This window comes from Propionivibrio pelophilus DSM 12018 (genome assembly GCF_059569095.1).
The window spans coordinates 90,964-148,634 of sequence record NZ_JCANUT010000004.1 but is presented as its reverse complement, the minus strand read 5'-3'; the positions used below and the strand labels follow the sequence as shown (position 1 = coordinate 148,634).

Here is a 57,671-nt window from a genome sequence, read left to right as displayed (position 1 = left end):
CCGGAACGCGGCCTCGATCGTCTGCTTGGTGATGCCGCGGCGTTCGCCACACGGCGTCAGGTTGATCGTCAAGGTGCCCTTGCGCACCTCGGCTGCGCCCTGCGGAGCGAACGGATCGCTGCCCGACGCGCCGCCGCCGATCGTCGTGTAGATCGTCTTCACATGCGGATTCTTGCCGACCAGCGCCTCGGCCTGCTTGACGAGGGCCAGCGTCTGATCGAAGGTGCTGCCCGGCGGCAGGGTCAGCGCCACCTGCGTCTGCGGCAGGTCGTCCGGCGGGATGAAGCCGGTCGGCAGCAACGGCGTCAAGCCGATCAGCGTGCCGACGAAGAACACGACGGTGATGATCGTGGTGCGCACGCGGTGCTTCAGGCACCACTGCGCCAGGCGCATGTACATGCGCTCCCAGCGCGCCTCGGCGTGTCCGCGCGTGTTGGGCTTGAGCGTGTAGGCCGCCATCATCGGCGTCAGCATGCGGGCAACGACCAGCGAGAAGAACACCGCGATCGCCGCCGTCCAGCCGAACTGCACGAAGAACTTGCCGACGATGCCGGTCATGAAGGCGGTCGGCAGGAACACGGCGATCAGCGTGAAGGTGGTGGCGATCACCGCCAGGCCTATCTCGTCGGCCGCTTCCATCGCCGCCTGGTACGGCGTCTTGCCCATGCGCAGGTGACGGATGATGTTCTCGATCTCGACGATTGCATCATCGACGAGAATCCCGACAACCAGTGATAGCGACAGGAGCGTCACCCCATTGATGGTGAAGCCGAACAAAGTCATCGCGCCGAAGGTGGGAATGATCGACAGCGGCAAGGCGGTTGCCGAAACCAGCGTCGAGCGCCAGTCGCGCAGGAACAGCCAGACCACCAGAACCGCCAGCGCCGCGCCCTCGTACATCAGCGACATCGAGCCCTCGTAGTTGTCGACGACCGGATTGACGAAGTTGAAAGCCTCGTCGACCTTGATGTCAGGGTGCTTCGTCTGGAGTCGGGCGAGTTCGGCGCGCACGCCCTCCATCACGTCGACTTCGCCGGCGCCCTTGCTGCGCACGATCTCGAAGCCGACCACAGGCTGGCCGTTGAGGAACGCGGCCGAGCGCCGCTCGGCGATGGAATCCTCTACCGTCGCCACCTGGTCGAGGCGGATGCGCCGCCCGTCGGAGAGCGGAATCTCCATGCGCGCGAGTTCGGCCGCGGTCTGCACCGTGGCGATCAGGCGTACCGACTGTTCCGCGGTACCGACATCGGTACGCCCTCCGGAGGCTTCCTGCTGAATCTGGCGCAACTGGCGGGAGATGTCCGACGCCGTCGCGCCCAGCCCGAGCAACCGATCGGGATCGATGTCGACGCGCACCTGCCGCGTCACCCCGCCCACGCGCGATACCGCACCGACCCCGCGCACGCTGAGCATCGCCTTGGCCACGTCGTGGTCAACAAACCACGACAACGCCTCCTCGTCCATACGCGCCGACGCCACCGTATAGGTCAGCACCGGCGTCCCGGCGATGTTCGACTTGGTGATCACCGGGTCTTTTAGGTCGCCGGGCAGGTCCGAGCGGATGCGCTGCACCGCGTCGCGCACGTCGTCGAGCCCTTCCTGCGTCGGCTTCTCCAGCCGGAACTCGACGGTGATGTTCACCACGCCGTCCTGGATCATCGTGTAGATGTGCTTGACGCCCTGCAGCGCGGCGACCGAGTTCTCGATCTTGCGCGCGACTTCGGTTTCGAGTTGCGCCGGCGCTGCGCCGGGCAGCGAGGCGGTGACGATGACCATCGGCAGGTCGATGTCCGGCATGTTCTGGATCTTCATGGCGCGGAAGCCCATGAGCCCGGACAGCGTCAGCAGCAGGAAGAGCAGGATCGCCGGAATCGGATTGCGGATCGACCAGGAGGAGACGTTAATCATCGCGGCGTCACTTTCCTTGCGCGGTCACCACGCGCACCAGATCGCCATCCGAGAGGAAGCCGACGCCGGAGGCCACGACGGCAGTGCCGGGCTCCACACCGCGGATGATCGCCACGCGGTCGCCGGAACGCTGGCCGACGTCCACCTTGATCTGGGTGACCCGGTTGTCGCTGCCGAGTCGGAACACGTAGCTGAAGCCATCGCGCAGCAGCACCGCGCTCTGCGGCAGCGTCAGCACCCGGCTCTTGCCGAGCTCGATCTCGCCGCTGGCGAACATGCCGGCCGACGCCGCCCCTCCGGCATTGTCCAAGTCGACATAAACGATACCGTTGCGGGTCTGCGGATCGAGCGTCGGTGCGACGATGCGCACCCGCCCGGAAACCGTGCGCCTGCTCGCGGTCGTCAGTCTGACCGACTGGCCGGGCTTGATCCGGTCGAGGTCGGCCGCCGGCAGTTCGGCCCGCCATTCAAGCCGGTCGCGGCGGATCAGGCGGAACAGTTCCTGCCCTTGCTGCACCACCGCGCCGAGCGTCGCCAAACGCGCGGTGATGGTGCCGTCGTCGGGGGCGAGGATGCGCGTCTGCGCCAGGCGCAGATCATCGGACTTTAGCCGCGCCTTGAGGACGTCGACGCGCGCCCGGGCCGTCAGTTCGGCGGTCAGGTACTGCGCGATCTGCTGCGCCGAGAGCGCCCCGCTCGCCTCGATCTGCCGCGCGCGGTCGGCGTTGGCCCGGGCTTCGGCGGCGGCCGCTTCCGCCTCGACCAGGCTGGCGCGCGTCTGCTCGCGCTCGGCGCTGACGGTGTCGCTCTGCAGGCGGGCGAGTTCCTGCCCCTTGCGCACCCGGTCGCCGACGTTCACCGCCACGTCGATCAGCCGCAGGCCACCGATCTCGCTGCCGACGATCGCCTCCTGCCAAGCCGCAATGCTGCCGCTGGCGGAGAGGTGCTGCGTCCACTCGGTTTGTTCCGGCAGAACGGTCGTGACGGTCAGCGCGGCCTTGGCACTGCTGACCGCCGAGCTTTCCTTCTCCTGCGCCGACGAGCGCGCAACGAGGCCGATCAGCGCTGTGCACAACAACACAAATACCGATACACCAACGATGCGACGTGAAGACAGAGGGAATCGCTGATTTATTGCAGATTCGTCATTCCGGCGAAGGCCAGTATCCAGAAAGTTCAACGAACGGGGCCCCGGCCTTCGCCGGGGTGACAAATTCTTCAGCATTTCCAAAGTGAATTTCATGGCCGTTGTCAGTCGTTATTCATTGAAAAAAGCCTCGGGCGACCAGTCGCCACCGATGGCCCGATAGAGGCTGATCCACGCGGCCACGCCGTCGTACTGCACCGCGACATGCTGGCTGCGCGCAGCGACGGCCAGCCGGCGGATCTCTTCCAGCTCCAGCTGCGAGCCGATGCCTGCCCGCCAGCGAGTTTCCGCTGCGGTGAAGGTTTCGTCGTAACGGCGCGCCGCCTCGCGCGCCTCCGCCTCGCGTTCCGCCGCTGAACCGAGACGCACCAGCGACTGCTCGACCTCGCGCACGGCCCGGCGCACGGCGCCCTTGTACACGGCCAGCGCCTCGTCGTAGGCGGCACGCGCCGCGTCAACATTGGCGGCCCGGCGGCCGGCATCGAAAAGCGGCAGATCCAGGGCGGGACCGAACGACCAGACACGACCACTGGCCTGCACCCCGTCGACGGTCTGGCTCTGGCGCCCGATGAATCCGCTCAGGCTCAGACGCGGCCAGCGCGCCGCTTCGGCTACGCCGATCCCGGCGCTGGCTGCGGCCAGGTTGCGCTCGGCCACCGCGATGTCGGGCCGGGCACTCAACACGCGTACCGGCAAGGCCTCGACAGCCAGTTCGGCGGGGCGGGGCAAACGTCCGCGCCGGGGTTCGAGCCGTTCGCGCAACTCGGTTTCCGCCTGCCCGGTCAGCGCCACCAGCGATTTGACCGCGATGTCGCATTCCACACGCTGCGCTAGCACCCGTGCTGCCGCGTCGGCTACGCTCGCCCGCGCCAAGGAGGCATCGGCGGGCGCGGCGAACCCGGCACGCGCCTTTTCTCCCGTCAGACGAGCCGTGGCGCGCCGCGACGCCAGATCGGCCTCGCTGTCCGCCAGCCTCGCTTCGCAGGCGCGCAGCCCAACATAGTCGAGCGCCACCTCCGCGGCCAGCGACACGCGCGCGTCGTGCCATGCGGCACCGGCGCCTTCCAGCCGCGCCTGCGCAGCCTCGGCACCGCGCCGGTTGCCGCCGAACAGGTCGATCTCCCAGGCCGCGTCGAAGGCGCCGCGCGTCACCGTCTGTTCGTAGGCGACCGGATGATCGCCGCTACGCGTGCGGCTGACGCCGAGGCCGACGTCCGGGAACAGCGCGCTGCGCGCCGAAGTGACCGCTGCACGACTCTGGCGGATGCGTGCCAGCGCCTGGTCGAGCGTCGGACTGTCCTGCCCGGCGCGGTCGATCAGTTCGGCAACCAGCGGATCGTCGAACTGTTTCCACCAATCGACCAGTGCGGAGGCCTTTCCGCCATGCGGCAGCGGCGCGACCCAGGCGGCCGGCTCACCCGCCACGGGGCGGACATAGTCGGGACCGAGCGTGCAAGCGCCGAGCAAGAGGCTCGCACCAACCGCGGCACCAACGCCCATCACACGGTGGGTGATGCCACGCTCGGAGAAATTACGACGGGATGTCTGTTTCACGGTTGTCTGCATGGGTTTTCACGCCGGGAATTCGCAATCATGGCCGGCACGCGTTACCCGACCGATCGCGCAGTGTACCGCGAATGACTTCGCTTCCATTGGCACCCCCGGATGAAAGCAGCATTTTCCACCCGGCGCTTGTCGCAAACACGACAAAACCGCCGCAAAACCGGACTTTCCGGCCACGGAGCGTTTCTTGCATGAATGAATCGCCCACAACACGAGGAACCCGCATGGATGCCCAGCTTCGCCCCCCCCTTCTCGCCGGTCTGCGTGACGGCAGCATTGTTCCCTGCCTCGGCCCTGGCGTCCTGTCGGACGTAGTCAATGTCGCCACCGGCGCGCCGATGCCGGCCACCAGCGAACAACTGATCCTGGCACTGAACGGCGGCCGGCCGATGGCGCCCAAGCTGATGTACGAATTCTCGCGCGCGGCGATGAATATCGAGCTGAAGCGCGGCCGTCAGGCTGTGACGCGCTTTCTGAACACGACCTACGGCGAAACGAACTGGACACGCTCAGCGGTGCATGACTGGCTCAAGGAAATTCGTCCGCCGTACGTGATCGACATCAACCGCGACACCCAACTGCTCGACAGCTACACCGGCCTGCCGCACACGCTGATCCTCGGTTGCGCGCGCATCGGCGGCGCCGACTACCGCTTCAAGCTCTATTCCAGCGACGGCGCCACCTACGCGCCGATCGAACCTGAAAACGTCGATACTGACCAACCGATCCTCTTCAAGCCGATGGGCTGTCCCCGGCCGAAACCGAGCTACATCGCGTCCGACGCCGACTACGTCGACTATCTCACCGAACTGATGGGCGGCTTCGGCGTCCCCTCGTTCGTCAAGACGCTGCGCCAGAACAAGCGCTACCTGTTCCTCGGCCTGCGCCTGAACCGCGATACCGAGCGGATGCTGCTCTCCGACCTGATCTATGGCGCCGCCGAACCGGCGGGTTGGGCGTTGATCGAAGATCCTTCGGAAAATGAAATGCGCTTTCTGGAACGCCACGGCATCACGCCGATCGCCACCAGTCCGGCGGCACTGTTCGACTGACAAGACGAAAATGAAAACCGGAAGAGGAAACCGATTGACCGTTCGCGCCTGCCTCGCAGATACTCTCAAGCCTGCGCCAAACGCACCACTGCTCGGCGCCCGACCGATCCCGAACAGCAGGTTTCCCGATGACCCACCGCCGCGCCGTCGCGCTGATGATCCTTGCCACCCTGCTGTGGAGCATCGCTGGCGTCGTCACCCGGCATCTCGACGCCACGCGCAGTTTCGAAGTCACGTTCTGGCGCAGCCTTTTCGTCGCGCTGACCCTCGGCACCACGCTGAGCATCATGCGTGGAGTGGCCTTCTGGCGCAGTCTCGCTACCGCGCGCTGGCCGATGTGGGCCTCTGGCTGCTGCTGGGGAACGATGTATACCGCCTTCATGATCGGCCTGACGCTCACCAGCGTCGCCAACGTCCTCGTCACACTGGCCGTCGGGCCATTGGTCACCGCCCTGTTCACCCGTCTCTTTCTTGGCCACAGCCTGCCGCGGCGCACTTGGGTGGCCATCGCCCTCGGTGGCGCCGGAATAGCCTGGATGTTCGGCCAGGACGCACTGACCGGCGCTTCGCTGACCGGAACGCTGGTGGCTTTTGCAGCACCGCTCGCTGCGTCGGTCAACTGGACGCTGCTGCAGGCGACGGCGACCAGCCCGCTCGACGCCGACACGACGCCTGACATGCTGCCTGCGGTGCTGATCGGCGCCCTGCTCTCGGCCGGTATCACGCTGCCGCTGGCTTGGCCACTCACGGCCTCCGCGCACGACATCAGCCTCCTGGCACTCCTCGGCGTCGTTCAATTGACCTTGCCCTGCTTCCTGGTCATCCGCCTGGCGAAAGCTCTGCCGGCACCCGAGATCGCCCTGCTCGGCCTCCTCGAAGTGGTGTTCGGCGTCGCCTGGGCCTGGCTCGGCGCCGGCGAGCAGCCAGCTGCCGCCACGCTGACCGGCGGCCTGCTGGTCATCGGCGCCCTGGTTCTCAACGAGGCACTGGGATTGCGGCAACGGCGGCAGCTTCTGGCCTTGCGCCAGGCGGTGCGTGGCTAAGGGCCGAATCGCGCCCCGTCAAATTTGCAGGCCCAAACAGCGAAAATCCTAAAGCGCGCACTTGATCCGGTCCCACGAGCTTGCCACGTGTTCGACCATGGTTTGTGCAAGATCCGCGCCGTCGCGGGACTTCAGCGCCTTGATTATCTGCTCGTGGTCCTCGACGGCGGCGCGCCAGGAATCGTCTTTCCGGTCGCCGATGAAGCGAATCCGTTTCATTCGGGTCTGGAGAATTTCGTAGACAAGTGAAAGCGATTCATTCCCCGCCAGGGAAATAAGCCGCGAGTGGATCTGCTGATTCAGCTTGAAGTACTCGAGACGTGACCGAGTTTCATAAAAGGCCAGCATTTCTTCGTGCAGACGACAGATCTCTTCAATCTCCTCGTCAGAAGCATGCTCGCAGATCAGCGGAGCGGCCAACCCCTCCAACTCCTTGAGCACGTCGAGCATGTCCTGCGCCGCTTTGGGGGTCAAGGTGGTAACCACCGCCCCGCGACTTGGGATCAACTCGACCAACCCCTCCGAAGCCAACACCTTCAATGCCTCGCGCAGCGGCGTCCGGGAAACCCCCAGTTGCTCGCCGAGTTGCCCCTCGTGAATCCGCGCCCCAGCCGGCAACGCTCCCTCGATGACCATATCCCGTATCCGGGAGACAACGATGGCGTGCAGCGTCGGGCGTGCGATGGGAATGACTTCGGAGTGTAAAGAAGGTGAGGAGATCGATGACATTGAGGACATGTCGTTTTGTGCTTTCACATATTCATTCATGACAAGAACGCCCCCCTGAAGGCGGCTTGCCCCACGGAGACGATCTCCGGAGCGAACTGAAGACGGCCGAATTACCGGCAATCTGGGGTGGCAAACACTGTCGTTCAGTTTGCGGAGTATAGGCGCTCGGCGAGCTTTTTAAAAGCACTACATTCTGAATTCAGGATTTTGTGTGTTGCATTTGTAACTTGACATGCTTGATTTCTCTGTTGCATCATCCCCGAAAATTTTTCAAGGGGAAAAACGTGACAGACAAAATTTCAACTCAGGCGGAAATTCGTCCCACCATCGCTTTGGCCATGGGCGACCCGGCCGGGATCAGCCCGGAGCTGACCGCCATCCTGCTCAACGACGAAGAAATCCGTGCCGCGGCTAACTTCGTGGTCTTTGGCGACCGGCGCGTCCTGGAAGAAGGCGCCCGAATCGCCGGACTCATGCCCGATGTCGATTTCGTTTCGGCTGATTCAGCCTACGAATTCGGCGAGCGGCCGGTTTTCGTCGATCTTGCCCACCTTGATCCGCGTGACGTCAAGCGCGCTGAAGCCACTCCGGAAGGCGGCGCCTTCGCACTGGAAAATTTCCGTCGCGCCCTGGTGATGGCTCACCAAGGCCGTGCCGATGCGGTTTGTTTCACGCCGTTCAACAAGAAGGCCATGCGCTACGTCTACCCGAACTACGATGACGAAATCCGCTACGCTGCAGACATCACCGACTTCAAGGACGCCGCGCGCGAATTCAACGTTCTGGACAATCTCTGGAACTGCCGTGTCACGTCACACATTCCGCTTTCGGCTGTTGCTGGTTCGCTGTCCATCGAGGGCATCGTCGCCGAGTTGGAACTAGCCGACCACTGCATGCGCGAGGCAGGATTCGCTTCGCCGCGCATCGCTGTGGCAGGCCTCAATCCGCACGCCGGCGATGGCGGAAACTTTGGCAGCGAGGAAATCGAGATCATCGAACCCGCCGTCCGCCTGGCGGTGCAACGGGGAATCAATGCCGAGGGACCGTACCCGGCCGATACCGTTTACCTGCGCGCACGCAACGGGCAGTTCGATGGCGTGCTGAGCATGTATCACGACCAGGGCCAGGTCGCCATGAAGCTGATGGGATTCGACCGCGGCGTGACCATGATGGGCGGCTTCCCCTTCCCTATCTGCACGCCGGCGCACGGCACCGCCTACGACATCGCGGGCAAGGGCATCGCCAACCCGGGTGCCAGCAAAGCGGCGATTCTGCTCGCTGCCCGCATGGCCGCAAGGAATCTGAGCAAAAAACAGAGCGCGTAATACTCTTATTGCATAGACAGGAATTCAAAATGGATTCCCTCGTCTGCCGATATGCTGAAACTGGAGGGTAAGCATGGCACATGAAGCAACAACAAAACATTTCGGTCTGAATCAGATGATTCCGCTGGCCACGGCCGTGATGGCCGGCGTCTTTCTCTGGCTCGGACTGTCGCACTACGGGTTTTGGCACGACGCCAAGGGGCCGATGTCCGGCTTCTTTCCGGTCGTTATCGCGGCAGCGCTGCTGCTCGTGAGCGTCGCCACCTTCTTTCAGTCCTTTTCCGAAAAACGGCCCGCATTGCCTCCCATCAACTGGCTTCCCGCCTTCGGTGTCGTCCTGATCCTCGGATCGACCCTCCTGCTGGGCATGGTGCCGAGCCTCGCGCTCTACGTCGTGCTGTGGCTGCGCCTCTTCGAGAAATACGACTGGAAGACAACCCTGATCACGACGACGGTCATCATGGCCATCGTGATCGGCTGTTTCGTCATCTGGCTCGGCGTCCCGTTCCCGCAAGGGCTCATCTACGAAGCCATCACCGAATAACGAGGGTCGAATGGAAAACATCAACATGCTTCTGCAGGGCTTTTCGGTCCTGCTGACCTGGCAAAACGTCTTTGTCACCTTTCTCGGCGCCATTCTGGGGCTGATCGTCGGCGCCATGCCGGGCATCGGCTCGCTGGCCGGCGTCGCCCTGCTGCTACCACTGACCTACAGCTTCAACCCGACCACAGCCGTCATCATGCTCGGCTCGCTGTACTACGCCAACATGTTCGGCGGCGCCTTCAGCGCGATCCTGCTCAACATCCCCGGCGACAGCCCGGCGGTGATGACCGCGCTGGACGGCTACCCGATGGCCACTGTCCGCAAGCGTCCCGGCCAAGCCCTGCTGGTCTCCAATTTTTCGTCGTTCGTCGGCGGCTTCATCGGCATGATCATTCTCACCTTCACCGGTCCAGCGCTCGCGAATATCGGCCTCAAGTTCGGCCCCTCGGAAATGACCGCCCTGCTTCTGGTAGCGATGACCTCGATCGGCTGGCTGGTCGGCGAGAACCCGAGCAAGGGGCTGTTGCTGACACTGTTCGGCATCCTCCTCGCCTGCATGGGCATGGATACGCTGACGGGCAGCCCGCGCTACGATTTCGGCAACGAGTATCTGCTCGGCGGCATTCCCTTCACACCCTTCGTGATCGGCATGGTCGGCTTCTCCCAGGTCATGATCCTGATGGACGAGCGCCTCATCAAAGCGAAAGAGGTTACCGAGAAACTCACCATCCGCGGTTCGCTGCTGACCAGGCATGAGCTGAAGCGGCTGCTTCCCCCCGCCTTGCGTTCCGGCGTTCTCGGCACCTTCATGGGGGTTTTGCCAGGCGCTGGTGCCACAGCCGCTTCGTTCATGGGGTACGCGGTGCAGAAGTCCTTCAAGAGTGAAGAGCCGTTGGGCAGCGGTGCCGTCGAGGGTATCGCCTCGTGCGAAGCCGCAAACAACGGCGCCGCAGCGGGTTCCTTCGCCCCGTTGCTGGCTCTGGGCATTCCGGGCTCCGGCACCGGCGCCGTTCTCCTTGGCGGTCTGATGCTCTGGGGTTTGAACCCCGGACCACTGCTGTTCACCAACGAGCCGGACTTTGCCTGGGGCCTGATCGCTTCGCTGTTCCTCGCCAATCTTGTGGCACTGATGTGTGCCTGGGGCGTCATTCCGCTGCTGATCAAGATTTTGTCCGTTCCGACGCGGCTTATCATCCCCTGCATCACGGTCATCTGTGTCGTGGGGTCGTACAGCACGAGCAACTCGATGTACGGCGTGCTGGTCATGCTCATCTCCGGCGTTCTGGGCTACGTGATGCACAAGTTCCGCTACCCCGCCGCGCCCGTCCTGCTGGCCTTCGTTCTGGCACCGATGCTCGAATCGAACATGCGCAAGAGTTTCATCATTTCGCGCGGCAGTCTGGACATCTTTTTCGACAGCCCCATTTCCCTCGGCTTCATGACCATATTCATCGTCATTCTGCTTTTCCCGGCGGGCCGCGCGGTTCTCAGCCGCTTCACCCGCTCGGAAATGGAAACAGGCAAATGAAGCGGGATTTATCCAGACAAGTCATTGATGTCGTTTTGTTCGTTGTTTTCTTGAGTTTTTTACCCACGGGAGGTTGAGATGAAGAAGATCCTGGCAATTGCAGCAATAGCATCCCTGATTGGCGCACCGTTGTCGGCAAGCGCTGCAGAATTCACGCCCAAGAAAGATATCGAATGGGTGGTCACTTCCAGCCCCGGCGGCGGCAGCGACATCTACACCCGGTTCATTTCCGACGCCATGACCAAGGCGAACCTGGCCAACGGCAAGACCTTCCTTGTGACCAACAAGACGGACGGCGGCGGCGAAGTCGGGCGGCTGAACGTGAGCCGGACGACTGCCGGAACCCGGGCAGACCATACCCTGCTGACTTTCAACAGCGGCGACCTCATGCCGATGGTCAAGAACACGTCGAACCGTCTGGCCAACTTCACGCCCCTCGCCATCATGGCCGAGGACAAGCAGTTGCTGTTCATCGGCGAATCCGCAAAATACAAAACGTTTGACGAGGTCATCAAGGCGGTGAAGGGCGGCGCCAAGGTGGTTGTCGCCGGATCCAAGGGTGACGACGTCGCGACCTACGAGAAGCTGATCAAGGAACTCAAGTTCACGGAAGACCAACTGGCCTTCATCGTCAACGACTCGACCTCTGCCGCCATCACCTCCATCCTTGGTGGCCACGTTGACCTCGTGATGTCGAAGCCGGCCGCCGCGGATCAGTATGTCGTCGCCGGAAAACTCACCCCCGTCCTCGCCCTGTCGTCGACGCGCTTCACCGGGAACCTGAGAGACGCACCGCGTCTTTCCGAAGTCGGCAGCTACAAGGACGTCGAATTCCCTGTCTGGCGCGGCGTTGTCGGTCCGAAGACCATGAGCCCGGAAGCAGCTGCTTTCTGGAGCAAGACCCTCAAGGCAGTTGCCGAATCCGAGGCATGGCAGAAGGACTACATCGGCAAGTTCAAGCTGATTCCTTCGTTCCTGGATCAGCAAGCGGCGAAAGCCTTCATGACGAAGTTCGAGCAGGACTACCTGAAGAGCATCGGCAAGTAACGCAACCGCTCTGGGCTACATAGCCCTTCCTGGTTGCATGGGAATGGCCCGGTTTTGACCCGCTCGGCGGGAACAAGCCGGGCCATTTTTCTTCAGGTACTGAAGAACCACGCCCCCACTCCTCATCGCCCCCGACTGTCTTGCGGATACAACACCGCAAGCACCGGCGACCAACCTAACGGCTGCTGAAGTTTCGTCATATCGATCCAATGGCCGTACAATCCGTCGGTTTTCGGCGACGCCATGCCGACCGGCCAACGAACAAGCCAAATCAACTACGACCATGAATCAGGATCTCTCGGAAAAAAACCTGCTCCCGGAGGATTGCCCGCCGGAAGGCACCCGGCGCGTCCTGGACGGTCGTGAGCGCGTGTTTTACGACGGCTACTGGATCCGCACCTACCCGACCCCGGCCAATTCGCTGGAAGCCAAGCGACGCCTGATCGACGCGCTGACCCGGCGCCTCTTCAACCATACCGAACACGGTCTGAACATTCCCGGCACCCGGCTGGCGGAAGCGCGCAAGACCTACGAGGAAGAGGCCGATCCGGCGATCAAGCGAGTCAAGGCCGGCATGCTCGCCGGTGCGCTATTCAACCGGGCCGCTGACATCTTCAGAAACCTCGTCGATCTGCAGGAATGCGGTGTCGAGATAAAGAGCAGCGACGCGCTGATGCGCGAGTGCGGCCGCTGCCTGCTGGAGGCCATGGAACTCGGACGCTATGTCCTGCACCGCAGCGGCGAGGAAGGCATCGATGAGTTGTGGGGGGAACCGTTCCGTGCTTTCACCACGCCAATCGAGGAATTCTACGAAAGCCGCTACATCAAGATCGGTCAGACCAAGCGCGACATCGACCGGATTGCCGAAGGCATGGTGGACGTTTTCACCCGCATTCCGGCCTTTGCCGGGATGGGGCCGCTAATCCGCGACTTCGCCCGCGCAGCGCGCATCAAGACGGAGACGCTGCGTACCGACCCGGACATTTTCGACGTCTGGCCGCAACTCGTCACCGCCGGCGAACGTCTCGCCAATTTCGCACCCGATGACGGTGCCGAGGTAATCTACGACATTTCCGACGGACACAGTATCTCGGATGGACTGAAGCTGATTCGCGCCGGGCGCGACCTGATCTTCTTCATCACCCGCGCCCGTACGCCGATGCCCAAGAGCACGAGCGAATACCTCGATCGTTGCCGCGTCTATCTCGAAACCGGCAGCGCCCCAACAACGCCGGTACCGCTGCCAGCGTAATCGGCACGACGGCGCGTCCGGCGCTGAGTCTCCACTCGCGCCCCCGATCGGGCTGACCTCACGCCCGTCGCTTATAATTCACGTACCCTTGTCGCCCGACGCGCGCAAACCGTCGAGCGCACCGCGGACCCGAGCTCTGGCAGACAGCGTCCGGCCCCCCGCATCGCAAAACAATCTGAACTATCCCACCTCTGAACCGCACGTAACTCGCGGCAGGGGCTTCTTTTTTTCGGAACTGAACACCGCATGAAACCCAAGCTCAATTCGCAGCACTCGATTTCCACGAAGCTGCTGACCTGGTCGTGTCTCGCCGCGATCGTCGTAATCACCGCCATCGTTGCCTTCATCAAGGGCTACATGATTCCGCAAATGGCCGACAAGGCCCTGCAGGCCGAAACGAAGTCGCTGGCATCGATGCTCAAGGGCAACTTCGGCGATGTCGACCGTTGGAGCGACGAGAATCTCGCCAGACCCGACCTGCTCGACCCCCTGACCAGCGGGGGCAAGATCGTCGCCACGCTGTTCGTCTATCGCAACGGCGAATTCGTCCGCGCCACCACCACGCTGAAAAAGGAAGACGGCAGCCGGGCGATCGGCACCACCCTGGCGCCGGATTCGGCCGCGGCCAAGGCACTCAAGGCCGGCAAGGACTACTCCGGCCCGATCGACCTGTTCAACCGGCCGCACATGGCGACCTACCTGCCCGTCGTCTTCGACGGCGGACGCGGCGGCGCGATCTTCGTCGGGATCGATTACACCTCGGCGGATGAAATGCTGTCCCTCGCCAACTCCATGGTGCTGGTGGTGATTGCCGCGGGTGTCGTTGGTGTCGTCCTGCTGGCAGCGGCATTAACGCTGGCCATCCGCAAGGTAGTTTCCAGCCGGCTCGACACCTTTGCCGGAATGGCCGAAGGGCTGGCCGCGGGGAAAGGCGATCTCACGGTTCGCCTCGATGCCTCCAGCGGCGACGAACTGGCCCGTGTCGCGCGGGCATTCAATACCTTCTTGGGAATGCTGCACAACATGTTCGTCGACTTCAAGAAGGAGGCTGACCAGATGAGCGCGTCGGCCCACGAACTCGGCTCGGTCGTCCTCAAGACCAACGGCCAGATCCAGACCCAGCAGGACGTCACCGGGAAGGTCGCCGCCGCCGTCGAGGAAATCTCGGTCTCGATCAACGAAGTCGCCAGCCACGCCGCTCGCTCGAAAACCTCCGCGCACGACGTTCAGCAACGCACCGCCGACGGCGCGGCCGACTTGCAAGGTCTCACCGAATCGCTGCAGCGGACGACCGACTCGATCGAAACCGTCAGTAGCACAACGAAATCGTTCATTGCCGACGTCAGCCAGATCGATCAACTCGTCAACATGGTCTCGGAGATCGCCGAGCAGACCAACCTGCTGGCCCTCAATGCCGCCATCGAAGCCGCTCGCGCCGGCGAACAGGGACGCGGTTTCGCTGTCGTCGCCGACGAGGTGCGCAAGCTGGCGACGCGTTCGAGCAAAACCGCCAACTCCATCCGCGAAACGACGGTACGCCTCGGCCAGCAGTCGGACCGTGTTTCGGAAGCGATGACCGGAAGCGAAACGTCGCTGAACGAATGCGTTGTGCGCATGAACAAGGTCCAGGACGGACTGGGTGAGATCGAGGCGCTGGCCGCCAACGTCACCCGCGAAGCCGACGACGTGTCCACGATGGTGAGCGAACAGTCGGCGGCCTCGCACGACATCGCGCAGAGCATGGAGTCGCTGGCCACGACGGCGGAAGCCACCGCCAGCCAGATGGAAATTGCGGCGACGATCGCTTCTCAGCTGGAAGCGGTATCACACCTTCTCTCCGACGCGCTCGCCGGCTTCAAGACGCAGGACGAAAACGCGACCTGAGTCCGGCCCCGACTTCACGCAACGCCGGACGTAATAAAGCCCCGCCGGTCATCGAACCGGCGGGGCTTTGTTTTATCGCCTGAGATCAGGCCATAAGGCTATAGCATGCTCAATTCGCGTTGGTGATCGCCGCCTGGGCAGCCGCCAGACGGGCGATCGGCACGCGGAACGGCGAGCAGCTGACGTAGTCGAGGCCGGCGCGGTGGAAGAACTCGACCGAAGCCGGATCGCCACCGTGTTCGCCGCAAACGCCGAGCTTGATGTTCGGACGCACCGAACGGCCCTTGTCGACGCCCATCTGGACCAGCTGGCCGACACCCTTCTGGTCGATCGACTGGAACGGGTCGGTTTCGTACATGCCGGCCTTCAGGTAGTGCGGCAGGAATTTGCCCACGTCGTCACGCGAGAAACCAAGCGTCATCTGCGTCAGGTCGTTGGTACCGAACGAGAAGAACTCGGCCTGCTTGCCGATGCTGTCGGCGACCAGCGCGCCGCGCGGCGTCTCGATCATGGTGCCGACCATGAACTCGACGGTCGCGTTACGCTCGGCGAACACGGCTTCGGCCGTATCGCGGATCACCTTGGCCTGCGAGTTGAACTCGCGCACGGTGCCGACCAGCGGAATCATGATCTCGACCTTCGGATTGATGCCCTGGGCCTTGACGTTGAGCGCCGCTTCGAGAATCGCACGGGCCTGCATCTCGGTGATTTCCGGATAGGTGATGCCGAGGCGGCAGCCACGGTGGCCCATCATCGGGTTAGCTTCGTGCAGGTCATCGACGCGGTGCTTGATGCCTTCGTAGGTCAGGCCCATTTCGATGGCCATCTCGCGCTGATTGACGTCGTCGTGCGGGAGGAACTCGTGCAGCGGCGGGTCGAGCAGACGGATGGTGACGGGCAGGCCGTCCATCGCCTTGAAGATGCCCTCGAAGTCGCTGCGCTGCATCGGCAGCAGCTTGAACAGCGCGCGACGACGGCCCTCTTCGTCCCGGGCCAGGATCATTTCGCGCACGGCCTTGATGCGATCGCCTTCGAAGAACATGTGCTCGGTACGGCACAGGCCGATGCCGACGGCGCCGAAGTTGCGGGCAACCAGCGCGTCTTCCGGCGTATCGGCGTTGGCGCGAACGGCCAGGCTCTTGTAACGCTCGGAAATATCCATCAGCTTGCCGAAATCGCCGGAGAGGTCGGCTTCCATGGTCGGAACCTTGCCTTCGTAAACCTGGCCGGTCGATCCATCGAGCGAAATCCAGTCGCCTTCCTTGTAAACGTTGCCGTCGACGGTCATCGTACGGGCCTTCGGATCGACGCGGATGGCGCCGGCGCCGGAGACGCAGCACTTGCCCATGCCGCGGGCAACGACGGCCGCGTGCGAGGTCATGCCACCACGCGCGGTCAGGATACCCTTGGCGGCAGCCATGCCGCGCAGGTCTTCCGGCGAGGTTTCCTGGCGGACCAGGATGACGTCGAGGCCGTTCTGCACCCACTGCTCCGCTTCGTCGGCGAAGAACACGATCTGGCCGGTCGAAGCGCCAGGCGAGGCCGGCAGGCCGTTGGCGATCGACTTTGCGCTCTTGATCGCGGCGCGGTCGAACACCGGGTGCAGCAGTTCATTGAGACGATCCGGGGAAACACGCATCACCGCGGTCTTCTCGTCGATCATCCCCTGGTCGAGCATGTCCATCGCCACGCGCACCATCGCCGCGCCGGTCCGCTTGGCGGAACGGGTCTGCAGCATCCAGAGCTTGCCTTCCTGGATGGTGAACTCGATGTCCTGCATGTCCTTGTAGTGGTTTTCCAGCGCCGTTTCGGTCTTGAGCAGCTGCTGGTAGATCTCCGGCATCAGCTCTTCCATCGACGGGAACTTGGTGCGGCGGTCCTCCTCGCTGACCTGGGCCAGCACGGCCCAGCGGCGGGAGCCTTCCAGCGTGATCTGTTGCGGCGTGCGGATGCCGGCCACGACGTCCTCGCCCTGCGCGTTGACCAGGAATTCGCCGTTGAAGACATCCTCGCCCGAGGCGGCGTCACGCGTGAAAGCCACGCCGGTGCCGCTCTTGTCGCCGAGGTTGCCGAACACCATCGACTGGACGTTCACGGCGGTACCCCAGGAGTCCGGGATGTCGTTCATCTTGCGGTAGAGCTTGGCGCGGTCGTTGTTCCAGCTTTCGAACACGGCCATGATGGCGCCCCACAACTGCTCCCACGGATCGTTCGGGAACTCGCGACCGAGGCGGGTGCGGATCAGCGCCTTGAATTCAGCGACCATCTGCTGGAGTTCTTCAACGCCGAGTTGCGTGTCGAGTTCGACGCCCTTCTTTTCCTTGATCTCGTCGATGATTTCTTCGAACGGATCGTGATCTTCCTTCGATTCAGGCTTGAGGCCCATGACCACGTCGCCGTACATCTGGATGAAGCGGCGATACGAGTCCCAAGCGAAACGCTCGTTGCCCGACTTGTTGGCCAGGCCCTTGACGGCTTCGTCGTTGAGGCCGAGGTTGAGGATGGTATCCATCATGCCCGGCATCGAGGCGCGCGAACCGGAACGCACCGAGACCAGCAGCGGATCGGCGGCGTCGCCGAATTTCTTGCCCATTTCCTTCTCGATGAAGGCAACGCCCTCCAGTACTTCCGCCTCGATCTGCTTGCGCACGACGTCGCGGCCCTGCTCGGAGTACACCGTGCATGTTTCGGCGCTGATCGTCAGGCCCGGCGGTACGGAAATCCCCAGGCGGCACATCTCGGCGAGGTTGGCCCCCTTGCCGCCCAAGGTGTTCTTCATATCGGCGGCGCCATCGGTCCGGGACGGACCGAATACGTATACGGACTTATTCGACATTTCTACCCCAATCAACGGACAAACAAACAAAAAACGGCTCGTACGGGCGATTTGTTTTATGCTGCTGCCTCGCCCGCCTTCGCCAACAATTGTTATTTCTTCTGAGCGCGCGATTGTAGCAGAACTCCGTGTCGCACCGCGGCAGCTTTGCGCGCTATCTAACTGATTTTACGCACAATTGGATAAATGGCCTGACCAATTTATCCAGCAGGATCGTTACTCGCTTCGTTCGATCAGCGCGACGGCATCGGCCGAAATTCCTTCTTCCCGCCCGACGAACCCGAGACGCTCGGCGGTCTTCGCCTTGATATTGACGCAGTCCGGCGCGATGCCCAGATCCTCGGCGATCCGCGTCACCATCAGCGGGATGTGCGGCGCCATCTTCGGCCGTTGCGCATTGATTATCGTATCGACGTTGACGACCCGCCAGCCGGCCGCTGACAACCGGTCGCGCACCTCGCGCAGCAGCGCACGGCTGTCGACATCGCGGAAACGCTCGTCGGTATCCGGAAACAGGCGGCCGATGTCACCCATTGCCGCCGCACCGAGCAGAGCATCGACCAGCGCGTGCAGCAGCACGTCGGCGTCGGAATGCCCGAGCAGGCCGCGTTCGTGCGGAATCTCCACCCCGCCGATGATCAGTTTGCGCCCGGGAACCAGCGCGTGGATGTCGTTTCCCAGTCCGATTCGAATCATGCGTCCCTCGTCGACAACACCAGTTCGGCCAGGCGCAGATCGGCCGGATAGGTCACCTTGAAATTTGTCGCGTCGGCCTTGACCAGCCGCGGTTTGTAGCCCGCCGCTTCCAGCGCGCTCGCCTCGTCGGTCACGCCGTGCATTCCGTCCAGCGCCCGGCAAAGCAGCCTATAGCGAAACATTTGCGGCGTCTGCGCCTGCCACAAGCCATCGCGCGATTCGGTAGCCGCGACGCGTTGTTCCGCATCGGCGCGCTTCAGCGTATCGGCCACCGGCACCGCCAGCAGGCCGCCGACCGGATCATCGCGCAGTTCGTCGCACAGCGCCGCGAGCATCGCCCGGGAAACGCAGGGACGCGCCGCGTCGTGCACCAGCATCCAGTCATCGTCGGCGACGACGCCGGCAACGGCATGCAGTCCGTTGGCCACGCTTTCCGCACGCGTCGCACCGCCGCAGTAGAGTACTTCCAGCTTCGGACCGAGCGTCGACCAGTCGTACGTCCCCCACCACTCATCCCCCGGCGAGAGCACGACCCAGACCCGTTCGATGCTTTCGAACCGGCACAGCGCGGCAAGCGCGTGATGAATCATCGGCCGACCGGCGAGCTCGAGGTATTGCTTGGGAATTTCGGCACCGAAGCGGGCACCGCTGCCAGCCGCGGGAACAAGGGCGAAATGACGTGACATCGCGCAATTCTAGCCGAAAGTAACGATCGCGCCCGTGCCACGCTCCGCCTTGCGACTCCCCTCCCCCTTTCATATAGTGAAGCGAAAGGAGTCTCGTCATGAGCACATACCTCCGTCCTGCCGCCGTCGCCGGCATGTTCTACCCGGACACGCCCGCCACCCTGAGTCGTGAAGTCACGGCACTGCTCGCCGACGTCCCGTTGCACGGCGAACCGGCGCCGAAAGCGGTCATCGTTCCGCACGCCGGTTACATCTATTCGGGACCGATCGCCGCCAGCGCCTTCGCCACGCTGCTCAGCATGCGCAACACGGTGCATCGTGTCGTTCTGCTCGGCCCCACGCACCGCGTCGCCGTGCGCGGGCTGGCCTTGCCGCGGAGCGATACTTTTGCCACGCCGCTCGGCACCGTTCCGATCGACAAACCCGCCGTGGATGCCATCAGCGACCTGCCTCAAGTCTTGTTCAGCGACGCGGCACATGCGCAGGAGCACTCGCTCGAAGTCGAAATTCCGTTCCTCCAGACCGTGCTTGATGATTTCTCGCTGCTGCCGCTGGCGGTCGGCGACGCCTCGCCCGGCGAGGTGGCTGAAGTGCTGGAACGCGTGTGGGGCGGCCGGGAAACGCTGATCGTCATCAGTTCGGACCTGTCGCACTACCTGCCCTACCAAGACGCCCAGCACATCGACACGCGGACGGCGCACCAGATTCTCGGCCTCGACCCGATGATCAACCACTACCAGGCCTGCGGCGCCACACCGATCAACGGCCTGTTGCTGGCTGCACGCAAACGTGGCTTGCAGGTGAAGCAGCTGGACCTGCGCAATTCGGGCGACACCGCCGGCGACCGCTCGCGTGTGGTCGGTTACGGCGCTTTCGGGTTCTTTGCCCCGGAGACCGGAAGACAACGCGGAGAACAACACCATGTCCATTGAGCCGCTCGGACACGCCCTGCTGACGATCGCGCGCAACGCCATCGAGGAGGAATTCGGCATGAAGCCGCGCACGGTCACGTCGCACCCCGATCTCGCCAAGGCCGCCGCGACCTTCGTCACGCTCACGCAGAACGGGCAGTTGCGCGGTTGCATCGGCAGCCTGGAGGCGTGCCGCCCGCTGGCCACGGATGTCGCCGAGAACGCCGTCGCCGCGGCCTTCAGCGATCCGCGCTTCCCGCCGCTGCGCCGGGGAGAACTCGAACAGACGCGCGTCGAAGTGTCGTTGCTCGACAAGCCCCTGCCCATGAAATTCACCGACGAGGACGATGCGCTCAGGCAACTCTGCCCCGGTGTCGACGGGCTGATCCTGACCTGCGGACACCATCGGGCGACCTTCCTGCCGCAGGTGTGGGAATCGTTGCAGACGCCGCGCCTGTTTCTCCAACACCTCAAGCTCAAGGCCGGCTTGCCGGCTGATTTCTGGGGCCCGAACCTCACCCTGAGCCGCTATGGCGTCCGGAAATGGAAAGAGCCATGAAAACCCCGGAATCCGATTTTCCCGCCCGCTGGTGGCACTCGCTGCCGGTCGAAACCGGCAAGCCGGCACGCATCCAGTGCGACCTGTGCCCGCGCGACTGCAAGCTGCACGACGGTCAGCGCGGCGCCTGTTTCGTCCGCCAGAACATCGGCGACCGGATGGTATTGACCACCTACGGCCGCTCGTCGGGATTCTGCATCGACCCGATCGAGAAAAAGCCGCTCAACCACTTTTACCCGGGCTCATCGATCCTCTCGTTCGGCACCGCCGGCTGCAATCTCGCCTGCAAGTTCTGCCAGAACTGGGACATCTCCAAGTCGCGGGACATGGACCGCCTGATGGATTCGGCCAGTCCCGAAGGCATCGCCGCCGCGGCTCAGGCCTACGGTGCCCAGTCGGTGGCGTTCACCTACAACGACCCGGTCATCTTCGCCGAATACGCCATCGACACCGCCGAGGCTTGCCACCAGAAAGGCGTCAAGACAGTGGCCGTCACGGCCGGCTACATCCATCCGGAACCGGCGAAGGAATTTTTCGCGGTGATGGACGCGGCCAACGTCGACCTCAAAGCGTTCACCGACAACTTCTACGTCACACTTTGCGGCGGGCACCTGCAACCCGTGCTCGACACCCTCGCCTACATCCATCACGAAACGGACTGCTGGCTGGAAATAACGACGCTGCTGATCCCCGGCCAGAACGATTCCGCCACCGAGATCAAGGCGCTGTCCGAATGGGTCGCGCGCGAACTGGGACCCGACGTGCCGCTGCACTTCTCGGCCTTCCACCCGGACTGGAAGATGGACGACCTGCCGCCGACACCGCCGTCGACGCTGACCCGTGCCCGGAACATCGCCATGGACGCCGGACTGCACTTTGTGTACACCGGCAACGTCCACGACACCGAGGGCGACACGACCTTCTGCCCTGCCTGCCACGCCGCACTGATCGTCCGCGACTGGTACGTCATCCGCCATTACGACCTGCCCGACAACGGCTGCTGCCCGCACTGCCACACCCGCATTCCAGGTCATTTCGGGCGTTTCGGCAAACCCTTCGGCTCGCAGCGCATCCCGGTCCACCTGGCGCGGAGGTAAGCAGAACCATGCTCGACTTCACCCCCGACGGCCTCGGCGTTCCAGTCTCCATTCCCTCCGAACACGGCCTGCTGTACGGGGAACTCGGCGTCCTGCCCGAATCGCCGGGCATCGTCGTCCTCGCTCACGCAACGCTGGCGCTCGACGCAAAGGACAAGCTGCTGGCCGGGCAATTCCGTCGCGCGGGCCTCTCAACGCTGAGTGTCGATCTTCTTTCCCGGCAGGAAGAGCATTTCCCCGACGTCCACAACAACGTGCCGCTGCTTGCCCATCGACTGACCGACTTTCTCGGACTGCTCCGCAACCGCATCGCCATGGGGGAATTACGCGATCAGCCCGTCGGACTCTTCGCCGCGAACGCCACCTCCCCGGTCGTCATCCGCGTCGCCGCGCTGCGCGACCACGACATCGCAGCGATCGTCTGCCGCGGCGGTCTGATCGACCTGGCCGGGGTGCTGTATCTGCGGGCACTGGAAGCTCCACTGCTGGTATTGACCGAAGAAACGGACGAAACGCACATCGACAGTAACCGGCGTGCGCTGCGAGAAATCACCTGCCACAAGGAATTCCGCTTCATTCCGGAAATCGGTCCGGACTATGCCGCATCGAACGGCGTCGCGGCCTGCATCAGCGCGGCAACGACCTGGTTCATCCACTTTTTCTCCAACCGTCCGCCGGAATGAGCACACGGCCTCCACGCGGAAGAAAGGAAGCTGAAAACCATCTGAGCTCACGCGTCAGCGCATCAAACACCGCTCGGTTTTCCTCTTGCCCTCTGCATCGTCGAGCAGCGCAGGGCGCAACGGGAAAAAGGGCGAGGACTGTCTGAGGGCCAAAGGCCCGAGTTCCGCAGCCCCCCGTTGCGAACGAGCAGCGCAGAGTACCCGGCAACGCCGGGCGACGCAGCGGGCGCGCCTTCTTCTTGGAAAGACAATAAGAAGTACCTCGCCTGCAGGCGAAACACGGCACTTCAGTCCGCTACCACGCTATCCCGTGCTGCTTTGGAGACGGATGCGTTGATCTTCGCCAGAACCGCTTGGTTCCGCGCCTGACGCGCGGGCATCCTTTCTTTTGCTTCGCCAAAAGAAAGGAGCCAAAGAAAAGGCGACCCCGGGTTACGCGGTCGGCTTCGCCGACTTCCCTGCGCTACTCGGCAAGCCGGGCGGCTGCGCAACTCGGGGCTACGCCCCTCAAACAGTGCTCGCCGACTTCCCCCGGCTCGCCTCCGTTGCTCGGCGCTGCACAAGGGGAAGCTGAAAACCATCTGAGTTAACGCGCCAGCGTATCAAACACCGCTCGGTTTTCCTCTTGCCCTCTGCGTCGTCGAGCAGCGCAGGGCGCAACGGGAAAAAGGGCGAGGACTGTTTGAGGGGCGAAGCCCCGAGTTCCGCAGCCCCCCGTTGCACCCGAGCAGCGCAGAGCACCCGGCTACGCCGGGCGACGCAGCGGGCACGCCTTCTTCTTGGGTACTTCTTCTTGGCAAGACAAGAAGAAGTACCTCTCCTGCAGGCGAAACACGGCGCGTCAGCGACCACCCACGCTGGGGGGGGAAAAACAGCCGCAGCAATGCAATCAGCGTCAGAGGTCGTGCGCGAGGAGACGCAGCGCGTCGGTCAGTTCCACGCTCAGGTCGTGCAGCGTGTTGAGTCCCAGCTCAACTTCGGCGCTCTCACCGCGCGCGTGGAGCGAGAGCAGTTCTTCGGCCAGAACGTGCGCCCGATCGTGTCGTGCCATGATGCTCTGCAGCGACGGCTCGACGGCATACCAGACGAGTCCTTCTTTCCTGATCCACGTACAGAACCGGCAGGAATGGCGATCGAGCAGCGGCGGCTCGCGGCGTTCGCCGCGCAGGAAGCGCTGCAGCGCGGACAGCCAGTGGCGATGTTCGACGATGGCGAACAGCAGCGGAATCGTACCGGGGCCGGGGATTCGCTCTTGCCACTGCGCCCATTCAGGGTCCGGGCACCAGGATCGCACCCAGCCCGGCAACTCGTCGGCCGGCATCGGCCGGGCGACCCCGAACCCCTGCGCCTGTTCGCAACCCATCAGGATCAGCAGTTCGCCGTGCTCCACGGTTTCCACCCCCTCAGCGACGACCCCGCGCCGGAAGGCCTTGGCCAGGCTGAGCACGCCCTGGACGATGGCCAGATCTTCCGGATCGTCGAGCATGTCGCGCACGAAGCTCTGGTCGATCTTCAGGATGTCGGCCGGCAAGCGGCGCAGGTAGGTCAGCGAGGAATAGCCGGTGCCGAAATCGTCGAGCGCGAAACGTACGCCGAGTTCGCGGCAGGCGTTCATGATCTCGCGGGCGTGCATCAGGTCGTCGAGCAGGCTGGTCTCCAGCACTTCCAGTTCCAGGCGCGACGGCGGCACCTCGGGATGCACGGCCAGCGATTCGCGCAAGCCGGAAACGAAATCGGCGTGCTGCATCTGGCGCGAAGCGATATTCACGCTGACCGGGATATCCAGCCCAAGGTGCCGCCAGGCCTCCATTTGCCGCAAGGCGGTATTGATCACCCAACCGCCGATCGCCACCCCGAGCGGGCGATTTTCAACCACCGGCAGGAATTCGCCGGGCAGCAGCAGGCCGCGCTGCGGATGTTGCCAGCGGATCAACGCTTCGGCACCGACGACGCGCCCGGTCTTCATGTTCACCCGCGGCTGGTAGTAGAGAACGAACTCGTTGCGGTCGAAGGCGCGGCGGATATGCTCTATCGTCTCGCGCTGACTCTGTATCGCAGCATCCTGATCCACGTCGAACAGGCAGGTGCAGTTCTTGCCGAGTTGCTTGGCCGAGTACATGGCCTGATCGGCGTGGCGCAGAAGCTGATCGGCATCGGCCCGGTCATGGGGATACAGCGTGTAGCCGATGCTCGCCGACACCCGCAGCACGACGTCGTCGATTTCCACCGGATCGCCTGCGGCACGCAACAGGCGACCCAGGACCGGCTGACACTCGACCGCCGACTTCAGGTCGACGAGCACGGCGGCGAATTCATCACCGCCCAGCCGCGCCAGAATGTCGCCCTCGCGCAGCACGGCGCGCATGCGGTGCGCCAGCGCGACGAGCAGGCTGTCGCCGACGTTGTGGCCGTGCTGGTCATTGATCGCCTTGAAGCCGTCGAGGTCGAGATAGATCACCGCCAGCTGGTTGTCGCGCCGTACCGCCTGCGCCATGGCCTGATGCAGGTGCTCGCCGAACAGCAAGCGGTTCGGCAGATTTGTCAGCACGTCGTAATGCGCGATGTGCTCGAGCTGCTGCTGATGGCTCTTGATTTCAGTGATATCGGAAAACAGCCCGACGTAGTTCCGAACCTTGCCGCCCGCGTCGCGCACGGCGCTGATTTTCAGCATTTCCGGGAAAATCTCGCCGCTCTTGCGCCGGTTCCAGACCTCGCCGTACCAGTGGCCATTTTCCAGCAGTGTTCGCCACATCTCCGCATAGTAATCCGCTGTCTGCCAGCCGGAATTGAGCAGGCGGGGGTTGCGGCCGATGACCTCCTCGCGGGTGTAGCCGGTGATTTCGGCAAACGCCTGGTTGACGTCGAGGATATCGGCGTCCGCGTCGGTGATCACAATCCCCTCGCGGGCATGGGAAAACACGCTGGCGGCCAGTTGCAGCCGGGCTTCGGCCAGGCGTGCCTGAGTGATGTCCACGTAGGCCATCACCATGCCGTAGCGCGGGTGATCGATCGGCGTGGCGCTGACACTCAGCCAGCGGTTCGCGGTCGGCGAGCGCACTTCGAAGGTGACATCCTGAACCGGACGCCCCTCGGCAAACGCACGGACACTGGCATAGGCCTCCTGCGGCATCGGCGTGCCGTCCGGCAGGAACAGCTCCACCTCCCCGCCTTCCAGCTTGTGCACCAGGAACTCGGCGCGCCCCAGTCCGAGCATCTGCTCCGACGCCGCGTTGCATTCGATGATCCGCCCTTCGCGGTCGAGCAGCGCCACACCGATGGGCAGGATGCCGAAGATGGTGCGCAGACGTGCCTCGCTGCCGGCGATCACCGCCTCGTTTTCCTTGCGTGCGGTAATGTCCAGATGCGTCCCCGACATGCGCAACGGCTTGCCGTCCGCCGTCCATTGCACCACGCGTCCGCGGTCCTGCACCCAGACCCAGTGTCCGTCGCGGTGACGCATGCGCACCTCGCAGTCGTACGTCTCCGCTTCCCGCCTGAAGCAACGGCGCAGCAGCTCGTTCGAGCGATCCTGATCGTCCGGGTGCGCCAGCCGGTTCCAGGTATCGATGCTCAACGGCGCCAGTTCGTCGAGACGAAAACCGACAATCTCCGCCCAACGCTCGTTGAAGACCACCTCGCCGGTCTGCACGTTCCACTCCCACGTCCCGATGTCGGTACCCCAGATCACGTCGGCAAGGTGCTGCTTTTCCTGCCGCAGTTGCTGCTCAGCGAGGCGAAGCTTCCGGCGCTGCCAGCCGAGGCGTACCAGCGCGGCGGTCAACAGCGACAGGAGAATCGACAACGCGATGATCCAGTCGCGATGTTGTCCCCACACGTCGATCAGAGTGATATCGGGCGGTGTATCAGCGAAGGCGGGAAACGCAGCCAGAACGAACAGCAACAACGCGGGAAGGCGCTTCATTCAATCGACCCTACGGGCGGTGCAGTCGACGACTGCACACCAGAGCGGCACGGAGGCGGTTCTCCGCCTTCTTGACGTGCCTGGAAAAAACGAAAGGGCGGATTGTCCCACTGCGCTGGCTGGAAAGAAAGCCCGGCAGGGCTTACCGCAACGCCTTGTCTACCACCTCGAACACGTCGCGCGACAATCCGTCCTGCCGATGCAGGCTTTCCAGCGCCCCCTGCGCCTGCGCCTGCCGGCCGGCGTCGAACTTCTTCCAGCGATCGAAACAGCGGGCAAGGCGCGCCGCGACCTGCGGATTGACCGGATCGAGTTCGGCGATGCGACCGGCGAGGAAGCGGTAGCCGCTGCCGTCAGCGGCGTGGAAATGCCGGTGATTGGCGCCAAACGTGCGCAGCAGCGAATACACCTTGTTCGGGTTCTTCAGATCGAAGGCCGGGTGCCGCGTGAGCTCTTCCACACGCTGCGGCGTATCCGGCAGACAGCTCGCGGCCTGCACCGCCAGCCACTTGTCGACCACCAGCGCCTCGTGCTGCCAGCGCCGGTAGAAATCGGCCAGGGCCTGCCCGCCCTCGTCGCCCGGATTGTTCGCCAGTACGGCGAGCGCGGCGAACTGGTCGGTCATGTTGTCGGCGGTGAGGAACTGGCCGAAGGCCAGCGCGCGATTGCCGGAGGACTCGGTGCGATTCAGGTAATCGAGACAGAGGTTGCGCAGGCGCCGCCGCCCGGCGTCGGCCGTTTCCGGCCGATAGTCACCGACCGGCGCCAGACGCGTGTACAGCGTCCGGAAATCGGCTTCCAGCGCCACCACCAGTGTTCTCGCCAACCCGCTGCGTGACTGGAACAGCGCCTCGGGATCGACCACCTCCAGCTGCTCGGCCAATGTCGCTTCGCCGGGCAGGGTCAATGCCTCGGCGATGAACGCCGGATCGCTGTCGCCAAGCAGCACCTTGCGCGCCGCGTCGATCACGCTGGCGGGCCAGTCGGCGGTCGCGCCCTCGCTGATTCGTTGCGCATTGGCCAGGATCAATCGCCCGAACAGGCGTTGCCCGGCCTCCCAGCGGTTGAACGGGTCGCTGTCGTGCGCCAGCAGGTGCGCGAGGTCGGCGTCGCTGTACGGGTAGTCGAGGACGACCGGCGCCGAGAAGTTGCGCAGCAGCGAGGGCACCGGCGCGGCGGGAACGTTTTCGAAGACGAAGGTCTGCTCGGGTTCGGTGAGTTGCAACACGACGGTTTGCCTTGATTCTCCGTCATCCCGGCGAAGGCCGGGATCCAGTTCGTTCTCCGCAATCCTGGATTCCGGCTTTCGCCGGAATGACGGCGCTTGAACCGTCAGATCGAAATTTTCACCGCCCGGCCCGACCAGGCCGACCGCGACGGGGATCAGGTACGGCATCTTTTCGGGCTGCCCCGGTGTCGGCGCGCAGGATTGAGCCAGCGTCAGCGTGTAACAACGACTCGCCGCATCGTACGTGCCGCGTGCCGTGACGCGCGGCGTTCCAGCCTGGCGGTACCAGGCCATGAATGGGGTGAAGTCGAATCCCGACGCCGCTGCCATCGCCGCGACGAAGTCATCGCAGGTCACCGCCTGCCCGTCGTGCCGCTCGAAGTAGATGTCCATGCCCTTGCGGAAGGCCTCGCGGCCGATCAGCGTCTGGATCATGCGCACGACCTCGGCGCCCTTTTCATACACCGTCGCCGTGTAGAAGTTGTTGATCTCGACGTAGGTCGACGGGCGCACCGGATGCGCCATCGGGCCGGCATCCTCGGGGAACTGCATGGCGCGCAGGCCGCGCACCTCGCGGATGCGGGCAACCTGCCGGCTGTGCGTGTCGGCGCCGAATTCCTGGTCGCGGAACACCGTCAGTCCTTCCTTCAGCGAGAGCTGGAACCAGTCGCGGCAGGTGACGCGGTTGCCGGTCCAGTTGTGGAAATACTCGTGCGCGACGACGCGGTCGATGTTCTCGAAATCAGTGTCGGTCGCCAGATCGGCGCGCGCCAGCACGTACTTGGTGTTGAAAATGTTGAGGCCCTTGTTCTCCATCGCCCCCATGTTGAAGTCGCCGACGGCGACGATCATGTAGTGGTCGAGATCGCATTCGAGGCCGAAGCGCTGCTCATCCCAGTGCATCGATTTCTTCAGTGCCTCCATCGCGTGCGGGCACTGGTCGAGCTTGCCGGGTTCGACGTAGATCGCCAGCTGCACCTCGCGGCCCGACGCTGTGCGGTAGGTATCGCGCAACACGTCGAGCTTGCCGGCGACCATGGCGAACAGGTAACTCGGCTTGCGGAACGGGTCTTCCCAGGTAGCGAAATGGCGGCCGTCCGCATCGTCGCCGGCCGCGACCGGGTTGCCGTTGGCCAGCAGCACCGGGAACGTCGCCTTGTCGGCATGCAGCGTCACCGTGTAGCGCGCCATTACGTCGGGGCGATCGATGAACCAGGTGATGCGCCGGAAGCCTTGCGGCTCGCACTGCGTGAAGTAACCGTCGCGCGAGCGGTAAAAGCCGGAGAGTTGCGTGTTCTTGTCGGGCTGGATGCGCACCGTCGTCGTCAGGGTGAAGCGATCGGGCACCTCGGCAATCGTCAGCCGGTTGCCGTCAACGCTGAACTCACTCGCCGCAAGGGCACGCCCATCGACGCCGACCGACAGCGTTTCCAGATCCTCGCCATCTAGCGCCAGAGGGATCTGCGCAGCACCGGCCTGATTCCGCCGGATATCGAGCGTGGCCGCGACGATCGTGCCATCCTCCCGGACATCCACGTCGAGTTTGACGGTATCGATCAGAAATGGTGGCGGCGTGTAGTCTTCAAGACGGACGGGGACAGGCGTATCGTTGGACATGTCGGCAAGATCGGGGAAACAAGAGAAGGCGAAATGATACCGGAACCCGACGTCACGAACTTTTCCGAAAGGTGGCTGACAAAGGGCCATCGGTGGCGCCAACCCGCTGGCGCGCCGTGGCAGAAACACCCATTACAACCAGACAATTAGAGGAAAGAACATGAAACCCAACATCGTCACCCTCGGCGGCAACCCCATCAAGATCGTCGGCAACTTCCCGCACAAAGGCGATACCGCTCACGACTTCTCGCTCGTCGCGAACGACCTGACCGACGTCCCGCTCAAGCAGTTCGACGACAAGCGCAAGGTGCTGAATATCTTCCCGAGCATCGACACGCCGACCTGCGCCACCTCGGTGCGCACCTTCAACAAGCGCGCCAGCGAACTGCAGAACACCGTCGTGCTGTGCATTTCCGCCGACCTGCCGTTCGCGCAGAAACGTTTTTGCGGCGCCGAAGGCTTGACCAATGTCATCACCCTGTCGACAATGCGCGGCCACGAGTTCATCCATGACTATGGCGTCGAGATCTCGACCGGCCCGCTGGTCGGCGCCGCCGCCCGCGCCGTCATCGTCCTTGACGAGCACAACAAGGTGCTGCATAGCGAACTCGTTTCCGAAATCAAGAACGAGCCGGATTACGACGCTGCTATAAAGGCGCTGGGCTGATTTCAGACTGATTTCAGTCAGCTTTCTTGCCAGGGCATGGAGCGATTAGAATCGCGGCTCCATGCCCGTCCAAATAAACACTTTCCCGCTCATCCACCACCTGGCGACCCCAGCACCCGCGGTGCGCAGCATCGACGCCTCAGTCAGCTTTCATCCGGGGCGCATCGTCTTCCACTACTGCCTGCGCGGCGACATCGTCCGTCTGCGCGTTCCGGCGCAACAGGGCACGGACCGCACTGACAACCTCTGGGAACACACCTGTTTCGAGGCCTTCATCGGCCGCGACGGCGACACGGCCTATCGGGAATTCAACTTCTCGCCCTCCGGACAGTGGGCCGCGTACGACTTCAGCGACTACCGCCAACGCATACCCGGCGAGGTAGCGATGCCGGCACCGGAAATCTCCGTCTACCAGACAGATGGCCGGCTGGAACTGGAAGCGGTTGTCGCATTATCAACCCTGCCTGCGCCTCCTGCCGGAGGTTTATGGCGCATCGGCCTCACGGCGGTCGTCGAAGCCGCCGACACGATCGACGGCGGCCACAGCTACTGGGCACTGAAAAACCCTGCCGAGCGTCCCGATTTCCATGACCGTTCAGGATTCGTCATCGAGTCGCCAGCGCTCGCGGAATAACACCATTATTGTCGTCATCGGCCATTCAAATCATTCGACTCGAATGACTCCATTCCTGCCAACGAGCGGTCATTCCGAGTAATACGTTGATCGCGGAAGGTAACGTGCGATCGCCACAACTCTCGCTTCCTGATTCGAAACTTATGAAAATCCACCAACTGCCCGATGGCGCCCGCTTCGAATACAAGGGCGAGGAATACGTAAAGACAGGACCGATGTTCGGGACCGGTCCACACGGACCGCAGCTGATTCCGAGATCCGCCGTACTCAGGCCGATTGGCGAAAGGGAAGCCACGCGCGAGACAAGGAACGACGTCGTCGCGAGAGCGGAGGTCCTGCGCGCGTTCAATGCGTTCTACACCGAATGCCGGGCACTTGTTCCGGACAAGCAGCAGACAACACTGGAATCGGCGCGCGGCCGCTTCCTTGCGTCACTGGATGGAGGTCGTTGAGTACGGGCGAAACGACACTCCAAGGACCATAAACAAAGGCCCCGCCATTACGGCGGGGCCCGCGTGTGGTGATGTTGCCGGAGAGGCTTACTGCCCGCCGGTCACCGCCTGACGGACGATCGCCAGTGCCGTGCGCAGGTCTTCGATGGCGACCTGACCCGGCGCGGAACTGCTCTTGCCGACAGCGAAGGTCGCGGCCGATCCGTACGCCCAGCCCATGATCCGCGACAGGGAACCGATACCGCCCATCGACATGCTGATCAGCGGGATGTCGAGCGTCTCGCGGGCGCGGCTGGTCGCTGCCAGCAGTTCGAGGACGTCGAGCTCGTTGGTCGGCATTACCGCAACCTTGCCGACGTCGGCGCCGTATTGCTTGGCAGCGGCGAACTTGCTGTCGAGTGTCGCCGCATCGGGCGTCATCTGGAAGTTATGGAACGACATGACCATGCCGATGCCGCTGGCCTTCGATACCTCGCGCAGGGCCTGGATATCGGCAGGCGCGTTGGAAAGTTCGTAGTCGATCAGTTCGACGCACTTGGCCTGGCATGCGGCGGTGTACATCGCCACCACGGCAGGTTCGTCGATCGTCAGCGGCTGCCCGCCCTCGGTCACGTTGCGCCGTGTCAGCAGCACCGGGATGCCGTTCGCCGCCTGGCGGATCGCCAGCGCGGTTTCGATCACGGCCGGGATGTCGCCGATCGCTTCGAAGAAATCGATCCGCCATTCGAGCAGGTCCGGCTTTTTCGGGACGATGAAGGCGACTTCTTCGAGAATCGCCGCCCGCGTCTTGCCGACCAGCGGTGTGATGATGATCGGCAGGGTTCCACCACCAAGGGGTTTTCCCTGCACCTGGACCAGTTTGGTTTCTTTCATGCTTGCACGCTCCCGAGTGTAATTTGTAAGGCCACGGACAGTTGGTTTTCCTCTCGACGCAACCCGTATCAGCCTTCCCCGCAAATCGCCGGGCCCCGGACCGGAGTTCGGGGCCGTCAATGTTACGCTAACTCGCTGCCCCCGGACCAGCCCGCCGGAAACAGCCGAGCAGCCGCCCCCAGTAGCGCGTCTGGCTGAGTATGGTGAGCGACAGCAGCGCCAGCAGGACCAGCGACACCGGACTGGTGAAAAATTCGGCGGCGAACTCCGCCGGGTCGTTGCCCACCGAGATCATCGCGCGCCGGTAGTTCGAATCGAGCAACGGGCCGAGAATGATGCCGAGGATGACCGGCCCCACCTGGTAGCCGTACATCTTCAGGAAGTAGCCGGCCACGCCGAAGCCGAGCATCCAGTAGATATGCACCGGATTGTTCTCGATGGCATAGGAACCCACCGCCGAGAGCACGACGATCATCGGTAGCAGCGCGGACTTCGGAATCTCGACGATCTTGGCGAACAGCTTGATGCCCATGAAGCCGAAAACCGCCAGCCAGATGCAGGCGAGGGCCAGGTTGCCGACGGTAAACCAGAAGAGATGCGGCGTTTCCAGCAGCATCATCGGCCCGGGTTTCAGACCGTGGATGTAGAGCGCGCCGATGATCACCGCGGTCACCGCGTCGCCCGGAATGCCGAGGGTCAGCATCGGGATGTAGCAGCCACCGACGGAGCCGACCGCCGCCGATTCCGGTGCCACGACGCCTTCCCACGCGCCTTCGCCGAACGGCCGTTCCGGGTTCTTCACCGTGCGCTTGGCGTGGTCGTAGGCCATCAGCGCCGCGATATCACCGCCCGCGCCGGGCAACGCACCGACAATCACCCCGAGGACGGAACAGCGTGAGGCCAGCGGCAGATGCTTGCGGATCAGGCTCCACGACGGGAACAGTTTGCTGACATTCTGTTTCACCGTCGCGAAATGCAGTTCGTGTAGCTGGACGAGCACTTCCGACACGCCAAACAGACCGATCATCGCGGCCACATACGGCGCGCCGGCGGTCAGATGCACGGAACCGAAGGTGAAGCGCGGCTCCGCCGTCAGCGGATCAAGTCCGACCATGCCGAAGAGGATGCCCAACGCCCCGGCGAACACGCCCTTGGCCATCATCCCGCCGGACAGGCTGCCGACCAGCAGCAGCCCCCAGATCGCCAGCATCATGTAGTCGCGCGGCGCAAAGAGTAGCGCAAGATCCGACAGCATCGGCGCCCCGACGGCCAGACACAGCACGCCGATCAAACCACCGAACACGCCCATGATCGTGGTCAGCCCGATCGCCTGCCCGGCCTCGCCCATTTTGGCCAGCGGATAGCCGTCCAGCGCCGAAGCGATGGCCGCCGGTGCCCCCGGCACGTTGATCAGGATGGCACTGCGCGAGCCGCCATAGACGCCGCCGTAATAGATCCCGGCGATCAATGCCAGCGCATCGTTGACGCCCCACTTGAAGGTAAAGGAAATCAGGATCGACACCGCCATCGTCACCGACAACCCAGGAATCGCCCCGACGTAGATGCCGAAGAACACGCCTGCCGCGGTCAGGAACATCAGGTAGGGATCAAGGAAGCTCATCCCGAAGTACGAGAGATTCAGCAATACGTCGCTCATCGGAAGATCCTTTCGAGAGGCCCTTCCGGCAGCACTACCGAGAAGGCGATCTGGAAAACGAGGTAAACGACAGCCAGCGACAAGACGTTGCTGACGATCATGTGCACGTAGCGGCGTTCGCCCAGCACGAGGCTGGCAGCCACCAGATACAGGAACGACGCGGTGATGAAACCGAGCGGTTCAAGCAGGAACATGTAGGCGATCAGCACGAAGATGAAGATCATGTGCCGCGCCGGGAAGACTTTCTCGAAGAAGCTCTGGCCCAGCGTCTTGCCGAGCTTGAGTTCCGGCACCGGCTTCTTCAACTCACGGAAGATGATCACCAGCGAGCTCACGCACATCACCAGACTGGCCCCAAGGGGCAGCGAGCCGGCGGAGCTCCACGACGCAAAACCGGAGATCCCGTACGAGAGATAAAACGCCGTCAGGCTGAACAACAGCAACGCCAGACAAAACCCGAGCTCGCCGGGCAGCCTCGGCTTGTGCATTTCCTTTTCGCTAATCACTTTCGACACACCTCCGCGGGAAAATCACGGGCGCCGGGCGCCCGCCGACAGCCCCCCGGGGCAGTCAATGCCGCACGGGGAACACCGCTGCGATTTTTTCCAAATGAATGCAGAAGAGTTCGTCACCCCGGCGAAAGCCGGGGTCCAGTTCGTTGAATTTCCTGGATTCCGGCGTTCGCCGGAATGACGCATCCGCAATAAGTCAGCCCTTCCCTGAAGATCAGGGCTTCGGAATGCCGAATTTTTCCGGCGAGATCTTCGCGGCGCCAACATCCTGCAGTAGCCAGCTGGTCACCGATTGCCATTTCGTCAGGAACGCCTCGGCCTCGGCACCGGAGATGTTCATCATCAGGTTGCCGCGGTCGGTCATCAGCTTCTTGAACTGCTCGTTGTCAGCAGCCTTCTTGAACGCATCGACCAGCGTCGCCTTGATGTCGTCCGGCGTGTCCTTGCGCACGAAAACGCCGTAGAACGGCCCCCACGGGAGGTACTTGGCGAAGTCCGGATACTCCTTGGTGACGGGCGGCACGCCGGGCAGCGAATCGACCGGATCCGTATTCACCACGGCCAGCGCACGAATCCGCCCGGCCTTGATGCTTTCCGTCGCGGCGCCGACGCCGACCGGCGCGAAATCGGCATGCCCGCCCATCACGGCGGTGACAGCCGGACCTTCGCCGTCGAAAGGAACCGATATCGCATTGAATTTCGTCACCGCGCCGAGCATCGACGCCACGGTATGCGGCAGTCCGCCGGGACCGGTCATGGCCATCTTGATCTTGCCGGGGCGCTTCTTGGCATCGTCCACGAGTTCGGTCAGCGTTTTCCACGGCGCATCGGCCTTGACGACGATCACGCCGACGCTGCGCGCGAGGAGAGCCACCGGGAAGAACTTGTCGTAGTCGAACTGGGCCAGTCCGAGAATCTTGTGCAGCTGCGGGTTTTCCGCACCGAAAAGGATGTTGTAACCATCGTTCGGCGCATTGTTGACGAAGTTTGTCGCGATCGCGCCGGTGCCGCCCGGCTTGTTGACCATCACGATCTTCTTCCCGAGAACGGCCTCGGCATGCGGCTGAATGGCGCGTGAAACGACGTCCATCGCTCCGCCGGCGCCCCACATGATGGTCCCGGTGATATCACGTTCCGGATACGCCGCCGAGGCGACGGTGGTGATCAGGCCCAGCGCGACGGCGCCCAAAAGCTTCTTTGCAATCATTGAATCCCTCCGTTATGTCTCACTGGAAAAGCTGCCGAAAAACGGCGGCCAGTCAGCCGGCCTCTGGCGTGCCGACTCGAACCCGATACTAGGAATCCCGGCAAGTCCCGTCACCCGACTAAAGTCGGGTAATTTGCCCCCCGCGGTCGGCTGCAGAGGTCACCGCCCTTGCCAGTAGCGCCGATGCGTTGCCCGCCACGACGTCACCCCCGCACGCTCCCCGAGGACGACCCGCAAGGCGCCATCCCGATCGGTGCGCCAGATCGAACTCCCCCCATAGCGAGCGATGATGTTCGGCCGCGGATGGCCGAACGGGTTGCGGTAGCCGGCGGAAAACACCGCGTGCGCGGGCGCCACGGCAGACACGAACGATGGTGTCGAGGAACCCTTGCCTCCGTGATGCGGCACGACCAGCACGTCGGCACGCACATCAGCCGGCGCACGGGCCAGCAGCGCCCGCTCGTTCGCTGCCTCGATATCCGCGGGCAACAGCAGGCTTGCCCCGGCGCTCTGCACGCGCAAAACACAGGAGAGGCCGTTCGTCTGTTTCTGATTTTCGTAGTCGGCAGGCTCGGGATGCAGGATCGTGAAGCGAACGCCATCCCATTCCCACGATTGCCCGGCAGCGCATCGCTCGCCGCCCGCTTCGGCAAACGACGCCAGGACGCGCCCGACCGGACCGTGTGCGCTCAGCACGGAGCCCAACCCGCCTGCGTGATCCTTGTCGCGGTGCGAAACGACCAGCGCATCGAGCAGGGTGACGCCGTTCGCCTGGAGAAAAGGCACGACGACCCGCTGGCCGGCGTCGGCCTCGCCGCCGTAGCTCGGACCGGTGTCGTAAAGCAGCGTATGCCTGGCGGTACGGACGACCACGGCCAAACCTTGCCCGACATCGAGCACATCAGCCCACGCTTCACCTGCATCGGGACGGGAAAGAGGCGGAAACATCGCGGGCAGAAGCAGGCACAGGCCGAGCCAGCGACCCGGAAAGCCGCGCGGCAGCAGCAACCAGAGCGCCCCGAACAACGCCAGAAGAACTGCCCACAGCGGCGGCGCAGCCTGCTGCCAGACCGGCCAGGTGGCCAGCCAGTCGAGCACGGTCATCAACTGCACCATGACCCAGTGGTCGAGATGCAGCAGCGGCGGCCAGGGGATCACCGCGAAAAACAACGCCAACGGCGTGACGACAAAGCTCACCACGGGAACCGCCATCAGGTTGGCCAGCGGCGAAACCAGCGAAAACTGCTGAAAAAAGAGAAGCAACAGGGGCAAACCGCCGACCGTCACCGCCCACTGCGCCGCCCCCCACTGCATCAGCGCGCTGCGCCAGCGACGGTGCTCGGCCCTCCCAAGACGCGCGCTGCCGGCGTAGAACAAAACGGCCACCGCACCGAAAGAGAGCCAGAACCCCGTCGCCAGGACCGCCCACGGGTCGATCAGCACGACGGCGAGCAAGGCCAGAAGAAGGGTGCGCACGACGCCAAGGTTCCGCCCCGCCCACAGGGCGGCAGCAAGAACGCTGAGCATGTACAGCGTGCGTTGCGCGGGCACCTCGAAGCCGGCAAGCGACGCATAGAAGAACGCGGCAGCCCAGCCGGCGGCGATCGCTGCCTTTTGCGCAGGCAGCCGCAGCATCAGCCGCTCGCTGCGCCGCCAGAGCGTGCCGACCGCCAGCGCACAGAGCGCCGCGATCATCGTCACGTGCAACCCGGAAATGCTGATCTGATGTCTATTAAAACGCAATGTGAATGGCGGGGCAAAAAGGGGCCTCATAACGGAGTAGTCGGATACCATACGATGCGGAAGACGTTGGCCTCCAAAATGGTCCGCGGCGGTCTGTCGATCAGCGATGTGAGCGTCATCCTTGGCCATGCTTCCGTTGCCACCACACAAAATAACTACGCCCGTTTATCACCGGCAGAATCATCAAAGCGTGCTGTCGCTCTGCTCGATAAATAACACCGGAGTATTATATTGAGCGAACGGAAAAGTGATAAGGGACAAATCGGGTGAGTGATACGAGTGCCTCCACCATCAACACCAATGACATTATTATCAAAAAAACCAAGATCGCGGTATCGTGGAGTCTGTCCGTTAAACGACTGACGTAGCTAGATCAATATTCTTACCGTTAGTCATCGGTGCTTTCTATTCATATAGCATATAAGAGCGTGGGGTTCAGTTGCGTCATGGCCATCAAGAATATCCAAGAGTTATTCAGCGAAATAAAATCGAAAAACTGCAGGATCAAACAAATTCGAGAGTTTCTTGCAGGTGACGATGCAAAAACTCTCATCAATCAATTCTGCAACAATTTAAGTAACTATGAGGCTAGCGGCCTACCACCGTTAGCCTACGCGGCCAGAATCGGGAAAGCCGAAGTTTGCCAAGTTCTAGTAGATGCCGGCGCTGATGTAAATGCTAAGAGTAAATATTCGAGGCATACGGCGTTGATGTACGCAGCGTGGAATGGACATGATGAGATAGTTGAATTCCTTCTCAGCCACGGCGCAGATGCAACGCTTGTGGGGGACGACGGAGAAACTATTCTGGCGTGTAAGCAATTGAATAGTGTTTCAAATCCGATCATCTACAAAAGATTAATAGAGGCCGGCGCTGATGTAAATGCGAGATGCAAGGAGTTTTCTCATAAGGAAGGACAAACGCCTCTCCTGCGAGCGAATAGCTATGAAGTTGTGAAAATGTTGTTGGAGGCAGGGGCTGATCCTCATGCTTCTGATGGATATGACACTCCGCTAAAGCTAATAAGTGATATTGAAGCATGCCGTCTACTTATCCAATACGGCGCAGATGTAAACGCACGCGGTGATGAAGAGGATTGGACACCGTTAATGTGTGCCGCTGGTTTTGATGGAACAGTTGAGAAGTGCAAGCTGCTGATCGAACACGGCGCAGATGCAAATGCGCTTTCTTCTAGCGGGGAAACCGCTTTCGACATTGCTCGTGGTGACGGAACAAAACCCAGTGAGATCGCAGATTATTTGGGGACAGTTACAACGCTGAGAACGGTGAAAGTTGAGAAGCCATACAACCCGGCAGAAGACCCAGAGTTAAGCTCAAAATTTGTTTCTGCCGCAAGGAAGGGCGACTTGAAAACGGTTCAGAAGCTATTTGAACAGGGGGCCGATATCAATTCCAGCAACAGGTCTCAGTACAAGCCAGCGATTTTATGGGCCGCCGAAAACGGGCATGTGGATGTCTGCAAATTCATTTTCAGCAAAGGACCATTGCTTCGTCACTGTACGGATATGTTTAATTACATGGCTCGGTTGGGAGAATCAGATTTTTTGGCGCAGATGCTTAAGTGTGGGCCGCTACACTCGAACTGTCTTGGCGCGGAGGTTGCAATTGTTGAGTTTCATGCCAACTATTCACTAGATGGAAAGACAGCATTAATTGAAGCAGCAGAGCGTGGCGACGAGGCCACCTGCAAATTTCTTCTGGAAGAAGCTGATGCGAGTGTAAACGCCCATTCTGATTGGGGTTTAAATAGCCTTGCGTATGCAGCACAAAACGGGCACGCCAGTATTTGCACTTTGTTGATTTCGCATGGCGCACGGATGATCTCGAAGGCTAATGGCATGACTGCTCATAGTGCGCTTGGATGTGCTGCTGAAAATGGTCACGATGATGTTTGTGAGCTACTGATTTCAGCAGGTGCAGATGTAAATCCAGAAATTTCTGAAAAATTTTTCCCATTAATGTTAGCAGTTAAAAATGGTCATGTTTCAACCAGCAAATTACTGCTGGAACATGGAGCGAACATTCATATTAAGTATTGGGACAAAAATCTGCTGTCGATAGCAAACGAAAGCAGATCGCCAAATAGTGACTTAGTTGTTCTGATTGAAGAGCATTTGAGTCGATCAGTTCCGGCACCGGATCCTTTCTCAATTGATCAGCTGAAGTGTGCAGATAGCCTTAGTGTGTACAGCATTTTTAGCCAGGACGTCCCATACATTGATCCTAATTTGTCTTATCCGGATAAGTCTTTATTTAATGAGGTCAGAAATTTCAAAGTTCGATCAGTTTCGAGCTTGATTAAAGCTGGAGCAGTGCCAAACTCGATTGACCCAAACGGGGAAACGCCGCTTTTTACTGCTATCCGTTCTTTCGACTTCAAGACTAATAGCTCAATAATTAGTGTCATTAACCTTTTAATTGACGCTGGTGCTGATGTTAACGCCATAGGGTATCAAGGCCTGCCACTTCTAATCTGTGCGTTGGTTGAATATGGTAAAGAAGAAGCGGCTCTTCGCTTGATTTCAGCCGGTGCAAAGGTTGATGTATCCCATCCTCGATATGGTTCGTCAATGTATGCAGCTGGAGCCTCAATTGAAGCAATGAAAGCACTGCTATCTGCCGGAGCTAGCGTTGATGGACTCGGCCCAAATCTTTTCTCGAATTTACCCGACGAGTGGACTGCATTAATGAAATTATGCTCTGGCTACGGGGCAAGCAACGCAGAAATTAAATGGTTACTCGAAGTTGGTGCAAATCCAAACGCCAGAGATCACCTCGGATGGACGCCATTGTTGATTGCCTCATGGAAGCGAGAAATTGAGTTCGTCAAAGCATTGGTTACACACGGTGCAGATATTCATGCTGTCAATTCAGATGGTATGAATGCACTAGATCTCGCCATGGCTAGTCGCGATTTAGATCTCTTCAACAAGAAGAAAAATGCGAGAAATTTCGAAGTCGACAAACTGGAAATTGTCGATTACCTTTCCAACGAGTTGGGCTTGAAAAAAGCAATGGAAGCTATTTGAACACTCCGGCTCTATCGGCTACCGTCATTTCGACAAATCTGGGAAGCGACCACGACCAGCATTCTTGATCATCGCTTCTGCTTTCTTGATGTAACGACTGACCCCAGCCGCCCATGACATCTTGATGTTCGGGATACTTCGTTTTTTGAATTCGTCTCGTGGTTTCGGGGCTAATTCATTTGCCAAATATGGGTTCAGGGCTAGCCACACTTCCCATAATGTCAGGTCTGGATTGGCTAGTCGATAGTCGTAGACTTTGAGTGTTTTCTCCAGCGCCGCCACATTGGGTTGGCCCACGACTGGATACCTGGCCTGACTGGATCGAGCAGCCCGAATCCCTCTCCGATCCTCTCGCTCGTCGCCCCTATTGGCCTGATACCGTTCCTTGAAGGTATCCACATACGCAACGAATCGCTTGAACAGTTCTGAGTCTGGTTCGTCGAGAGGCACCTGAAGCAATAAAACCGAATCGTCGGTGTATGCCTCTTCTGGAAGTGGTCCTCTGATCCTGACGAATGGATACTTCTTCTCAGGATCCGCAAACAGATAGACCCCGCGCCTCTTCTCGACCCCATTGCGTGCTGGTCGTCGCCCGTCATCAGCTGGCGCTTCGCTACGCCACCACGCCCAGAAGTCATCCCCGCTGACATCCCCGAAATCTGAGTACAGGTCACTGGCTGGCCCGTACTCCTTGTTCCGTTTCAGATACATCCACCACCAGTAATACACAGAGTCCTTCACGTCCTCTGTATTGGTTGGTGGGGTGTAGGGAAAGCTGATCAATCCCGCGCCCTGTCGCACATTAACACCCTAATTCTGTGTAATAGATAGCCAATGTTAATGCGTTCAGCGGAAAAGTAAACTGTGTTCACTGGTTCAGCAATACCGCTAACCGGAAACAACATAGTGAGGTAATACAAATGAACGTGAATCTTATCCGGGAACAAATCGAAGACTCTATTTTTATGCTTGAACTTGTCCGTGGTTATTTAGACAACACCGCCCTTACTGAAAATAAATTGAAGCGCCGTCTTGAATCACAGTTCACTGAACTGTGGAACACCTTGATGGACGCAGAAAACGAATTCAGCCCGAAGGATGTAGAGGTTGAAAAAGTATTGGAAAACGTTCGAAAGCATATCACCAAGGAGAAGTGAAATGAAAATAGTAAAGAAACAACCGAGCCGTCTCCGTCCTTTTGATCAACAAGATTGTGACTACTTTGAAGACAACAAATCAACGACTTTCGATGGTTGTATTGAAGGGCTTGAGTGTCAGTTACAAATTATCAAGGTCGTAAGCACAACCGTTGAAAATTTTAAGAAAGCGAGGGGAGAAGTAGGTTTGAGTAGTGTCGAAGTAGAAACATTTGCACAAATCAGTAGAAACCGCGTCCGGGATCTAAAAGTGTACGTCAATCAACTTATGAAACATCTTGAACAAATCGAAGTTAAGGGAGAATGGAAATGAAAGACGTAACGATTGACTTGACCGAAGTTGTATCAACGAACGAAGCATTCCGCAAACGTGTAGTTGATATGAATGAGGCCGACATGATGAAGGCGTTCCGACTTATCTTGAGTGAAGCAAAGACATTGAAACATCAGGCATTAGTAAATGAACTGAGAGAGGTGAACTGAAATGACATACACAATAACAGCATCTTATAGTTCGTGGATCGAGTTCGATATTGAAGAACTCCTTGACGAAAATGAGGAGTATGCCCTCGAAGACATTGAATCGTACAACGTTATGCGGGGTACTCTTTACTTGACGATGAACGATGGTGAGGTACTCGAGTTTGATCAGTGTATTGAAACCGATTTCAAATCCCCTAATGATGTCACTCTCCGTAATCCAAATGGAGATGAGATTGAAGTTGAAGACCTTCCAACTCTTCGACAACAAATCGAGATGTCAAAACTACTGATAGCAAAGTACGAAGTAGATTTCGCAAAAGCTAAAGAAAATTTGGCACGATTGAAAGGAGAACCGAAATGAGTGAATACATTGTAAAGAGAACTGTTACCTTTATCTTAAAGGTAGAGGCAGTTGATGAAGCAGATGCTCTTGACCACGCTCGAGAGAACATCTACGACATTGAAGACGCAACATCAAAAAATGTCTTCGAAGTGTGGGAGGTTGAGGAATGCATCCCATATGATCGTCCTCCCACTGAAGAAGAAGAGAAGTCAGCGGAAGAGGAAGCAATGGGAATGTCACGGGCAGAATTTGAACGGCAGTTGTGGGATAAGACGCCAGAAGGAATGTTACACAATGCCGCCCGTGAAGAACTATTCAAGGAGATTGGCGGTATTGGTATAGCCAGTTTGAAATTTGAAGAGTACCAGAAGTTGATTCCTGATAAGGTAAAGGAGTCCGGACTTGAATGGAAGTTTAAAAAGAAGGAATCAAAATGAAAAATAAATGTATGAGTGAGGACGAACTTGTCAAACACCTTCAACCTATCATCGATAAGCACGCAGCAGCATTCAAGATAATTCGTAAGGAGTATGATCTTCGGAAGATGAAGTTCAGTACGTTTCAAAAACTGATGTACGACAAAGTAGATGAGATGAAGTAACTAAAATGAAAGACAAAAAAATGCCCCGGCTTAGTTCCGGGGCTTTTTCATTTTGAGTTCCAGAATTCCTTCCTGAACTCGAACATAACTTGGCCAGCACGACGACCCCACAACTTGAACGGATAGACCAATACGTCACGGTGGTATTCGTTGAGTGGTGCGCCTTCTGAATGTATCTGGGCAATCAGATCGTAGATAGCGGCGATCTCTCCATACGCTTTGTGTTCAAGAAGGAAATTGAAGGTTTCAACGTCAAACTGATCGATTGCTTCCTTCTGTGCCTTGGGCAGATATTTGTAGGTATCACTCACTGTCAATCTCCATGGTTTCCAGAGATATTTATGAGTGAGAAATCGCTAGTAATCTTCGGCCAGCATCACCGTTGTATAGCTACGATCCCATTCAGTAATTACGTAGAACTTCGTTTTATTAATCGTATAGGATGAAAAAACCCGGCCATCCGTTTTAATCGCAAGGTCATTCAGTTGTTGGTCTGCCTTACACAAATCACCATCATCGCCGCTAACGTGTCTATTGACCAATTCAGTCAGATTGATACCCTGCTCTTGGGCATAATCGAGACAATTTCTTGTTACGACGACTTGGCCCAACGAAAAAAGTTGAGGCATTTGTATCTCCGGAAAGTTAAATAAAAACGTAACTTTCACGGAGAGATCGATCACCGGCAACGAGACAGACTTGATCAATCGTCGTTTAACTCAACCGAGCATCTGAGTCGAGACAGATTCTCCAGTATGGCTATGATCCTTCATTAATACCAAACTGACAACACGGCACATGCTTTGAATTTTGATACCTGGATACCCATAAAGGTCAACAGTTGCCTGTTCCCCAAACCCGTTGCCCAAGATTTTGTTTTGATGGATAGTTTTATTATGGGGATGGGTGTAACAAGCAAGTTGTCCGGAAACCTGCTATTGGTGCGAAGTAGTTGAACTTGATGGCATCAGACAAGTAATACTCAACAATGTAACCCGTAGTGTTTTTGAGGGTGGTGATCGAAGCGATAAATGATCCATCTGGCCCCCAAACTAACGGGTACTTTCTTGCGAACTGGCATGAAAACGACCCCAATTTCAGAATCAGTTGCCTAACCCCGTGATTCTTGCGTGGATATTGAGGTACGTCATAACCCCTTCAAGATTTTGCCGTGAAGGCCTGACAAAAATGGAATCCTGCCTCGCCCTCTTCAACGCCAAACCCGGCCTATCCCGCAAAGAATACGTCCAGATGTTTCAATACAAGTGCCGTTTGACGGTGGCCGGTGCTCGAACCTACACGCAATTGATCATATCGAAACACAAATAGAGCGTAATATGAAAATCAACCAAGGAGGCTGCGGCCTCCTTTTTTATTTCCGGTACGACGTTCAATACGCAGTGTTGTACAATTTAGCCACTAATCAATAAAGGAGATCAATATGCCCAAAGGTCAAGGCGTTCGTCGGAGCCTAGAACAACAATTGGAAGACTTGAAGAAAAAGCAGGCTGAAATAGAAGCCCGCATCAAGGCCAAGTCTGCTCTCTCGGCTGATCACAAAGCAATCAAAAGCATCATTGCTGACATTGAAAAAGTGGCTGCTGATACCGGCATTCTGGCCAAAGACGTTTTGAAACTGATTGCCTCCACGGTTACGCCACGCAAACCCCGTACTCCGAAAGCGTAAAAACACCGCCGTAACCGTGTCGTAATCGTCGTCTAAGCGATTAATTAACGGTGGCGAGTGTATTGATGTAGGAACCCACGGTAAGTCAGTGTGGTTTGATTGGCCCAAGAACCGAAACACAGCGGTCTTGGGCTTTTTACTTGCTGCCGATTTTTTACACTAATTCGACAATTTTCATAAATCGAAACATTAGGGTGAAAACGGCAACTCACCAGTCACGTTGGTAGTTGTCATTTTTTGTTGAATTGATTGACTTGTCCAATAACTGTAAATTTGCCCAGCAATGAAGCCCACAAACGGACTTGTCTCTTGGGTTTATAGGGATGATATGATCAACTTCTAGGCGTAAATCATATAAGTCATTTAGTTCATCACGTTTCTTGTATATCTGTGCAACAAGTTCATCTTCAAACCATGTTGGGATAGAATTTTTTAAAGCACCATATCGGAATCTTCTTGATGCGTTTGACTTATCAGGATTTTGGTCACGCCATTGTTTTTGGTAGTCCGGTTTGCTAGATCGCCATTGCTGCTGATATGTTTTTTGGTACTCAGGGTTTTTGTCCCTGTATTTCTTTGAGTGCTCTCGAACCTTTTCCTTGTTCTCAGCACGCCATCTTCTATTGATCTCACTACGCTGTTCTTTAATTTCCGTTTCTGTTTTCATTTACCAGCCCTCCAATATTGTTAGTATTTATGGAGATCTGAAAAACGGAACCCTTGCTGTCGGGTTCATGGTTGCTCAATGATGGGGTGAAATGGTCAATGAGATTGGTTCTTCACCATTACCGTACTGACTACACCACCCGATAGGTTTTTCTATGGGCTGATGTTGTTGCTTGGGATTGGTGTAGCGAAGCGGAACCAATCACAGGAGCAATGCCATCCCCATAGAAAAACCGATATTACTTGCCATTGGATACATCTGATTTATCCACCCGATGGCTTGTTTGATCTCGACATCTGCTTTTTGCTATGGGGTTTTACTGGTCATCAACCAGAACCAGATTGCTCTTCGATCCATGCCCGATGTCTTTCAATTTGGTTACCTGATTCGATGTAAAACCGATTTCCTGCCAATGTGGTTTTGGTTTTGAATCAATCACAAAAACAGGGGTTGGGGAGGCCGAAGGCCGACCACGAAGTGGCCAATCCCTGTTTTTCACCCGAAGGACGAAGTCCGTAGGGTGTATCGGTTCCGTCATCGGGTTTGATCTGAAATTGCCATCGGGTGGAAAGACGCAGTTCCATCAAACCGCATGTTGTAACCACTGATGCCTCCCTTCGGTCGGAAGGATTTCACTTCACTGTTCATTCGCTGCGCTCATTCCATTGAAGTTCATCCTTGTTGTTTTTTTAAATGCCATCGGGTGTACAAATCAGGTGTGCCAATCAAATACAAATCCATGGCCCCCCACTTTAGGGTTTGAAGTAACCCAGAGCGTGACCGGAGGTTTAGCCCAACTCGTAACTGATGACAGTTATTAAAAAAGTAGACTGCTCCCAAGTTAGCTCATGTTTTAAGTCGTAGGGTCCGTGATGCTGGGAGTGTTCGACTCTCGTTCCGATAGAAGGGTATATCGGTTGGCGTTTCTATTTGTTGAGTTTGTTTCTCTACTTCTATTTATGAGTCGAGTTAGGGTATGTGCCTATTTTTTGTAGACTATTTTCTTATATACAACCTGGGTTTTAAGCCATTCATGAATAACAAATAACTTCGCTTGATATGCATTCGACTTATGGCCTTTGTTGCCTATTCGGAATCGCACCGCCCTGACCACCAGTTCTTGCGAGACCTGACCAATAGTCCGCATTTCCCTGACCGCCTCAAATCGACCCAAAGGAGACGGTCAGGGTTTTGAAAAGCGGACGTTCAGCGCACGATAGCTTAAATGTTGGAGCATGGTATTTTGCTCGATTTGCCAGGAACTCATCGTTACAAAGAAAACAATCGTGGCCCCCAATTGTTTGCGAGGTGCGATTATTTTGAATTCCTTTCGCAAACGTCAATCAGATGAAGTGGGTATTGGTTCGGCCCCTTGTCACGGGACCAGCGTGTGTCGATTCCAATGGCCACCTTGCAGCCATCGGGAGAAACTGAAAAACTCACACTACTAGCCCAGCCACTAATAAGCTTCTTGAAGCTGCCATCCGCCCGGCGAAGGTACAGGCCCGATTTGTCTACCGGATAGTTGTCGACACTTATGCGAAGAAATGCGCCCTTCGCAGGAATCCCATGCAGGTAACTTCCGCCCTGGACAGTTGTTTTTTCTCTGGTATAGAGCAGGATTTGTTCGACCCGGCCGTCCGGATACAGCCACCAGTACCCCCCGTTCGTCTGCCCTGCGCCGCCATCGGCAATTGCAAGCAAATAAGCATTCTTGAAGGCTTCATGGCGGACTAGACGGATCGTTTCGCCCTGATCAATCCAAGGCTGAAAAGCCCTCGTGTCGATCGGAATGGGGCTGCTCTGACCTTCAGGGCGATGAATTGCAATGGGGTATTTCGGCAAACCATGTGAACTCTCTTTGCCCCCGACAAACTCCACCCTCCCATGCTCCGGCTTCAAGGGTCTGAAAATACGCCCGGACTTTTGCGCCGCTTCGAGCCACTCGGGAACAGTGAGTTCATCCGGGAACTTGCAGTTACTCAGCTCGTTATAGGACGGCGGTCTAGGGCCCGGGGGAGGTAAGGGGCGATGCTCTTCAACAAGGTGCTCCAACGAACCGGCCAAGCGAATACGCTTCTGATCCGTCAGCATTCGTTCTTCGGTTTCCGGCGTGGGTCGCCAATAGCGGATGAATCCGTTGGCAACGCAGAATGCGCCGCCAAACGAACCCATGTCGATCACGCTTCTGTCGGAAAGCTTGTAGTGCAGAAGGCGCCAGCCTTTGGGGTCGCCGGCTTTCCAATCCGCTCGAACGCCGGAAACCAGCAGATTGTCGTCGTCCCACCAATAGAGCGGTTTGAGAGTCGCCCGGGAATCGATAACGATCCCTGTGTCGACTATCTCTGCACTGCAAATCGATGCGACAGACAACGGGATGGCAAGAACCAGTAGTAATCTCGCGATGCGTTTCATGCAGCAACCTCCAAAATTGAATCGTTTAGCGCTGCGTGCCAAGAAGGTGCATGGATATTTGGCCTCCCAACAGCCGTGCCGTAGGTCGCCAACTGATGGGGGCTTTGCCGTCCTGCCCGGCGGTGACGGCAGAGATTGCAAATACGCTCGAGATCGTTGCACAGCCACCGAAGAGGAAAACGACGGGAGATAAACTGCGTTCTTTCATTTCTGGATGCCATTAAAGACTTCCGGACCAGTTCAATCAGGCAAGTTGAACGGCAGCTTTTAGAGCGTGTTGGCTACTTCCGCTTCTGGCCGATAGTACGCCGAATCTTCCAACATGACATCGTTCTGGTCTAGAAGCTGATATCGCTGGTCAAGTACGATGAGAATGCTTGATCAGTTCAAGTACAAATCGATGGTCAAGTAAGGTGAGATTCCGCAGCCTACCATCTTGTGCTAATTGAGCTAAATTTTGAGACCTATATCTCTCCCCTGATGTTTCGACCAATGATTGCTAGAAGCTGCTCATTTTCGTTCAGGCATTAATTTGTAGCATTTACCTTCCTGATAAAAATAGTCGAAATATTTTCCAGATTGGCCGTTGCCCAGTAAGCGGATCGGTTGGATGGTGCCTCTGCGGTCAAGAGAAAGGCACCAACGATGCACACGCTAACAGCCGATCAGAAGCAACAACTGGTAGAAATCATCATCGAGGAATTCGATGAAGGATTGGAGTTCGAGGACTTCACCGACGCCCTACTCGGCTTGCTGGATGACATCGCCGGATTCGAGACCGCTCCGCAATCCGTCATCGACAAACTCACTCAGCAAATCTGGAGGAAATATCATGAGTAAAACCACCACCGCACCTGAACCCACCACGGCAACCGTTCCGGCAGCAACCGTCGAACCGAAGAAGATCGATCTCAACAAGCCGCCGATCAAGGAGGCCATCGCCAAAGGAAAAGCCATTATCAAAGAGGGTAAATCCAAGGCCGATGCCGCAATGGTCATTTTCGAGGCACTGAAGGCCGAGGACAAGGAAGTGGTCATCGCCGCCTTCGTTCAAGGCGCAACGCTCACCGAGAAAGGCGCAGTCACGTACTGGTATAACTGCCGCCGCAAGTCAAAGAAAGCAGCCAAAGCCCCAGACTGAGTGATAGGCGTCTATCAACGAGAGGCGCGAATGGGGTTGATGGTCAGAGAAAAATCGATATAATCAACTCAACGATCATGTTTTCAAACATGCATTCGCGCCCAGCTCAGCTTGGGCATCAATACATCACGGTCCGCTATGGGCTAAGGTAGTTTTAACGTGGGATGTGGGGGCCACCCCCGAACCGCGAGGCTGGCAGCCTTAACTATTCTTTTACTGACGTTTTCGCAGTGGGTGATGTTTATCGGGAGGATGGTTTTTTGACCACCTCGGACCGTATACAGGGGGCCACCGCAATCGGCTGTCGTACGGCATTAACCAAATAGGATAATGTCATGCCTGTACGCAATGCCGAAATCAAACCTACCACCCTCGCCGCTCACAAACAGTTGTCTTTCGAAAACCTATTGGCCGCTTGGCTGCTGGGTGATGGCTGGGAGGTCTTGATCCCCGCCATCGATCATGGAAAGAAAACTGATCTCGTTATCGCCGATGATGATCGCTACTACCGCATACAGGTTAAGAGCCTGAATACGGCAGACGATGAAGTCGTTGTCGAAAACAAATGGCATGGAGCGAAGATTGATTATGTCGTCTATTTCTCAGTTCCCGGCGAGTGGGGGTACATAACGCCAGCTTTCGCTGAAGATCGAAAGCCGCTGAAATCACCAGAACATGTGCGGTTCAGCAAACACCCGACAAATTTTCTGAGAGCGTTTCGGAGAATCTAAAAGCCATATCCCGTCGATATCACTGCAAGTAGTGCCCGTCCGATATCCACTGCAAGTAGCACTCGTCCGATATCCAGTGAAATATTTGGAATCCACAGTGGAATAGCCGTTGTCCTTGGCCGGAAAGTAATCGATGGTCTCCATATCGAACAACGGCAACGGACAAACACCATGAGCATCGTCAAACGAGGAAACAGCAAGAACTGGTACATGCACTTCCAGTTCGATGGGCAAATCTACATCCGTTCGGCCAGAACTACCGTCAAGAAAATTGCCGAGCAGATGGAAATTGAGTGGAAGGCCAAACTGCACTCCCAGCAATATCAAGGCCGCAAACAGCGCATCACGTTGGCTGAAGCATTCACACAGTACAAAGTATCAAAGAAAGGCATTGCCAGTTACGCCAATCTCGTTGCGCATGAAACGGTGCTGTGCCGCCTGCTGCCGATGAAAAAGCAGATCGACGAACTGACATCGCATGACCTTGAACGCTTCAAGCAAAGCCGCATTGCTGAAGGTGTCGGTGCTGAAATCATCAAGTACGGCCTGTTGCTGATCAAAGGCACATGGAAATTTGCGCAGAAGCTGGGCTATCAAACCAGCCCGCTTGAATTTCCCGTAGTGAAGATTCCGAAGCCTTCATTGCGTTATCTCTCCGAGGCCGAGGAACAGCAATTGCTCAGGGAACTCGCGCCTGATCGTGAAGGTTCCGGCCTGAAGCCCATGACAGACCGCAGCGACGAATTGAAGCGAATGATGCAGGACGCATTCGACTTGGTCATTCTGTTGCTCGATACCGGCGCACGGTACAGCGAGATTGCCAATATCGAATGGCGGCGCATTGATCTTGCCGAGCGAACAATCAATCTCTGGCGCTCGAAGGTGCAAAACGAAACCGTGCTGTATATGACGGATCGAGTTTTTGCGGTTCTGTCGCGCAGAGTGACCGCGAAAAACAGTCCGTATGTTTTCAATAACCGCGATGGCGGGTCACGGGGCTACTGCACGCAATCAATTCGCAAAGCGATTTTACGGGCTGGATTACAGAATTGCCGAGTGCATACGCTGCGCCACACCCACGCCTCGCGTTTGATCCAGAACGGCATGAACGTATACGAAGTTCGGGAAATTTTAGGGCACAGCGACATCAAGACCACCATGCGTTACGCGCACCTTGAGCAACGGCAAGTGACATCCAAAGCCCGTGACGTGATCAACAGGTTAAACCAGCGCAGCATCTAGTCAACATCAGGGAGAATCACCATGTCGCAATTCCAAGTCACATTTTCCGTTTATCGGGTGTTCGAGCCGGGTAAGGCCACCATCGGCAGTAGCCTGACATCCAGCCTGAAAACCACAGTTGATGCCCGGAATCTTGGGGCAAGCCAGAGCCATGATCGAAGCGCAGTACGGTAAAACCTGCTCAGTTCATGGGATCAAGCCACTTTGACATCGGCTAAGGCGTAGGGGAATCGGTTGGTTGATTCGCCTGCGCCAATTGTTGCTGGGCCTTCTGGATTTTCAACCTGGCCTGAGCAGCCTTGGCTTGTTCAGCTTGTCGTTTTGCGTTCTGCTTGAGGCGTTGCACATTACGCTGCTGTACTGAGATATCGACAATTTCAGAAAGGGTCATGATGTTGGCTCCGGTTTGGTGTTACCGGTATTTATGCCTATTTTGTTCAGACGTAAATAAATATAACCAAGTGATTTCAAGGCATCTATGTGATCGCTAAGCTACAGATGGGATATTTTGTCGTTGAATAGTTACAGTCACTGAAAAAATCATGAAACACGAATTGTGATTCGGCTCACCTATTACGCCAGAGCTGCTAATTTTTTGGTAAGAAGCTCTCGAATCTTAGAAAAGCTGCGAGGATAATTATTCTTAGGTAGTGCTCGAATAACAGGGGCGATTTTATCAATACCTTTGATTGATTTTTTGTTGTTAACAAGTAGCTCATAGGCATTCCGCTTGTTTTGGGGGATTTTACATTCTGTGTAGAACAACTCTCGCCCTCTTGAACTTCCGATCAGATCAACCTCAAGCCCCCACTTCATACATACAGTGTGATACGAAGAAAGAATTTTCAGCGCTTCAGTATGGTTATTAATCAACGCACCAAGGAGATCATCTCGATCTTTTTTTACAGAAATAATTGTCGCGAACAAATCTACTCTTTCGCTGACGTATTCTTTTCTATACTTTGGGAAACCCTTGCTATCCCTGCTAGCATCTAACTCGTCATTTTCATAAGGGACAAAGAAGTCTTTATCAACCACAAGTAGATAAGGCAACCCGATTTCCCTAACTAACGAGAATACATACTTGAGATTATTAATACTTTCAAGATTGACTATACTCACACCCAAATCATCTAGTTCGATACCATCTTTTTTCATTATTTCTTGAATAGCTTGAGCATCATTTTTACTCTCAACAATTACAACAAGTTTTGAGTAAAAAAAGTCACTGTTCCGGTAGTGATGGAACTGATAGTACTTGTGCTCTTCAAGTGCATATTTCTCGTAAAAATCCGATGGAAGTTGAGTGACTTCTGTCTTAATACCTCTGATCGCATCTTCAACCTTCTGGAACAATGCGACTTCTGTATGATCTACGCTATCGATCATAATTGTAGAGTGGGTTGTAAAGACTACTTGAGCAATGCTGTCGTCAGCATCTTGTATATTTCTGATCAGTGACCTGATCACTTCCCGTTGTGCTTGTGGGTGAAGGTTCGTTTCAGGCTCCTCCAGACCAAGGATAATGCTTCTGTTATTGATAGCAGCTAATGCTCTATGTAAAGCGATAATTGTTAAGCTTTGAACACCAGCTCCACACTCAGACATCTCATGAATAGAATTTTTTTCATTCACAAGAAACCTTAAACCACCAATAAATCCGATAAAACTGATTTCATCAGGAAACGCCAATTTAAAATCAAACTTTGAATTTATGTTGTATTTTTCTCTGATGTAACGAGCCAGCTTATCAAGTCCGTTATTTTCTAAAAATTCGGTCGCAGCTTTAAATTTTGGGGTGTAGTTGTCACGCTTTTCAGTAGCTTTAAGCAGATAATCCTCTGCAAGTCGTTTGAAAGCTGTTGACTCTGCCCATTCTAGATTCTTGTGATTCCTAATTGGCGGAATGAAGTAGTAGTCTATCTTCTCTTTAATTCTATCGATGATAGCTTCACTTGATGATTTTAATTTCCCGTCAGTTTTTATTTTTACAGAACGTTTCCCGTGATAGTAAATAGTTTCAACCGTTAAAGAATCGTGATTGGTATCAGTGGAAAAATCTTTTATATCACCAGCAAAAGTCAGCTTGATAATTGGCTTGGCTTTTTGCGTGTGAAGATGTTTCCCGTTAAGAAAATCCTGCTCCTCTTCCCGATAATTAAAAAAAGCGTTTAATGCTCTGAGGATAGCTGATTTGCCTGAGTTGTTTTCCCCAACTAAAGCTAGAACATTACCAATTTTTAAGTCACATTTCTTAATGGAGCGGAAGTTCCTAATTGTTATGTGAGTAAGCCTCATTGATGCTCTCTTGATCAAATTAATGCAGACAACTGCAACTGCAAGAGGAAGTCTGGCATATAAACGTGAGACTAAAAATGCCATTCGGAATGGGAATCTAAAATCGAATTGCACATAAATTATGCCAGATACTGTGAGTGCTTCTATGCAAGGTGATAATTGTTGCCATCAATAACTGAAAAGGCTGACAGTCTTCGCACAATTTCAAGACTGTTTGCCAGCATTGTGCGGGTCAATAAACTGACAAAGCTGGAGCCACTTCGAGGACGCCAATCGGCGTCCTCTTCTTTATTCACCCTGCAAAACCTCGGCCACAACCTGTATGGGTTTATGGCGTACCTCGAAGTCGCCACTAAAAACAGGGGGTTAGGCGATGAGGGGAAAAACTGGGCTGGCTTCTATGACAGATTGCTGAAAACTCCTGGCTAGGAACTTCCTCACGAAAACAGTCAGCATCCTCAAAAAGCAATTGGAGATAGCCAAAACGGATGCTGTAACCAGATCATATAGGGTCAGTCCAAAGTAAATTTTTGCAGCCTATCCGGATCAAGCCATAAATCACCGAACGGACGGATAACTGATTCAAACTCGGCATCTGTCGCTTGACGTAGAAGACATGCTAGTAAGATGTCGCGTTGTTCGAACGGCACAATAGGAAAAAGTTGTTCTAGTATTCCAGCGGGGCAGCAGACCCTAACTAGATATCGTTTTGCATCCTCTTCAACGGAAGTTTCTATCAGATGTACAGTAAAAACTGAAATAGACCTCCCATTTTCATCTTGATGAACTGACAGCAATTGGGCATTCTCATAAGGCATCCCTACGGATAGGATTTCACTGAGTCCTCTCTCAGTTACCGATGGAAACATCTTCAGAAGCTTTTCTAGAACACTTTCTCGGTTCATTGTCATCATCTCAGAGGTCAGGAAAGCGACATCCACCAGCACAGGGTCATTTTGGAGGAAAGCACCAATTATTATCGATCCGATAGCCGAGCTTCTTCACGAGATTGGCGAATGTTTTTTCGCCGTACTTTTTGACGGCGAATCCACTCACAACCTTCCGAACTTCCAGACTGATGGCAGTCAGTAACGCCTTGTCACCGCCATTCATAGCAGCGGCTTTTACGAATGCTTCTTGAAGAGGCTTGCGGAATTCGGAAGGTTTTATCTCGGGGGGAGGCTTTTGATTCGTAGCAGGCTGCTGTTTTGCCGGTGACGAGGGAGCCGTAGGTTTCTTCGCGACGGGCTGCTTAACAGGATCGGGGGCAACCGATACAGGCACTGCTTTCTTCACGGGAGAAGACGGGCACTCCAACCTTCCACCAGCGTTGATGATCGCCGTTAGCTTTTCCTTTGGCGTGGCATTCCCGAAAGCTTGATTGATGGAATGGCAACAAGCGACAGTGTTAGCTTCCGTATTTTCACCGCCAAGCGCTTTCGTGTCGGCGCGCGTTTAAAAGTGACCAGCTGTGCGCGTTGAATTTTGACCAGGGGCGATAGCCGCCTGTCATTGGCTTGGCTGTGGATAAGTGTAGCGCAGACCGGTCTGGTCTGAGCTGTTTTTCCGTTAGTGAACGAAGAACGGTGATTGACCTCGGAGGTGCGCTGGGAATGCCGTGGAGGGCGTAGCCCGTAACAGAATTCCCAGCGCGGCGCCGTCAGAACGGTTCAACCTCCTCTTCCGGCTTGCCCCGTTTGCTCTGTTCCCGCGCCTTGATCTTGGCTTTTGCTACCGACGTACTGTGCCGGAAGCGGAACGACTCATTGCCCGTCTCGACGATATGGCAGTGATGCGTCAGCCGATCCAGAAGCGCCGTCGTCATCTTGGCATCGCCAAATACGCTCGGCCATTCAGCAAAGGTCAGATTCGTCGTAATCATCACGCTCGTATGCTCATAGAGCTTCGATAGCAGATGGAAGAGCAAAGCCCCGCCGGCCTGACTGAAGGGCAAGTAGCCCAGTTCATCAAGGATAACCAGATCCATGCGCATCAGCGCCAAGGCGATTCTGCCGGCCTTGCCGGCCGCTTTCTCCTGCTCAAGTGCATTGACCAGATCCACTGTTGAGAAGAAGCGCACCCGTCTGCACCATTGGCTGATTCCCGACACGCCCAGTGCCGTAGCCAGATGCGTTTTGCCCGTCCCTGTGCCACCGATCAGCACCACGTTCTGTGCCGACTCGGTGAAGGACAGGTCGGCCAGTTGCAGGATCAGGTTCCGATCCACCTTGGATTGCTCGAAGTCGAAACCCGCCAGATCACGATGCACCGGGAATTTGGCGACGTGCATCTGATAGCCGATCGAACGCATCGCGCGGTCGGTGTGCTCCGATTGCAGCAGATGCTCGATTAGCCAGCGCGAAGCTTCCAATCGGCTTGATCCCCCATTAGTCGCCAACTCCGCCCAGGCGGACGCCATTCCCGGCAAACGCAGTTCCTTGAATTCAGCAATGAGGTCACGCATGATCGGTCACCTCGTCACGCAGACGGTCATACCGACCGGTATCGGCAATCGGTTCCTCGCTAATCTGCAAGGGCGAGTCGATGGTCTCGGGCATCGGCGGCGCCTTTAGTCGATTGAGCATGTTCTCGATGTGCTCTGCGCTGGGTACGCCGGATTCGAGCACCAGTTCGACCGCCACCAGTACGTTCTCCAAACCGGCTTTCGGCACTTCGGCCAGCACCTTGGCCATCACCCGATCACCCCCTTCGCGGCGAAGCAGGAGCGTACGCAGATGCTGTAGCGGCACCGGCATATCAGCAAAGGGCGCGCCGTTTCTCAAGGCGCCCGGCTTTCGCTGAATGAGTGGGATGTAGTGCTGCCAGTCGTAGAGGGTCTCTTTACGTGCAAAGCTGCGCAAATGGCTGGCGACCCGCGTGTCGTGAGCTACAAGGTCGATCTGTTCTGGATAGACGCGGATGCTGACGATCTGGCCGACTAACTCACAGGGTGCCGAGTATCGGTTGCGATCGAGAATCACCAGGCACGTACTGGAGACCTTGCCCATCGTTTCAACGTAGCCATCAAAGGGTGTGATCATCGGCATCAGGCTGGGTTGCTCGTGCTCCAGCATCTCGGCGATGGAGAGTTCCTCGTACTCGGTATGCCGCAATTCCTGCCATAGCGCCCGACAGCGTTCCAGCAGCCACACATTGAGTTCGGCGAACGAGCCAAAGCGTTCCTTGCTGGCGTCTTGCCAGACCCGTCGCCGGCTGTCCTGAACGTTCTTCTCGACCACGCCTTTCTCCCAGCCGGAGGCGACATTGCAGAAGTCCGGATCGAACAGGTAGTGCGAAGCCATCGCTGAGAAGCGCGAGTTGACGATACGACTCTTGCCTTTATTGACCTTATCGACGGCGGTCTTCATGTTGTCGTAGATGCCGCGCCGGGGAATGCCACCCAAGGCCGTAAAGGCTCGGGTGTGGGCATCAAACAGCATTTCGTGGCTTTGCGTGGGATAGGCCGATACAACGAAGGCTCGACTGGCGCAGAGTTTGAGGTGAGACGCCAGGATCTTGCGCCAGACGCCGCCGATCAGGAGATGCTCTTCGCTCCAGTCGAACTGGAAGGCTTCACCCAGCTCGAACTTGAGCGGGACATAGGCGTTGACCGCCGCAGTTCCGCCTTCGATTCGCCAACGCCGGACAAATTCGGTGACGCGGCTGTAATCCCCTGTAAAGCCTGCCGCCTGGATTTCTCGGAACAGTTTCAGCGCGGTACGCCGATCCCGTTTCGGACGGTGCGCGTCTGTCTCCAGGGCTTTGATGAGTTGCGCGGCATACGGCGCAATCTTGGTGTCGTGACGCGAGCGACGGTAGCTCGGCTCGGTGCCTTCAGAGGTAGCCCCGGAAATTCGGGCAGTCGGATAAGTGATATTTCTGCTTCAATAAGCGACGGAAGTCGCCGACCAACAGGAGCAGAGAGCAATGAGAAGACCCCGCCGTAATCACACAGCCGCGTTCAAGGCGAAAGTGGCGATAGCCGCCCTCAAAGGCGATGAGACCCTTGCCACATTGGCGGAAAAATTTGACGTTCATCCGAACCAGATTACGCAATGGAAGCAGCAGTTGCTGGAGAATGCAGTTGGCGTATTCACAACGGCCGCTGAGAAACAAGTGGTGGGTCCGGACCTGAAAGACCTTCACGCAAAGATAGGCCAGCAGGCGCTGGAGATCGATTTTTTAGCCGGCGCGCTCGGTCGCATGGGCGATGCGAGCGCAAAACGATGATTGACAAGGCGCATGATCTGCCGGTTGTGCGGCAGGTACAACTGCTCGACCTCTCCCGTTCGACGGCGTATTACCGGTCGCAGCCGATGTCGGAAAGCGACGTTCTGCTGATGCGTCGAATCGACGAATTACATCTGGAACATCCGTTTGCTGGTTCTCGCATGCTGCGAGACATGCTCAGGCTGGAAAAGATCGTGGTCGGCCGCAAACACATCGGCACGCTGATGAAGAAAATGGGCATTGAAGCGCTCTACCGCAAGGCCAACACCAGCCGGCGGAACCAGGCGCACCGGATCTACCCGTACCTCCTGCGTCACCTCACCATCGATCGCCCGAATCAGGTCTGGGCCATGGATACGACGTACATCCCGATGCAACTCGGATTCGTCTATCTGACGGCCGTTCTGGATTGGGCGACACGCCGTGTGCTGGCCTGGCGGCTGTCCAACACGTTGACGGCTGATCCGTGTGTCGAGGCGCTGGAGGAAGCCATTCTGAAGTACGGTGCGCCGGAAATCATGAACACCGATCAGGGCAGTCAATTTACCAGCACGGCTTTCATCAGCGTGCTTGAGCAGCACAAAATCCAGATCAGCATGGATGGAAAGGGCTGCTGGCGCGACA

At 58.0% G+C, this 57,671-nt stretch carries 51 protein-coding genes and 2 pseudogenes (1 of these 53 running past the window's edge); 28 read left to right on the top strand and 25 right to left on the bottom strand.

Annotation, left to right across the window (positions count from 1 at the left end; translation table 11 throughout):
* From BO74_RS04005 to BO74_RS03995, 3 genes are all read right to left on the bottom strand, one after another.
* A protein-coding gene (locus tag BO74_RS04005) for an efflux RND transporter permease subunit (protein WP_496440215.1) crosses the window boundary here: on the bottom strand, positions 1–1,908 show its 5' portion. The gene continues 1,173 nt to the left of window position 1, outside the view; 1,908 of the gene's 3,081 nt are visible here — the first part of the coding sequence; it begins with the start codon at positions 1,906–1,908; its stop codon lies off the left edge, out of view.
* Between the two features lie 7 nt (positions 1,909–1,915).
* Entirely contained in the window at positions 1,916–2,989 is a 1,074-nt protein-coding gene (locus BO74_RS04000; protein ID WP_496440213.1) for an efflux RND transporter periplasmic adaptor subunit, read from the bottom strand.
* Positions 2,990–3,166: 177 nt separating this feature from the next.
* A complete protein-coding gene (locus tag BO74_RS03995; RefSeq protein ID WP_496440212.1) occupies positions 3,167–4,609 on the bottom strand; it encodes an efflux transporter outer membrane subunit in 1,443 nt (480 codons plus the stop codon).
* A 233-nt stretch (positions 4,610–4,842) separates the two neighbouring features.
* Here BO74_RS03995 and BO74_RS03990 point away from each other — a divergent pair, with 233 nt between their 5' ends.
* Complete coding sequence (locus BO74_RS03990; protein WP_496440210.1) at positions 4,843–5,670, top strand: SIR2 family protein; 828 nt, start codon at positions 4,843–4,845, stop codon at positions 5,668–5,670.
* Between the two features lie 128 nt (positions 5,671–5,798).
* Positions 5,799–6,713, top strand: coding sequence for a DMT family transporter (locus BO74_RS03985; protein WP_496440208.1), 915 nt, complete (start codon positions 5,799–5,801; stop codon positions 6,711–6,713).
* A 48-nt stretch (positions 6,714–6,761) separates the two neighbouring features.
* On the opposite strand, the gene BO74_RS03980 is transcribed toward BO74_RS03985, so the two are convergent.
* A complete protein-coding gene (locus tag BO74_RS03980; protein ID WP_496440206.1) occupies positions 6,762–7,481 on the bottom strand; it encodes a GntR family transcriptional regulator in 720 nt (239 codons plus the stop codon).
* 245 nt (positions 7,482–7,726) lie between these two features.
* On the opposite strand from BO74_RS03980, the gene BO74_RS03975 reads away from it, so the two are divergent.
* The 6 genes from BO74_RS03975 to BO74_RS03950 all read left to right on the top strand — a co-directional run bounded on the left by BO74_RS03975 (position 7,727) and on the right by BO74_RS03950 (position 15,022).
* The gene (locus tag BO74_RS03975) at positions 7,727–8,767 is read left to right on the top strand and encodes a 4-hydroxythreonine-4-phosphate dehydrogenase PdxA (protein WP_496440205.1); all 1,041 of its coding nucleotides are present in this window, start codon (positions 7,727–7,729) and stop codon (positions 8,765–8,767) included.
* A gap of 73 nt (positions 8,768–8,840) precedes the next feature.
* Positions 8,841–9,311 (top strand): tripartite tricarboxylate transporter TctB family protein, encoded by a 471-nt coding sequence (locus BO74_RS03970; protein WP_496440204.1) that lies wholly within the window; start codon positions 8,841–8,843, stop codon positions 9,309–9,311.
* A gap of 10 nt (positions 9,312–9,321) precedes the next feature.
* A complete protein-coding gene (locus BO74_RS03965; RefSeq protein ID WP_496440203.1) occupies positions 9,322–10,839 on the top strand; it encodes a tripartite tricarboxylate transporter permease in 1,518 nt (505 codons plus the stop codon).
* A gap of 78 nt (positions 10,840–10,917) precedes the next feature.
* Positions 10,918–11,886 carry a Bug family tripartite tricarboxylate transporter substrate binding protein gene (locus tag BO74_RS03960; RefSeq protein ID WP_496440201.1) on the top strand — a complete coding sequence of 323 codons (969 nt, stop codon included), beginning with the start codon at positions 10,918–10,920 and terminating at the stop codon, positions 11,884–11,886.
* Between the two features lie 283 nt (positions 11,887–12,169).
* Complete coding sequence (locus BO74_RS03955) at positions 12,170–13,138, top strand: hypothetical protein (RefSeq protein WP_496440200.1); 969 nt, start codon at positions 12,170–12,172, stop codon at positions 13,136–13,138.
* Positions 13,139–13,384: 246 nt separating this feature from the next.
* Positions 13,385–15,022 carry a methyl-accepting chemotaxis protein gene (locus BO74_RS03950; protein ID WP_496440199.1) on the top strand — a complete coding sequence of 546 codons (1,638 nt, stop codon included), beginning with the start codon at positions 13,385–13,387 and terminating at the stop codon, positions 15,020–15,022.
* Positions 15,023–15,131: 109 nt separating this feature from the next.
* Here BO74_RS03950 and ppdK read toward each other — a convergent pair whose 3' ends face one another.
* The 3 genes from ppdK to ispD form a co-directional block, all read right to left on the bottom strand.
* Complete coding sequence (gene ppdK / locus BO74_RS03945; RefSeq protein ID WP_496440197.1) at positions 15,132–17,858, bottom strand: pyruvate, phosphate dikinase; 2,727 nt, start codon at positions 17,856–17,858, stop codon at positions 15,132–15,134.
* A 216-nt stretch (positions 17,859–18,074) separates the two neighbouring features.
* Positions 18,075–18,554: a 2-C-methyl-D-erythritol 2,4-cyclodiphosphate synthase gene (ispF, locus tag BO74_RS03940; RefSeq protein ID WP_496440195.1), complete on the bottom strand. Its 480-nt coding sequence runs from the start codon at positions 18,552–18,554 to the stop codon at positions 18,075–18,077.
* On the bottom strand, positions 18,551–19,240 hold the full coding sequence (gene ispD / locus BO74_RS03935; protein ID WP_496440193.1) for a 2-C-methyl-D-erythritol 4-phosphate cytidylyltransferase: 690 nt from the start codon (positions 19,238–19,240) through the stop codon (positions 18,551–18,553). Before ispD ends, ispF begins: the two co-directional genes overlap by 4 nt.
* 98 nt (positions 19,241–19,338) lie before the next feature.
* On the opposite strand from ispD, the gene amrB reads away from it, so the two are divergent.
* Genes amrB through BO74_RS03915 form a run of 4 tightly spaced genes read left to right on the top strand, consistent with a single transcriptional unit; the run spans position 19,339 to position 22,490 of the window.
* Positions 19,339–20,172, top strand: a complete 834-nt coding sequence (gene amrB / locus BO74_RS03930; protein ID WP_496440192.1) for an AmmeMemoRadiSam system protein B — start codon at positions 19,339–19,341, stop codon at positions 20,170–20,172.
* Positions 20,162–20,710: an AmmeMemoRadiSam system protein A gene (gene amrA, locus BO74_RS03925; protein ID WP_496440191.1), complete on the top strand. Its 549-nt coding sequence runs from the start codon at positions 20,162–20,164 to the stop codon at positions 20,708–20,710. Before amrB ends, amrA begins: the two co-directional genes overlap by 11 nt.
* Complete coding sequence (amrS, locus tag BO74_RS03920; protein WP_496440189.1) at positions 20,707–21,807, top strand: AmmeMemoRadiSam system radical SAM enzyme; 1,101 nt, start codon at positions 20,707–20,709, stop codon at positions 21,805–21,807. Before amrA ends, amrS begins: the two co-directional genes overlap by 4 nt.
* Before the next feature lie 8 nt (positions 21,808–21,815).
* Positions 21,816–22,490, top strand: a complete 675-nt coding sequence (locus BO74_RS03915) for a dienelactone hydrolase family protein (protein WP_496440186.1) — start codon at positions 21,816–21,818, stop codon at positions 22,488–22,490.
* An 895-nt stretch (positions 22,491–23,385) separates the two neighbouring features.
* Here the strand turns inward: BO74_RS03915 and BO74_RS03910 are convergent.
* The gene (locus BO74_RS03910; RefSeq protein ID WP_496440185.1) at positions 23,386–26,412 is read right to left on the bottom strand and encodes a sensor domain-containing protein; all 3,027 of its coding nucleotides are present in this window, start codon (positions 26,410–26,412) and stop codon (positions 23,386–23,388) included.
* Positions 26,413–26,554: 142 nt separating this feature from the next.
* Complete coding sequence (pepN, locus tag BO74_RS03905; protein WP_496440183.1) at positions 26,555–29,257, bottom strand: aminopeptidase N; 2,703 nt, start codon at positions 29,255–29,257, stop codon at positions 26,555–26,557.
* Positions 29,258–29,417: 160 nt separating this feature from the next.
* Between pepN and tpx the strand changes: the two genes are divergently transcribed.
* The 3 genes from tpx to BO74_RS03890 all read left to right on the top strand — a co-directional run bounded on the left by tpx (position 29,418) and on the right by BO74_RS03890 (position 31,010).
* The gene (gene tpx / locus BO74_RS03900) at positions 29,418–29,924 is read left to right on the top strand and encodes a thiol peroxidase (protein WP_496440181.1); all 507 of its coding nucleotides are present in this window, start codon (positions 29,418–29,420) and stop codon (positions 29,922–29,924) included.
* A gap of 61 nt (positions 29,925–29,985) precedes the next feature.
* Complete coding sequence (locus BO74_RS03895; RefSeq protein ID WP_496440180.1) at positions 29,986–30,558, top strand: DOMON-like domain-containing protein; 573 nt, start codon at positions 29,986–29,988, stop codon at positions 30,556–30,558.
* 143 nt (positions 30,559–30,701) lie between these two features.
* The gene (locus BO74_RS03890) at positions 30,702–31,010 is read left to right on the top strand and encodes a hypothetical protein (protein WP_496440178.1); all 309 of its coding nucleotides are present in this window, start codon (positions 30,702–30,704) and stop codon (positions 31,008–31,010) included.
* Between the two features lie 87 nt (positions 31,011–31,097).
* On the opposite strand, the gene aroD is transcribed toward BO74_RS03890, so the two are convergent.
* The 5 genes from aroD to BO74_RS03865 all read right to left on the bottom strand — a co-directional run bounded on the left by aroD (position 31,098) and on the right by BO74_RS03865 (position 37,032).
* Positions 31,098–31,883: a type I 3-dehydroquinate dehydratase gene (aroD, locus tag BO74_RS03885; RefSeq protein ID WP_496440176.1), complete on the bottom strand. Its 786-nt coding sequence runs from the start codon at positions 31,881–31,883 to the stop codon at positions 31,098–31,100.
* Positions 31,884–32,010: 127 nt separating this feature from the next.
* Complete coding sequence (locus tag BO74_RS03880) at positions 32,011–33,540, bottom strand: tripartite tricarboxylate transporter permease (protein ID WP_496440175.1); 1,530 nt, start codon at positions 33,538–33,540, stop codon at positions 32,011–32,013.
* Complete coding sequence (locus BO74_RS03875) at positions 33,537–34,028, bottom strand: tripartite tricarboxylate transporter TctB family protein (protein ID WP_496440173.1); 492 nt, start codon at positions 34,026–34,028, stop codon at positions 33,537–33,539. Before BO74_RS03875 ends, BO74_RS03880 begins: the two co-directional genes overlap by 4 nt.
* A 238-nt stretch (positions 34,029–34,266) precedes the next feature.
* Positions 34,267–35,259, bottom strand: a complete 993-nt coding sequence (locus tag BO74_RS03870) for a tripartite tricarboxylate transporter substrate binding protein (RefSeq protein WP_496440172.1) — start codon at positions 35,257–35,259, stop codon at positions 34,267–34,269.
* Between the two features lie 159 nt (positions 35,260–35,418).
* On the bottom strand, positions 35,419–37,032 hold the full coding sequence (locus BO74_RS03865) for a DNA internalization-related competence protein ComEC/Rec2 (protein WP_496440171.1): 1,614 nt from the start codon (positions 37,030–37,032) through the stop codon (positions 35,419–35,421).
* On the opposite strand from BO74_RS03865, the gene BO74_RS03860 reads away from it, so the two are divergent.
* Positions 36,985–37,218 carry a tyrosine-type recombinase/integrase gene (locus BO74_RS03860; protein WP_496440169.1) on the top strand — a complete coding sequence of 78 codons (234 nt, stop codon included), beginning with the start codon at positions 36,985–36,987 and terminating at the stop codon, positions 37,216–37,218. The two genes, BO74_RS03865 and BO74_RS03860, sit on opposite strands and share 48 nt — an antisense overlap.
* Positions 37,219–37,448: 230 nt before the next feature.
* Positions 37,449–40,052: an ankyrin repeat domain-containing protein gene (locus BO74_RS03855; RefSeq protein ID WP_496440167.1), complete on the top strand. Its 2,604-nt coding sequence runs from the start codon at positions 37,449–37,451 to the stop codon at positions 40,050–40,052.
* Between the two features lie 24 nt (positions 40,053–40,076).
* Here BO74_RS03855 and BO74_RS03850 read toward each other — a convergent pair whose 3' ends face one another.
* Positions 40,077–40,835, bottom strand: coding sequence for a hypothetical protein (locus BO74_RS03850; RefSeq protein WP_496440166.1), 759 nt, complete (start codon positions 40,833–40,835; stop codon positions 40,077–40,079).
* A gap of 137 nt (positions 40,836–40,972) precedes the next feature.
* Between BO74_RS03850 and BO74_RS03845 the strand changes: the two genes are divergently transcribed.
* From BO74_RS03845 to BO74_RS03825, 5 genes are read left to right on the top strand one after another with little or no spacing between them, the layout of a single operon-like run.
* Positions 40,973–41,209, top strand: a complete 237-nt coding sequence (locus tag BO74_RS03845; RefSeq protein WP_496440165.1) for a hypothetical protein — start codon at positions 40,973–40,975, stop codon at positions 41,207–41,209.
* A gap of 1 nt (position 41,210) precedes the next feature.
* Positions 41,211–41,522, top strand: a complete 312-nt coding sequence (locus tag BO74_RS03840) for a hypothetical protein (protein WP_496440164.1) — start codon at positions 41,211–41,213, stop codon at positions 41,520–41,522.
* Positions 41,519–41,692 (top strand): hypothetical protein, encoded by a 174-nt coding sequence (locus BO74_RS03835; RefSeq protein WP_496440162.1) that lies wholly within the window; start codon positions 41,519–41,521, stop codon positions 41,690–41,692. Before BO74_RS03840 ends, BO74_RS03835 begins: the two co-directional genes overlap by 4 nt.
* 1 nt (position 41,693) lies before the next feature.
* Complete coding sequence (locus BO74_RS03830) at positions 41,694–42,053, top strand: hypothetical protein (RefSeq protein WP_496440160.1); 360 nt, start codon at positions 41,694–41,696, stop codon at positions 42,051–42,053.
* Positions 42,050–42,472, top strand: a complete 423-nt coding sequence (locus BO74_RS03825) for a hypothetical protein (RefSeq protein WP_496440159.1) — start codon at positions 42,050–42,052, stop codon at positions 42,470–42,472. The genes BO74_RS03830 and BO74_RS03825 overlap by 4 nt, the downstream gene beginning before the upstream one ends.
* A gap of 211 nt (positions 42,473–42,683) precedes the next feature.
* Here the strand turns inward: BO74_RS03825 and BO74_RS03820 are convergent, their stop codons facing one another.
* Together BO74_RS03820 and BO74_RS03815 are read right to left on the bottom strand one after the other, a co-directional pair.
* Positions 42,684–42,947 carry a hypothetical protein gene (locus BO74_RS03820; RefSeq protein WP_496440157.1) on the bottom strand — a complete coding sequence of 88 codons (264 nt, stop codon included), beginning with the start codon at positions 42,945–42,947 and terminating at the stop codon, positions 42,684–42,686.
* 45 nt (positions 42,948–42,992) lie between these two features.
* A complete protein-coding gene (locus BO74_RS03815) occupies positions 42,993–43,265 on the bottom strand; it encodes a hypothetical protein (protein WP_496440155.1) in 273 nt (90 codons plus the stop codon).
* An 812-nt stretch (positions 43,266–44,077) separates the two neighbouring features.
* Between BO74_RS03815 and BO74_RS03810 the strand changes: the two genes are divergently transcribed.
* Positions 44,078–44,323 carry a hypothetical protein gene (locus BO74_RS03810; RefSeq protein ID WP_496440153.1) on the top strand — a complete coding sequence of 82 codons (246 nt, stop codon included), beginning with the start codon at positions 44,078–44,080 and terminating at the stop codon, positions 44,321–44,323.
* Between the two features lie 208 nt (positions 44,324–44,531).
* Here the strand turns inward: BO74_RS03810 and BO74_RS03805 are convergent, their stop codons facing one another.
* Positions 44,532–44,990, bottom strand: coding sequence for a hypothetical protein (locus tag BO74_RS03805; RefSeq protein WP_496440151.1), 459 nt, complete (start codon positions 44,988–44,990; stop codon positions 44,532–44,534).
* Positions 44,991–46,304: 1,314 nt separating this feature from the next.
* Complete coding sequence (locus BO74_RS03800; RefSeq protein ID WP_496440148.1) at positions 46,305–47,405, bottom strand: hypothetical protein; 1,101 nt, start codon at positions 47,403–47,405, stop codon at positions 46,305–46,307.
* Between the two features lie 645 nt (positions 47,406–48,050).
* Here BO74_RS03800 and BO74_RS03795 point away from each other — a divergent pair.
* From BO74_RS03795 to BO74_RS03780, 4 genes are all read left to right on the top strand, one after another.
* The gene (locus BO74_RS03795) at positions 48,051–48,245 is read left to right on the top strand and encodes a hypothetical protein (protein ID WP_496440145.1); all 195 of its coding nucleotides are present in this window, start codon (positions 48,051–48,053) and stop codon (positions 48,243–48,245) included.
* Positions 48,238–48,546 carry a hypothetical protein gene (locus BO74_RS03790; protein ID WP_496440142.1) on the top strand — a complete coding sequence of 103 codons (309 nt, stop codon included), beginning with the start codon at positions 48,238–48,240 and terminating at the stop codon, positions 48,544–48,546. The genes BO74_RS03795 and BO74_RS03790 overlap by 8 nt, the downstream gene beginning before the upstream one ends.
* A 335-nt stretch (positions 48,547–48,881) precedes the next feature.
* Positions 48,882–49,277 carry a group I intron-associated PD-(D/E)XK endonuclease gene (locus BO74_RS03785; RefSeq protein WP_496440140.1) on the top strand — a complete coding sequence of 132 codons (396 nt, stop codon included), beginning with the start codon at positions 48,882–48,884 and terminating at the stop codon, positions 49,275–49,277.
* A 171-nt stretch (positions 49,278–49,448) separates the two neighbouring features.
* Complete coding sequence (locus BO74_RS03780) at positions 49,449–50,519, top strand: tyrosine-type recombinase/integrase (RefSeq protein WP_496440138.1); 1,071 nt, start codon at positions 49,449–49,451, stop codon at positions 50,517–50,519.
* A gap of 214 nt (positions 50,520–50,733) precedes the next feature.
* On the opposite strand, the gene BO74_RS03775 is transcribed toward BO74_RS03780, so the two are convergent.
* The 6 genes and pseudogenes from BO74_RS03775 to istA all read right to left on the bottom strand — a co-directional run.
* Positions 50,734–50,910 (bottom strand): hypothetical protein, encoded by a 177-nt coding sequence (locus tag BO74_RS03775; protein WP_496440136.1) that lies wholly within the window; start codon positions 50,908–50,910, stop codon positions 50,734–50,736.
* 182 nt (positions 50,911–51,092) lie between these two features.
* Positions 51,093–52,901, bottom strand: coding sequence for an ATP-dependent nuclease (locus tag BO74_RS03770; protein ID WP_496440134.1), 1,809 nt, complete (start codon positions 52,899–52,901; stop codon positions 51,093–51,095).
* A gap of 428 nt (positions 52,902–53,329) precedes the next feature.
* Positions 53,330–53,722, bottom strand: coding sequence for a hypothetical protein (locus BO74_RS03765; protein WP_496440132.1), 393 nt, complete (start codon positions 53,720–53,722; stop codon positions 53,330–53,332).
* A gap of 46 nt (positions 53,723–53,768) precedes the next feature.
* Entirely contained in the window at positions 53,769–54,113 is a 345-nt protein-coding gene (locus BO74_RS03760) for a hypothetical protein (RefSeq protein ID WP_496440130.1), read from the bottom strand.
* 364 nt (positions 54,114–54,477) lie between these two features.
* Positions 54,478–55,281 carry an IS21-like element helper ATPase IstB gene (istB, locus tag BO74_RS03755; protein ID WP_496440128.1) on the bottom strand — a complete coding sequence of 268 codons (804 nt, stop codon included), beginning with the start codon at positions 55,279–55,281 and terminating at the stop codon, positions 54,478–54,480.
* Positions 55,274–56,641, bottom strand: a pseudogene (gene istA, locus BO74_RS03750) (IS21 family transposase); the annotation flags it as partial. The gene istB and the pseudogene istA, both read right to left, overlap by 8 nt.
* A 103-nt stretch (positions 56,642–56,744) precedes the next feature.
* Here istA and BO74_RS03745 point away from each other — a divergent pair.
* Positions 56,745–57,671, top strand: a pseudogene (locus tag BO74_RS03745) (IS3 family transposase); the annotation flags it as partial.

Excerpts from the sequence above, each read along its gene's own strand:
- BO74_RS03990 (WP_496440210.1), top strand. The coding sequence starts at position 4,843 with ATGGATGCCCAGCTTCGCCCCCCCCTTCTCGCCGGTCTGCGTGACGGC.
- BO74_RS03985 (WP_496440208.1), top strand. The coding sequence starts at position 5,799 with ATGACCCACCGCCGCGCCGTCGCGCTGATGATCCTTGCCACCCTGCTG.
- BO74_RS03980 (WP_496440206.1), bottom strand. The coding sequence starts at position 7,481 with ATGAATGAATATGTGAAAGCACAAAACGACATGTCCTCAATGTCATCG.
- BO74_RS03970 (WP_496440204.1), top strand. The coding sequence starts at position 8,841 with ATGGCACATGAAGCAACAACAAAACATTTCGGTCTGAATCAGATGATT.
- BO74_RS03965 (WP_496440203.1), top strand. The coding sequence starts at position 9,322 with ATGGAAAACATCAACATGCTTCTGCAGGGCTTTTCGGTCCTGCTGACC.
- BO74_RS03960 (WP_496440201.1), top strand. The coding sequence starts at position 10,918 with ATGAAGAAGATCCTGGCAATTGCAGCAATAGCATCCCTGATTGGCGCA.
- BO74_RS03955 (WP_496440200.1), top strand. The coding sequence starts at position 12,170 with ATGAATCAGGATCTCTCGGAAAAAAACCTGCTCCCGGAGGATTGCCCG.
- BO74_RS03950 (WP_496440199.1), top strand. The coding sequence starts at position 13,385 with ATGAAACCCAAGCTCAATTCGCAGCACTCGATTTCCACGAAGCTGCTG.
- ppdK (WP_496440197.1), bottom strand. The coding sequence starts at position 17,858 with ATGTCGAATAAGTCCGTATACGTATTCGGTCCGTCCCGGACCGATGGC.
- ispF (WP_496440195.1), bottom strand. The coding sequence starts at position 18,554 with ATGATTCGAATCGGACTGGGAAACGACATCCACGCGCTGGTTCCCGGG.
- ispD (WP_496440193.1), bottom strand. The coding sequence starts at position 19,240 with ATGTCACGTCATTTCGCCCTTGTTCCCGCGGCTGGCAGCGGTGCCCGC.
- amrB (WP_496440192.1), top strand. The coding sequence starts at position 19,339 with ATGAGCACATACCTCCGTCCTGCCGCCGTCGCCGGCATGTTCTACCCG.
- amrA (WP_496440191.1), top strand. The coding sequence starts at position 20,162 with ATGTCCATTGAGCCGCTCGGACACGCCCTGCTGACGATCGCGCGCAAC.
- amrS (WP_496440189.1), top strand. The coding sequence starts at position 20,707 with ATGAAAACCCCGGAATCCGATTTTCCCGCCCGCTGGTGGCACTCGCTG.
- BO74_RS03915 (WP_496440186.1), top strand. The coding sequence starts at position 21,816 with ATGCTCGACTTCACCCCCGACGGCCTCGGCGTTCCAGTCTCCATTCCC.
- BO74_RS03910 (WP_496440185.1), bottom strand. The coding sequence starts at position 26,412 with ATGAAGCGCCTTCCCGCGTTGTTGCTGTTCGTTCTGGCTGCGTTTCCC.
- pepN (WP_496440183.1), bottom strand. The coding sequence starts at position 29,257 with ATGTCCAACGATACGCCTGTCCCCGTCCGTCTTGAAGACTACACGCCG.
- tpx (WP_496440181.1), top strand. The coding sequence starts at position 29,418 with ATGAAACCCAACATCGTCACCCTCGGCGGCAACCCCATCAAGATCGTC.
- BO74_RS03895 (WP_496440180.1), top strand. The coding sequence starts at position 29,986 with ATGCCCGTCCAAATAAACACTTTCCCGCTCATCCACCACCTGGCGACC.
- BO74_RS03890 (WP_496440178.1), top strand. The coding sequence starts at position 30,702 with ATGAAAATCCACCAACTGCCCGATGGCGCCCGCTTCGAATACAAGGGC.
- aroD (WP_496440176.1), bottom strand. The coding sequence starts at position 31,883 with ATGAAAGAAACCAAACTGGTCCAGGTGCAGGGAAAACCCCTTGGTGGT.
- BO74_RS03880 (WP_496440175.1), bottom strand. The coding sequence starts at position 33,540 with ATGAGCGACGTATTGCTGAATCTCTCGTACTTCGGGATGAGCTTCCTT.
- BO74_RS03875 (WP_496440173.1), bottom strand. The coding sequence starts at position 34,028 with ATGCACAAGCCGAGGCTGCCCGGCGAGCTCGGGTTTTGTCTGGCGTTG.
- BO74_RS03870 (WP_496440172.1), bottom strand. The coding sequence starts at position 35,259 with ATGATTGCAAAGAAGCTTTTGGGCGCCGTCGCGCTGGGCCTGATCACC.
- BO74_RS03860 (WP_496440169.1), top strand. The coding sequence starts at position 36,985 with ATGTCTATTAAAACGCAATGTGAATGGCGGGGCAAAAAGGGGCCTCAT.
- BO74_RS03865 (WP_496440171.1), bottom strand. The coding sequence starts at position 37,032 with ATGAGGCCCCTTTTTGCCCCGCCATTCACATTGCGTTTTAATAGACAT.
- BO74_RS03855 (WP_496440167.1), top strand. The coding sequence starts at position 37,449 with ATGGCCATCAAGAATATCCAAGAGTTATTCAGCGAAATAAAATCGAAA.
- BO74_RS03845 (WP_496440165.1), top strand. The coding sequence starts at position 40,973 with ATGAACGTGAATCTTATCCGGGAACAAATCGAAGACTCTATTTTTATG.
- BO74_RS03840 (WP_496440164.1), top strand. The coding sequence starts at position 41,211 with ATGAAAATAGTAAAGAAACAACCGAGCCGTCTCCGTCCTTTTGATCAA.
- BO74_RS03835 (WP_496440162.1), top strand. The coding sequence starts at position 41,519 with ATGAAAGACGTAACGATTGACTTGACCGAAGTTGTATCAACGAACGAA.
- BO74_RS03830 (WP_496440160.1), top strand. The coding sequence starts at position 41,694 with ATGACATACACAATAACAGCATCTTATAGTTCGTGGATCGAGTTCGAT.
- BO74_RS03825 (WP_496440159.1), top strand. The coding sequence starts at position 42,050 with ATGAGTGAATACATTGTAAAGAGAACTGTTACCTTTATCTTAAAGGTA.
- BO74_RS03815 (WP_496440155.1), bottom strand. The coding sequence starts at position 43,265 with ATGCCTCAACTTTTTTCGTTGGGCCAAGTCGTCGTAACAAGAAATTGT.
- BO74_RS03810 (WP_496440153.1), top strand. The coding sequence starts at position 44,078 with ATGCCCAAAGGTCAAGGCGTTCGTCGGAGCCTAGAACAACAATTGGAA.
- BO74_RS03805 (WP_496440151.1), bottom strand. The coding sequence starts at position 44,990 with ATGAAAACAGAAACGGAAATTAAAGAACAGCGTAGTGAGATCAATAGA.
- BO74_RS03800 (WP_496440148.1), bottom strand. The coding sequence starts at position 47,405 with ATGAAACGCATCGCGAGATTACTACTGGTTCTTGCCATCCCGTTGTCT.
- BO74_RS03795 (WP_496440145.1), top strand. The coding sequence starts at position 48,051 with ATGCACACGCTAACAGCCGATCAGAAGCAACAACTGGTAGAAATCATC.
- BO74_RS03790 (WP_496440142.1), top strand. The coding sequence starts at position 48,238 with ATGAGTAAAACCACCACCGCACCTGAACCCACCACGGCAACCGTTCCG.
- BO74_RS03785 (WP_496440140.1), top strand. The coding sequence starts at position 48,882 with ATGCCTGTACGCAATGCCGAAATCAAACCTACCACCCTCGCCGCTCAC.
- BO74_RS03780 (WP_496440138.1), top strand. The coding sequence starts at position 49,449 with ATGAGCATCGTCAAACGAGGAAACAGCAAGAACTGGTACATGCACTTC.
- BO74_RS03775 (WP_496440136.1), bottom strand. The coding sequence starts at position 50,910 with ATGACCCTTTCTGAAATTGTCGATATCTCAGTACAGCAGCGTAATGTG.
- BO74_RS03770 (WP_496440134.1), bottom strand. The coding sequence starts at position 52,901 with ATGGCATTTTTAGTCTCACGTTTATATGCCAGACTTCCTCTTGCAGTT.
- BO74_RS03765 (WP_496440132.1), bottom strand. The coding sequence starts at position 53,722 with ATGAACCGAGAAAGTGTTCTAGAAAAGCTTCTGAAGATGTTTCCATCG.
- istB (WP_496440128.1), bottom strand. The coding sequence starts at position 55,281 with ATGCGTGACCTCATTGCTGAATTCAAGGAACTGCGTTTGCCGGGAATG.